Annotated in this window: 51 protein-coding genes (2 of these 51 running past the window's edge); 34 read left to right on the top strand and 17 right to left on the bottom strand. The window is 66.2% G+C overall.

The window, feature by feature from the left end; genetic code table 11:
* Window positions 1-1258, bottom strand: partial view of a Stk1 family PASTA domain-containing Ser/Thr kinase gene (gene pknB / locus CH271_RS25950; protein WP_052047897.1) — the 5' portion only. The gene continues 725 nt to the left of window position 1, outside the view; 1258 of the gene's 1983 nt are visible here — the first part of the coding sequence; it begins with the start codon at window positions 1256-1258; its stop codon lies beyond the left edge, outside the window.
* A 186-nt stretch (window positions 1259-1444) separates the two neighbouring features.
* Between pknB and CH271_RS25945 the strand changes: the two genes are divergently transcribed.
* Window positions 1445-1816 carry an Rv2175c family DNA-binding protein gene (locus CH271_RS25945; RefSeq protein WP_037192837.1) on the top strand — a complete coding sequence of 124 codons (372 nt, stop codon included), beginning with the start codon at window positions 1445-1447 and terminating at the stop codon, window positions 1814-1816.
* Here the strand turns inward: CH271_RS25945 and CH271_RS25940 are convergent.
* From CH271_RS25940 to CH271_RS25925, 4 genes are all read right to left on the bottom strand, one after another.
* Window positions 1813-2778 (bottom strand): phytoene/squalene synthase family protein, encoded by a 966-nt coding sequence (locus CH271_RS25940; RefSeq protein WP_094635649.1) that lies wholly within the window; start codon window positions 2776-2778, stop codon window positions 1813-1815. The two genes, CH271_RS25945 and CH271_RS25940, sit on opposite strands and share 4 nt — an antisense overlap.
* Window positions 2779-2789: 11 nt before the next feature.
* Window positions 2790-4433: an alpha-(1->6)-mannopyranosyltransferase A gene (locus CH271_RS25935; protein ID WP_094635455.1), complete on the bottom strand. Its 1644-nt coding sequence runs from the start codon at window positions 4431-4433 to the stop codon at window positions 2790-2792.
* Window positions 4434-4590: 157 nt separating this feature from the next.
* Window positions 4591-6174: a phytoene desaturase family protein gene (gene crtI, locus CH271_RS25930; protein WP_256986561.1), complete on the bottom strand. Its 1584-nt coding sequence runs from the start codon at window positions 6172-6174 to the stop codon at window positions 4591-4593.
* Between the two features lie 11 nt (window positions 6175-6185).
* A complete protein-coding gene (locus CH271_RS25925; protein ID WP_094635454.1) occupies window positions 6186-7244 on the bottom strand; it encodes a polyprenyl synthetase family protein in 1059 nt (352 codons plus the stop codon).
* A gap of 248 nt (window positions 7245-7492) precedes the next feature.
* Between CH271_RS25925 and metF the strand changes: the two genes are divergently transcribed.
* The gene (gene metF, locus CH271_RS25920) at window positions 7493-8419 is read left to right on the top strand and encodes a methylenetetrahydrofolate reductase [NAD(P)H] (protein WP_037192830.1); all 927 of its coding nucleotides are present in this window, start codon (window positions 7493-7495) and stop codon (window positions 8417-8419) included.
* Between the two features lie 6 nt (window positions 8420-8425).
* On the opposite strand, the gene CH271_RS25915 is transcribed toward metF, so the two are convergent.
* Genes CH271_RS25915 through CH271_RS25895 form a run of 5 tightly spaced genes read right to left on the bottom strand, consistent with a single transcriptional unit; the run spans window position 8426 to window position 13461 of the window.
* Window positions 8426-9595 carry a glycosyltransferase gene (locus tag CH271_RS25915; protein WP_256986560.1) on the bottom strand — a complete coding sequence of 390 codons (1170 nt, stop codon included), beginning with the start codon at window positions 9593-9595 and terminating at the stop codon, window positions 8426-8428.
* Complete coding sequence (locus tag CH271_RS25910) at window positions 9592-10347, bottom strand: LppM family (lipo)protein (RefSeq protein ID WP_179274618.1); 756 nt, start codon at window positions 10345-10347, stop codon at window positions 9592-9594. Before CH271_RS25910 ends, CH271_RS25915 begins: the two co-directional genes overlap by 4 nt.
* A 27-nt stretch (window positions 10348-10374) precedes the next feature.
* Window positions 10375-11235, bottom strand: a complete 861-nt coding sequence (locus CH271_RS25905; RefSeq protein WP_094635452.1) for a carotenoid biosynthesis protein — start codon at window positions 11233-11235, stop codon at window positions 10375-10377.
* Window positions 11232-12839, bottom strand: a complete 1608-nt coding sequence (locus tag CH271_RS25900) for a phytoene desaturase family protein (RefSeq protein ID WP_082323733.1) — start codon at window positions 12837-12839, stop codon at window positions 11232-11234. Before CH271_RS25900 ends, CH271_RS25905 begins: the two co-directional genes overlap by 4 nt.
* A gap of 4 nt (window positions 12840-12843) precedes the next feature.
* Window positions 12844-13461: a GNAT family N-acetyltransferase gene (locus CH271_RS25895; protein ID WP_037192822.1), complete on the bottom strand. Its 618-nt coding sequence runs from the start codon at window positions 13459-13461 to the stop codon at window positions 12844-12846.
* 196 nt (window positions 13462-13657) lie between these two features.
* On the opposite strand from CH271_RS25895, the gene CH271_RS25890 reads away from it, so the two are divergent.
* Entirely contained in the window at window positions 13658-14113 is a 456-nt protein-coding gene (locus tag CH271_RS25890; RefSeq protein WP_094635451.1) for an SAV_6107 family HEPN domain-containing protein, read from the top strand.
* A 227-nt stretch (window positions 14114-14340) separates the two neighbouring features.
* Entirely contained in the window at window positions 14341-14778 is a 438-nt protein-coding gene (locus CH271_RS25885; RefSeq protein WP_037192817.1) for a DUF3040 domain-containing protein, read from the top strand.
* A 43-nt stretch (window positions 14779-14821) separates the two neighbouring features.
* Here the strand turns inward: CH271_RS25885 and CH271_RS25880 are convergent, their stop codons facing one another.
* Entirely contained in the window at window positions 14822-15199 is a 378-nt protein-coding gene (locus CH271_RS25880) for a hypothetical protein (protein ID WP_094635450.1), read from the bottom strand.
* A gap of 92 nt (window positions 15200-15291) precedes the next feature.
* Between CH271_RS25880 and mraZ the strand changes: the two genes are divergently transcribed.
* The 23 genes from mraZ (at window position 15292) to CH271_RS25770 (ending at window position 42036) form a co-directional block, all read left to right on the top strand.
* Window positions 15292-15723, top strand: coding sequence for a division/cell wall cluster transcriptional repressor MraZ (gene mraZ, locus CH271_RS25875; protein ID WP_027497352.1), 432 nt, complete (start codon window positions 15292-15294; stop codon window positions 15721-15723).
* 220 nt (window positions 15724-15943) lie between these two features.
* Window positions 15944-16975 (top strand): 16S rRNA (cytosine(1402)-N(4))-methyltransferase RsmH, encoded by a 1032-nt coding sequence (gene rsmH, locus CH271_RS25870; RefSeq protein ID WP_037192814.1) that lies wholly within the window; start codon window positions 15944-15946, stop codon window positions 16973-16975.
* A complete protein-coding gene (locus CH271_RS25865; protein WP_373453560.1) occupies window positions 16972-17769 on the top strand; it encodes a hypothetical protein in 798 nt (265 codons plus the stop codon). The genes rsmH and CH271_RS25865 overlap by 4 nt, the downstream gene beginning before the upstream one ends.
* Window positions 17766-19622, top strand: coding sequence for a peptidoglycan D,D-transpeptidase FtsI family protein (locus CH271_RS25860; protein WP_094635449.1), 1857 nt, complete (start codon window positions 17766-17768; stop codon window positions 19620-19622). Before CH271_RS25865 ends, CH271_RS25860 begins: the two co-directional genes overlap by 4 nt.
* A 158-nt stretch (window positions 19623-19780) precedes the next feature.
* Complete coding sequence (locus tag CH271_RS25855; protein ID WP_094635646.1) at window positions 19781-21382, top strand: UDP-N-acetylmuramoyl-L-alanyl-D-glutamate--2,6-diaminopimelate ligase; 1602 nt, start codon at window positions 19781-19783, stop codon at window positions 21380-21382.
* Window positions 21379-22887, top strand: coding sequence for a UDP-N-acetylmuramoyl-tripeptide--D-alanyl-D-alanine ligase (locus CH271_RS25850; RefSeq protein WP_094635448.1), 1509 nt, complete (start codon window positions 21379-21381; stop codon window positions 22885-22887). Before CH271_RS25855 ends, CH271_RS25850 begins: the two co-directional genes overlap by 4 nt.
* Window positions 22884-23969 carry a phospho-N-acetylmuramoyl-pentapeptide-transferase gene (gene mraY / locus CH271_RS25845; RefSeq protein ID WP_032394385.1) on the top strand — a complete coding sequence of 362 codons (1086 nt, stop codon included), beginning with the start codon at window positions 22884-22886 and terminating at the stop codon, window positions 23967-23969. The genes CH271_RS25850 and mraY overlap by 4 nt, the downstream gene beginning before the upstream one ends.
* A 3-nt stretch (window positions 23970-23972) precedes the next feature.
* Entirely contained in the window at window positions 23973-25445 is a 1473-nt protein-coding gene (murD, locus tag CH271_RS25840) for a UDP-N-acetylmuramoyl-L-alanine--D-glutamate ligase (RefSeq protein ID WP_094635447.1), read from the top strand.
* Window positions 25442-27079 (top strand): putative lipid II flippase FtsW, encoded by a 1638-nt coding sequence (ftsW, locus tag CH271_RS25835; RefSeq protein ID WP_256986559.1) that lies wholly within the window; start codon window positions 25442-25444, stop codon window positions 27077-27079. The genes murD and ftsW overlap by 4 nt, the downstream gene beginning before the upstream one ends.
* On the top strand, window positions 27076-28218 hold the full coding sequence (murG, locus tag CH271_RS25830) for an undecaprenyldiphospho-muramoylpentapeptide beta-N-acetylglucosaminyltransferase (RefSeq protein WP_218828501.1): 1143 nt from the start codon (window positions 27076-27078) through the stop codon (window positions 28216-28218). Before ftsW ends, murG begins: the two co-directional genes overlap by 4 nt.
* Before the next feature lie 63 nt (window positions 28219-28281).
* A complete protein-coding gene (gene murC, locus CH271_RS25825) occupies window positions 28282-29787 on the top strand; it encodes a UDP-N-acetylmuramate--L-alanine ligase (RefSeq protein ID WP_094635446.1) in 1506 nt (501 codons plus the stop codon).
* On the top strand, window positions 29784-30578 hold the full coding sequence (locus CH271_RS25820; protein WP_082323732.1) for a cell division protein FtsQ/DivIB: 795 nt from the start codon (window positions 29784-29786) through the stop codon (window positions 30576-30578). Before murC ends, CH271_RS25820 begins: the two co-directional genes overlap by 4 nt.
* A gap of 172 nt (window positions 30579-30750) precedes the next feature.
* Entirely contained in the window at window positions 30751-32025 is a 1275-nt protein-coding gene (gene ftsZ, locus CH271_RS25815; protein ID WP_037192804.1) for a cell division protein FtsZ, read from the top strand.
* Complete coding sequence (pgeF, locus tag CH271_RS25810) at window positions 32022-32786, top strand: peptidoglycan editing factor PgeF (protein WP_037192802.1); 765 nt, start codon at window positions 32022-32024, stop codon at window positions 32784-32786. The genes ftsZ and pgeF overlap by 4 nt, the downstream gene beginning before the upstream one ends.
* A 19-nt stretch (window positions 32787-32805) precedes the next feature.
* The gene (locus CH271_RS25805) at window positions 32806-33561 is read left to right on the top strand and encodes a YggS family pyridoxal phosphate-dependent enzyme (RefSeq protein ID WP_037192800.1); all 756 of its coding nucleotides are present in this window, start codon (window positions 32806-32808) and stop codon (window positions 33559-33561) included.
* A gap of 83 nt (window positions 33562-33644) precedes the next feature.
* Window positions 33645-34292 (top strand): cell division protein SepF, encoded by a 648-nt coding sequence (locus CH271_RS25800; RefSeq protein WP_094635445.1) that lies wholly within the window; start codon window positions 33645-33647, stop codon window positions 34290-34292.
* Window positions 34293-34374: 82 nt separating this feature from the next.
* Window positions 34375-34662 carry a YggT family protein gene (locus CH271_RS25795; protein ID WP_037192795.1) on the top strand — a complete coding sequence of 96 codons (288 nt, stop codon included), beginning with the start codon at window positions 34375-34377 and terminating at the stop codon, window positions 34660-34662.
* Between the two features lie 160 nt (window positions 34663-34822).
* Window positions 34823-35674, top strand: a complete 852-nt coding sequence (wag31, locus tag CH271_RS25790; protein ID WP_094635444.1) for a DivIVA-like cell division protein Wag31 — start codon at window positions 34823-34825, stop codon at window positions 35672-35674.
* 79 nt (window positions 35675-35753) lie between these two features.
* Entirely contained in the window at window positions 35754-35930 is a 177-nt protein-coding gene (locus CH271_RS29040; protein WP_037192792.1) for a hypothetical protein, read from the top strand.
* A gap of 280 nt (window positions 35931-36210) precedes the next feature.
* On the top strand, window positions 36211-39348 hold the full coding sequence (ileS, locus tag CH271_RS25785) for an isoleucine--tRNA ligase (protein ID WP_094635443.1): 3138 nt from the start codon (window positions 36211-36213) through the stop codon (window positions 39346-39348).
* Window positions 39345-39992, top strand: coding sequence for a peptide deformylase (locus CH271_RS25780; protein ID WP_094635442.1), 648 nt, complete (start codon window positions 39345-39347; stop codon window positions 39990-39992). The genes ileS and CH271_RS25780 overlap by 4 nt, the downstream gene beginning before the upstream one ends.
* A gap of 2 nt (window positions 39993-39994) precedes the next feature.
* Window positions 39995-41353, top strand: a complete 1359-nt coding sequence (locus CH271_RS25775) for a DNA polymerase IV (RefSeq protein ID WP_094635441.1) — start codon at window positions 39995-39997, stop codon at window positions 41351-41353.
* Window positions 41354-41550: 197 nt separating this feature from the next.
* A complete protein-coding gene (locus CH271_RS25770) occupies window positions 41551-42036 on the top strand; it encodes a hypothetical protein (RefSeq protein WP_179274638.1) in 486 nt (161 codons plus the stop codon).
* 98 nt (window positions 42037-42134) lie between these two features.
* Here the strand turns inward: CH271_RS25770 and CH271_RS25765 are convergent, their stop codons facing one another.
* Entirely contained in the window at window positions 42135-42878 is a 744-nt protein-coding gene (locus tag CH271_RS25765; RefSeq protein WP_094635440.1) for a hypothetical protein, read from the bottom strand.
* The gene (locus CH271_RS25760) at window positions 42875-43846 is read right to left on the bottom strand and encodes a hypothetical protein (protein WP_256986558.1); all 972 of its coding nucleotides are present in this window, start codon (window positions 43844-43846) and stop codon (window positions 42875-42877) included. Before CH271_RS25760 ends, CH271_RS25765 begins: the two co-directional genes overlap by 4 nt.
* A gap of 71 nt (window positions 43847-43917) precedes the next feature.
* On the opposite strand from CH271_RS25760, the gene lspA reads away from it, so the two are divergent.
* The 4 genes from lspA to dnaE all read left to right on the top strand — a co-directional run bounded on the left by lspA (window position 43918) and on the right by dnaE (window position 49839).
* The gene (gene lspA, locus CH271_RS25755; protein WP_373453565.1) at window positions 43918-44568 is read left to right on the top strand and encodes a signal peptidase II; all 651 of its coding nucleotides are present in this window, start codon (window positions 43918-43920) and stop codon (window positions 44566-44568) included.
* Complete coding sequence (locus CH271_RS25750; RefSeq protein ID WP_032394372.1) at window positions 44565-45491, top strand: RluA family pseudouridine synthase; 927 nt, start codon at window positions 44565-44567, stop codon at window positions 45489-45491. The genes lspA and CH271_RS25750 overlap by 4 nt, the downstream gene beginning before the upstream one ends.
* Window positions 45491-46156, top strand: a complete 666-nt coding sequence (locus CH271_RS25745; protein ID WP_094635439.1) for a hypothetical protein — start codon at window positions 45491-45493, stop codon at window positions 46154-46156. Before CH271_RS25750 ends, CH271_RS25745 begins: the two co-directional genes overlap by 1 nt.
* Window positions 46157-46302: 146 nt before the next feature.
* Window positions 46303-49839, top strand: a complete 3537-nt coding sequence (gene dnaE, locus CH271_RS25740; protein WP_037192775.1) for a DNA polymerase III subunit alpha — start codon at window positions 46303-46305, stop codon at window positions 49837-49839.
* On the opposite strand, the gene CH271_RS25735 is transcribed toward dnaE, so the two are convergent.
* Window positions 49810-50079, bottom strand: coding sequence for a hypothetical protein (locus tag CH271_RS25735; RefSeq protein WP_052047837.1), 270 nt, complete (start codon window positions 50077-50079; stop codon window positions 49810-49812). The two genes, dnaE and CH271_RS25735, sit on opposite strands and share 30 nt — an antisense overlap.
* A gap of 158 nt (window positions 50080-50237) precedes the next feature.
* On the opposite strand from CH271_RS25735, the gene CH271_RS25730 reads away from it, so the two are divergent.
* The gene (locus CH271_RS25730; protein ID WP_094635438.1) at window positions 50238-50672 is read left to right on the top strand and encodes a nitroreductase family deazaflavin-dependent oxidoreductase; all 435 of its coding nucleotides are present in this window, start codon (window positions 50238-50240) and stop codon (window positions 50670-50672) included.
* A gap of 106 nt (window positions 50673-50778) precedes the next feature.
* Window positions 50779-52134 (top strand): threonine ammonia-lyase IlvA, encoded by a 1356-nt coding sequence (ilvA, locus tag CH271_RS25725; protein WP_094635437.1) that lies wholly within the window; start codon window positions 50779-50781, stop codon window positions 52132-52134.
* Window positions 52135-52163: 29 nt separating this feature from the next.
* On the opposite strand, the gene CH271_RS25720 is transcribed toward ilvA, so the two are convergent.
* Window positions 52164-52688 carry a TetR/AcrR family transcriptional regulator gene (locus CH271_RS25720; protein ID WP_094635640.1) on the bottom strand — a complete coding sequence of 175 codons (525 nt, stop codon included), beginning with the start codon at window positions 52686-52688 and terminating at the stop codon, window positions 52164-52166.
* Between the two features lie 137 nt (window positions 52689-52825).
* On the opposite strand from CH271_RS25720, the gene CH271_RS25715 reads away from it, so the two are divergent.
* Window positions 52826-54373 (top strand): MFS transporter, encoded by a 1548-nt coding sequence (locus tag CH271_RS25715; RefSeq protein WP_094635436.1) that lies wholly within the window; start codon window positions 52826-52828, stop codon window positions 54371-54373.
* Here CH271_RS25715 and treZ read toward each other — a convergent pair.
* Window positions 54346-56091, bottom strand: a complete 1746-nt coding sequence (gene treZ, locus CH271_RS25710; protein ID WP_094635435.1) for a malto-oligosyltrehalose trehalohydrolase — start codon at window positions 56089-56091, stop codon at window positions 54346-54348. The two genes, CH271_RS25715 and treZ, sit on opposite strands and share 28 nt — an antisense overlap.
* 26 nt (window positions 56092-56117) lie before the next feature.
* On the bottom strand, window positions 56118-57671 hold the 3' portion of the coding sequence (gene treY / locus CH271_RS25705; RefSeq protein ID WP_037192766.1) for a malto-oligosyltrehalose synthase. 822 nt of this gene lie beyond the right edge of the window; 1554 of the gene's 2376 nt are visible here — the last part of the coding sequence; its start codon lies off the right edge, out of view — the gene reads right to left on this strand; the stop codon is at window positions 56118-56120.

Raw genomic sequence — 57671 nt, 5'->3', positions numbered from 1 at the left:
CTTCCACGGCGCTCGTGGCACCGGTGGTGTCGAGCCCGTCCACCATCGGGACTGCGGTGTAACGACCCGAGCCCATCCACCATCCGCCGAAGCCGACCAGTACGGCGAGCAGGGCGACAACGAGCAGCCAGACGACGATCGCTCGGCGCGAGCGTTGGCGATCGGCGTCGAAATCGGGGAACTCGTAGTGCCGTCTGCCGGTCGGGGGTGGCCCGGCGGGCGGCGGATCGGTGATGTCGGAGCCGTGGTCGATGCCTCGGGACGTGGGCGAGGTGACCACTCGGGTGTGCTGCACCCCGTCTCGAGGGGGCTGGGGCGGCGAATTGTCCACGACCTGGGTGCGAGCTGCCGGCGGACGGCCGCCTGCGACCGTCGTCGGTGCGCCGGCTGCGGCCGAGCTCAGATGTTCGGCCGAGCGCTTGGGTGCGGGCACTCGGTACTCGGGCAGCGCGAGCGCCGACGCAGCAGCGCGCAGAGCGCGAGCCATGTCGTCGGCATTGCGGTACCGGTGTTCCGGGGCGCGAACGGTGGCGCGTTGGACCACCTCGTCGAATTGCGGGGGTACGCCCGCGATGAGAGTGGAGGGGAGGGGTACGTCGTTGTCGATGCGCTGGTAGGCGATGGACAGTGAGGTGTCGCCGGTGAACGGTGTGCGTCCGGTCAGTAGCTCGAACAACACGACACCGACGCCGTAGACGTCGCTGCTCGCGGACGCGGAGCCGGTGGTGACCTGCTCGGGAGACAGGTACGCGGCGGTGCCCAGAATCACACTGCTCGACGTCACGGTGGAGGCTGCTATGGCTCGGACGAGTCCGAAGTCGGCGATCTTCACGTCGCCGTCGTCGCTGATCAGAATGTTCTCGGGCTTGATGTCGCGGTGCACCAGACCGGCTCGGTGGGCCACTGCGAGCGCGTCGAGAACCGGTCGGATGACGGCCGCTGCAGCGTGCGGGGGCATCGGTCCACGTTCGCGCAGTAGTTCACGCAGAGTTCCGCCCTCGACGAGTTCCATGACGAGGAAGGCGTGTTCGCCGTCGCGCCCGTGGTCGTAGACGGCGACGAGGCCGGGGTGACTGAGCCTGGCCACGGCCCGAGCCTCGAACTCGAAGCGCTGGACGAACTGCGGGTCCTCGGCGAACTTCGGATCCATGATCTTCACCGCGACTGGGCGGTCGAGCCTGGTGTCGAGTCCGCGGTAGACCGTCGACATACCGCCGCGCGCGATCGGTGCGTCTATTCGGTACCGACGATCGAGCATCGAACCCGGTATCACCGAACCTCCCCTCGTCGTCCATTGATTTCCGGCCTTCGGTGCCGGATGCTGAAGTCGATCGTATCGGTGCCGGAGATGCCGACCGACGATCGTGGATCGTGTCCTCGGTCCCGACCGACCCGGATTCTGCGCTTTTGAAGTCTGGACGCCGGACCCGTTAACGTTACCTGCGTGAGTGCCATTCCCTATGCCGACGACGTGCTCGATCCGTCGGTGTCTTTGCTGCAGTTCGCCGATGTCGCGAAGATCCTCGACATCCCCAAGACCCGCGTCGAACAGCTCGTCCGAGATCGCCAGTTGCTCGCCCTGAAGCGTTCGCGCGTGCCCGGTGTGCCGGAGCAGTTCCTCGACGCGAGCAAGGGGACCATCGTCAAGGGGCTTCCCGGTCTGCTGGCCGTGCTGCACGACGGCGGTTACGAGGACGAGGAAATCCTGCGGTGGCTGTTCACCGAGGACGAGAGCCTGCCCGGTGCACCTGTCGCCGCTCTGCACGGCGACCTGATGCGCGAAGTGATCAGGCGCGCACAGGCGATGGCCTTCTAGCGAACCGTCGCGCGCTTCCAGCCGGTGACGGCGAACTGCGGAAGCGCGATGCGCGCTCGGGTCAACTGAGGCACCGTCGCGCGTTGGGAGAGCACGCGGTAGCCCTGTGACTCGACCTCTGCGAGGATGCGGCCGTACAGGATCGACGCCGTGCGCATCGACGGTCGCACTCGCGGATCCAGCATCTCGATGCCCGCATCGGACGTGCGGTAGATCGAGCGGGTGACGGCGATCAGGTGCGCGAGAGCGCGGGTGACCCTGGCATCGACATTTCCCGTGGTGCGGCACCATCGAAGAAGTTCTTCGTCGACGCCGAACGCCGCGAGTTCGTCGGTGGGTAGGTAGATGCGGTCGCGATCGAGGTCCTCACCCATGTCTCGGATGAAGTTGGTGAGCTGGAACGCCTCGCCGAGGGCTGCGGCGGGCGGCTCGGCCTCCGACCGCTCGACGACGGTTCCCAGGATCGGCAACATCTGCAGTCCGATGACCGCAGCGGAGCCGTACATGTACTCGCGCAACTGCTCCATCGTGCGGTAGCGGGAGACGAACATCGGGCTTCCCGGAATGTCCATGCGCATCGAGTGCATGAACGCGAAGAAATAGTCGTGCGGAATGTCGTAGCGCGCCACGGTGTCGCACAACGCGCTCAACACTCGATCGGACACGCTGTCGGACAACGGTTTTACCGCCAACGCGTCGCGCACCCGGGATTCGATCACGTCGAGTTCGACGATGCGACGGGCGTTGAGCTCGTCCGACCCCACGGCGATGTCGGTGCCCTCGAGGTCGACGATGTCGTCGACCATCCGGGCGAACCCGTACAGCGCATGCACGCCTGCGCGCTTGTCGGTGGGGAGCAGGCGTGTGGCGAGGAAGTACGTCTTGCCGTGCTGGGCGTTGAGTTCGCGACAGATGCGGTATGCCTCGTGCAGCTCCGGATCGATACCGTCCAGTTCTTTCATCACGCGGGCCTTCATGATGTGGATTCGTCTCCGGTCGGTTCCGTTGCTGGGGTCCTGGGCGCGTTCGGCACGGCACGGTGTTCCCTGGATCGGTCCGATCGTAAACGCAGCGGATCGACGCGCGTCAGGGCCAGAGCCGCGACGACCGCGGCGAAGATCGCCAGTGCGACGTGCCCGAAGGTGTACAGGCCGATCGATCCATCGGGTTGGAAGACGAGCATGAGCCACGTCGACAGACCCGTCAGGATCATCAGGGTCGTGCGCGAGAGTGCGAAGCCTGCGGCGATCGCCAACGGCCACGAGTAGTACCAGGGTAGGGCTGCGGGGGAGAGGACAACGGTGGCCACCAGGGCGATCAGGATGCCCTTGACCGCATCGCGTTCTGATCTGCGGCCCAACCACCAGGCCACCGCGAGAACGACCACCAGTGCGATCGCGCACAGCAGACGGGTGACGTCGAGAACGGGTCCGAGGCGCAGATCGAGGAACCATGATGTGCTGACGGTCACCAGGTGCGCCAGGATCGTGGGGAGCGAGAGCCAGTTGATGATCTTGGCCGATCCGGAAAGAGCGGTCAGCCAACCGATTCCGACTCCGGCGATCACGGATGCCACGGCGAACACGGCGACGAAGACGGCGGCTCCGATTCCTGCGGTCTTGACGAATGCCAGGCCGGGCGCCATCGGCGTTCGACCCTCCGCCCGCGCCTTCTCACGCAGATGGATCATCCAGATCCACACCAGGAAAGGCAGCGCCAGGCCTGCTGTGGCCTTGATCGCCACCGCGATCGCGACCAGTGCGATGCCGCCCACGTGTCTGTGCTCGAGCGTCAGCACGATCCCCGCGGTCATCAGGCCGACCATGAGCAACTCGTTGTGCACTCCGCCGATCAGGTGGATCAGGACCAGAGGGTTGAGGACGGCGAGCCACACCGCGGTGGTCGCTCGGCCGCCGAGGTGCTTCGCCAGCCGCGGAACCGCCCACATCATCAGTGCCAGACCGGGCAGCATCGTCAGGCGCAGCAGCATGGTTCCGGCGATGACGTTGTCACCGGTCAGGCTGGTGATTCCGCGACCGAGCAGCAGGAACAACGGGCCGTAGGGCGCAGTGGTGGTGGTCCAGACATTGCTGACGTTGTCGAGCAGAACTCCTGGATTGGCAACGGGTCCAACGGCATACGGGTCGAATCCGTCGCGGAGCAGTGCGCCCTGAGCCAGGTAGGAGTACGCATCGCGGCTGAACATCGGCACCGACAGCAGCAGCGGTGCGGTCCATGCCGGGACGATCCAGCGCAGTTCGCCCACGGTGGTGCGGCCGTGCAGGGTGGCGCGGCCGAGCCGAACCCATGCGGTGATCATCAGCAGTACGCCGACCCACACGATGATGGTCGAGAGTACGAATCCGTGACCGAATCGCAGCCACGACAGGTGCATCTCCTCGAGCAACGGATCGCGTCGGCGCACACTGCCCGCGCCGAATCCACCGAACACGATGCAGACGGCACCGACCACACCGAGCAGTGCGGCTTTGCCCTCGGGACTGCGCAGGAAATTGCCCGTTGCGGTCAGTCTGGACGGTCGTGGCGAAGCCGAGGGCGGGGGGCCGCCGTCCGACGATCGATCCTCGGAGGTGGAGTGCGACGAGATCGAAGACATTGCCGCCTGCTCCTCCTCTGCAACGAGTTGTGGGTCGAGATCTGTACGCCGGACGATGGTTCACGCCGATCACCGAACGATCATGGTCGCAGCAATGAGCGCGACCGGCAAACGATCGCGCTCAGCTTAGTTGGTCGACGCAGTGAATCGAACGAACCTACCGTCCGGTGGGCCCCGTCACCCGCTCTGCGGCGAGCTTTCCGGACACCAGAACCGTGGGAACGCCCACTCCCGGCGTGGTGCCCGAGCCTGCGAGGACCACGTTGTCGAGGCCGGCGACCATGTTCTTGCGTCGGAACGGCCCGGTCTGCCTGAACACGTGGGCGGACGAGAACGGAGAGCCCTCGATCATGCCCTTCTGCGCCCAGGTCTCGGGTGTGTCGATGTGATCGAGCGTGAAGCCGTCGAGCAGACCTTTGTATCCCCGAGCTTCCAGCGTCGTCAGGATCTCGGTGAGGTACGGCTGCGCCAGCTCGCCCCACGGCAGTGGAGCACTGTCGAGGTTGGGGCACGGTGCGAGGATCGACACCGGCTCGCTGCGCACTCCGCCACGCACCACTTCGAGATCGGGATCGCTCACCGACGGTCGGGTGATGAGCAGGGACGGATCGGCCATCAGGGATCCCTTGCCCGATCGTGCGGTGATGCGGCGGAAGGTCTCGGCCCATTCGTCGCCGAAGTCGATGGTGTGGTGCGCGCGGGCCGGCCACGTCGCCGTCAGCTCGACGGGAACGGTTCCGTGCGCGACGACCGCCGACGGTGACACCACGCCGTATCCGTTCCGTCGGCCCTTCTTGGACACCGCCGCTCGGTCGAGCAGTCGATCGACCACGGGCAGGTCGGCAGTGAGAACGAGTGCGTCGCAGGCGATTCGACTGCCGGCTGCGGTGACGACGGAGTCGGCACGACCTCGGTCGACGGTGATGTCGACGATCTCGGTGCCGAGTTCGAGCGTGCCGCCTGCGGTGACGAACGCGTCGGCCATGGCCTTGGCGATGGCCGCCATGCCGCCTTCGGGGAAGAACACCCCGAGTGAGGTGTCCATGTGTGCGATCGCTCCGTAGACCGCGAGGGCCTTCTGGGGTGCCATCCCTGCGTAGAGCGCCTGGAACGTGAACACGCGGCGTAGGCGGGTGTCCTTCAGGAACTTGTCGACGCGGGGCCCGAGACGGCCGAAGCCGCCCAGCTTGGTGAGCGTCGCGGTGTCGGAGATCGCAGCCTTCGATCCCACGAGATCGAGCGGTGAATCGAAGTTCGAGTCGATGAAGCGGTCGAACTCGGCGTCGAAGATGTCGGCGAGCCAGCGCCGCAGTTCGCGATATCCCTGCGCCTCGGCGGGGCCGCAGGTGCGTTCCACCTCGGCCGCCATGGCTTCGGGATCGGAGTAGACGTCGATGGACGTGCCGTCGGCGTAGCGCGTGTGATAGGACGGCGACAGTGTGGTCAGCCGAATCGGCGGCGTGGTCGACTCGAAGTCCGCACCCACAGCGGCGAGCGCCTCGAGCACCAGGTTCGGCATCGTCAACACGCTCGCACCGTTGTCGATGTCGTACAGGTGCGATCCGTCGGCGTCCGATACCGGGTACACCCCGACTCGGCCGCCCACGGTCTCGTCACGCTCGACGATGGTGACTTTCCTGCCTGCCCCCAGCAGATGCAGACCGGCGGCCAGACCGGCCAATCCCGCTCCCACGACGACGACGGTGTCGGTGGTGCCGGAGACCGTGCGGATCGAAGACATGACACTCTCTTTCAGTACTGCCGTTGGATGGCGGCGGTTGCCATGGCGCGCAGGTGCGCCGCAGCGACCGGTTCGATCGAACTGTTGTCGAGGGCTGCGACCGCCCGGGTCCCGAGCTCGTCGATCTGCTTCTCGACCGCATCCACTGCGCCGAGTTCGACGAGAATGGAACGGATGTCGGCCACTTCGTTCGCGTCGAGTTCGGTTCCGAGGCTGGCTCTGATCGTGGCTGCACGATCCGGCCGGGTCTCGTCCGCCTTCTGCAGTGCCAACGCGATCAGCACGGTGCGTTTGCCCTCGGTGATGTCGTCGCCCGACGGTTTGCCGGTCACCTCGGGATCACCGAACACTCCCAGGAGGTCGTCGCGCAGCTGGAACGCGATTCCGATGTCTGCACCGAAGTTGCGGTAGGCCGAGATCAGGTTCTCGTCGGCATCGGCGAGAGCTGCGCCCAGATGCAGCGGCCGCTCGACGGTGTACGCAGCGGTCTTGTAGCGGTTGACGCGCATCGCAGCCTCGACACTCTCGTCGGTGCCTGCCTCGGCTTCGATGTCGAGCAACTGGCCGCCGAGAACCTCGGTGCGCATCGCCGACCACACCGGCTGGACTCGCCGCGCGGCATCGGCGTCGATACCGGACTCGCGCAGTAGATCATCGGCCCAGCACAGGGCGAGATCGCCGACGAGGATGGCTGCCGATTCACCGAAATGGTCCGCGGCACCGGACCAGCCCGCGTCCCGGTGGCGCTGGGCGAAGCCGACATGCACCGTAGGGAAACCACGTCGCGTGCTGGAGGAGTCGATGATGTCGTCGTGGATCAGGGCGCAGGCCTGGATAAGTTCGAGAGCCGAACACGCCCGCAGCACTGCGTCCGCACGGGCACCGGTGGATTCACCGCCTGCACCGAGCCACGCGGTCCAGGCGAACGCGGGGCGCATGCGCTTGCCGCCACGAAGCACGAACGCCTCGAGGTCGGCCACCGCAGCGGGATAGCCGCCGCCCACGGTGTCGACTACACCTCGGCGTGAGGCGAAGAACTCGGCGAGGGTCGCATCGACGGCCGTGCGCATCGCCTTGGGGTCGTTCGCGGCGGCGGGTGTGTCGACTACGGGCGAAGAAAAGTCTCCGGACAGGACGATCCTCCAAGGTTGCTGTGGATTACATGAATTCTGAATCCCACAGTAATGGCCGTGCAAGCCCTGGACCGACGTGCAGCGAACATCTTTCGTCAGGGAGGCCCGACGGGCTTCGTTGGGGCGCAACCTATGATCTTCGGGTGAGCGAAGATTCCGTCAGGGGGCGGTCGAGTCGAGGATTCGTGACGAGGACACCGTCCATCGTCGACCGACTACGGACAGAACCCGAGGCCAGGATCCCGTTCTCGGTGGAGTTCTCGCCTCCACGAGACGAGGCCGCCGAGGCCAGGCTGTGGCGGGCGGTTCGTGAGTTCGAACAACTTCAGCCGGCATTCGTGTCGATGACCTACGGCGCAGGCGGTTCGACCCGCGATCGCACGGTGCGCGTCACCGGGCAGATCGCCGAGGAGACCACCCTGCTTCCTGTGGCGCATCTCACTGCTGTCTCGCACAGCGTGGACGAGTTGCGATCGATGGTCGGGTCCTACGCGGACCGCGGCATCACCAACATTCTCGTACTGCGCGGAGATCCCCCCGGAGATCCACTCGGTGACTGGGAGAAGCATCCGGACGGAGTCGAGTACGCGGAGGAGCTCGTCCGGCTGGTACGCGATCTCGGCGACTTCCACGTCGGCGTTGCGTCGTTCCCCGAAGGGCACCACCGTGCTGCCGACCTCGAGCAGGACACTCGCTGCCTGGTCGGCAAGTTGCGGGCGGGTGCTGAGTACTCGATCACCCAGATGTTCTTCGATGTGGACGACTACCTGCGCCTACGGGATCGCGTGTGCGCGTTCGACGCCGAGCAGGGTGCCAAACCGATCATTCCCGAGATCATGCCCATCACCTCGCTTCGGTCGGTTCGTCGGATGCTCGAGCTCTCGGGCACGACGCTCCCGTCGCACCTGGACGAGAAGTTCACTCGCGCCGCCGGATCCGGTCCTGAGGAGGACCGCGCCGCCGTCCGCGAGGTGGGCATCGAACTCGCCACGAACATCGGTGAGCGCCTGATCTCCGAGGGCGCGCCCGGATTGCACTTCATCACCCTGAACTTCGCGCGCGCGACGCGTGAGGTGCTGAGCAACCTGGGGCTTGCGGCCGCGCGAGTGTGAGACGGGTCAGGGCTGCGGCGCGGGCATCGGGCGCGACTTCCACGACAGCGCGCCACGACGCCTGCGCACGTGGGATTCCGCGACGAGTCCGACGAACGCGAGAATCGACACCGGGTGCAGTGCCGCGTCGAGTGCGTCGCCCACCCCGAACCGCGACCCCACCTCGCGCCGCCGGGTCGACAACCGAGACACCGTTCCGGCGAGGTACCCGGCGAATCCGAGGCGACGCGCGCGACCCGAGGACGTGAGCGCCGTGATCGGGGGCAACACGTACACGGCGGTCAGTGCCAGGGCAGCCGCAGCCGAACCTGCCGGTCCACCGAACTCGTTCCACAGCCACCTGCTGTAGCCGGATCGAAGTTCTGCCGCCGATCGATACATCCGGCAGCGGACGAACCCCGCACCCGACGCCACCGCCGTCGAGAATCCACGCCGACGCAGAGCACGTGCCAGATCGAGGTCCTCGGTCGCGCTCTCGGCGACGCAACCGTGGCCCCCGATGGCGCGATAGGCGGCGGCATCGAAAGCCATGAACTGCCCGCAGGCGACCGCCATCGACGGTGCGAGCGTCGCGTTGCCCAGAAGGACGGGGAGCGTGGACATCCACGACCATGCAAGCAATGGCTGGACGAGTCGCTCGACGGTGCTCTCGGCCAGTTGCTCCGGCCACGGGCACAGCAGGGAAGCGCCACGCCTTCGCAGCATCCGGGCGGCTGCCGCCACGGCCTCCGGTTCGAGTCGCACATCGGCATCGATGAACACGATCAGCGACGTCACCGGGTCGTCCTCGTCGACCAGCCTCGCGAGTTCGGCGCACGCAGCTGCCTTGCCGGTCCAGCCGGCCGGGGGAGCGACACCGGAGGTCACGATGCGAATCCTCGGATCGCCGTCCGCAGCCGCACGGGCAGCGGCCGCCGTTCCGTCGGTCGAGTCGTCGTCGAGAACGATGACTCGCAGATCAGTGCACGATCGTTGCCGCGCGAGATCGCCGATCAGCGCAGGCAGCGTCGCGACCTCGTTACGGGCGGGAATGCAGACCACGACGCGCTCGGTGACAGCCTGCTTCGGGGAGCGCAGGCTCGGCATGAACCGCGAGTTGAACACGGACACCGCGGCCGACGCCGTTGCGAGAACGCTTGCGGTCGCCGTCGTGCGCGCGAGCAAGCCGTCCTTCACGCAGACGTTCTGTCGGTGGAGCTTCCGGACTCGGTACCGCGTGCCCCGCGGACCCGCAGCGGTGGATTGCGCGAGACCCAGGCCATGGCCCCGACGATGGCCGCGACGCCGACGGTCACGCCGCCCACGATGCCGGCCCAGCCGGCGAAGCTTCGGGTGTTGGGATCGGGATAGTTGACCTCGGCGCGCATCGAGGTGACCTCGCCTGCCGGCAACTTCCACGAGATCGAGTTGTCGCTCTCGCGGGTGCCGTTGGTGGTGCCGATGCGGGCCGGGAACGCGATGGTGAACCGTACGTCCGAACCTTGAGCCGGAACGGAGGACAGATCGGCGTTGCCTGCCAGAGTGACCGTGTCACCGGAGCGCTGCAGCGTCAGCTGGAACGAACCGGCCGCGTTCTGGAAGATCGAGCCGAGGGTCTGCACGTCGCCGAACGAGAGATCGTCGAAGATGGCCTGCGACCCGACGTATCCGTCCTGGCTGTACGGCTCGACGCGAACCTTGTCCTCGATCGAGGAGGGAACCACCAGTTCGGGACCGGTGTCGGAGTCCGATGTCGGCACTGTGGCAGCCACGATCTGACCCGCGACGCGGTCGTTCGCCGACACGCCCATCGTGACCTGCACGCGCAGGCAACCGGCCAGCATCGGCGCGACCAGCAGCGCCAGTGCGACCACCGAGAGAACACGGCGGCGGTGGGTTCGATGAGATGTTCGCGATGTCGACTGCACAGCGACATCGTGCCAGGGCATCGAGGTGATGTCAGTCGGCAGGGGTTGTCAGCGAGGCGTGTCGGTACCGGAGCGATCGACGGCCGCACGCGGCTCGGACCCGAGTGGTCGACCGCGACGGGCATTCCATGACAGCCGGACATTCCACAACAGCGGGATACCGACGACGCCCATGACGACGAACCCGTACACCGCCGAGTACCGAAGTTCCGGACCGTCGAGGAACACCGCGTGCGCGAGCGCCGATCCGAGCCACGTCCACAGGAACAACCCGATGGGCACCGTGTCGTCGGATGGCTGTGGGCGACCGACGGCGCGGTCGAGCGATTCCATCACCGCAGCCATCAGCGTGGCCACCACCAGCCAGCCGAGGTAGTTGGTCAGCGGAATCGACGGCACTCCGGGCAGCCCGACGGAACCGGCGGTCCAGGTCCACTGTCCGTCGGTGACCATCTGAGGATCGAGGTAGAGGTCCCAGCCGACCATCCCCACCGCCACTGCCACGATTCGGAGTGCGGTGGCGCGCGCCTGCGTCGTGTCGAGACGGCGAACGACGAAGGTCACGGCGCACCAGATCGGGTAGAACCCGGCCGTCCACGCCAACGGAACCACGACCGGCACCTCGAACAGGCTCGGGCCCAATCGATTCTGCGCGTAGAAGTACTCGCCGAACGGGATGCCGGTTGCCGTGCCGACGAGCTCGGACGCGAACCCGGTACCTGCGGTCACGACGACGAGAATGGTGGCCCACACGACGCCGCGGTTCAGCGCCGCGTGCAGGATCGACGCGAGCGCGAGCAGGGCCACCACCGCCACCGTCACCACGTCCCTTGTCGATCCCGATACCAGTGGATAGACGATCTGGCAGCCGACAGCGGCGGCAGCCACGACGATCGGCACAACCTTCATTCCCGTTTCCTTCCGAAGAACGTGCGACGGCGGGCTGCGCGGGCGTCGGCGATCGCGATTCGCGCCGCCGACCGACCACTGGCCGCAGTGACCCCTCCGCCGGGGTGGGTCGATGCGCCGGTGAGATAGAGCCCGTCGGCACCGGGGACCCGATGTCCGGCCAGTTGAGGGTGTGGTCGCCACATCATCATCTGGTCCAACGACATGTCCAGGTGCATGATGTTGCCTCCGATCAGACCGAGCTCACGCTCGATGTCCGGCGGCGATTGAACGAACCGATCCAACACCGATCCCGCGAAACCGGGTGCGTACCGATCCAGTTCGGCCACGATCCGGTCCGCCTCGAACTCGGCCAACGAGCGCTCGCCCGGAACGTTCGATCGCCATTGTCTGCCGTCGGCGAGGGTGTGGGGATGCCACTGCGACCACAGTGAGATCTGGTGCTGTCCCGGCGGCGCGATGGTGGGATCGAGTGCGCTGAACGACATTCCCAGGACAGCCGGGGTGGGCGGCAGGTCGCCGGCGAGCGCGTGCCCGTGCGCCAACCGCAACTGGCTGCGGTCGCGTACCAGCAGCGCCAGACCGTGGGTGCCGTCCTCGATCCGGTCCGCACTCGGGTACGCCGGTAGGGCGTCGGTGGCCAGTCTGACCGCGGTACCGATCCCGGGCCCCACCCGAATCGTGCTGCGCCACCGGGCGATCTGCGCCGAGTCGTGTCCGCCTGCTTCGAGGAGGTCGAGGGTGGTCACGATGTGGCAGCCCGCCACGACTACACGGCTGTCGATCTCCCGTCCCGACGCGGTCCTGGTGGTCCAGCCGTGTGGCCGGCGTACGAGCGAGGTCACGGCGTCGCCGAGTGTCAGTTCGGCACCGTCGCGCTGCAGCCGAGCGATCATCGCCTCGGTCAGTGCGCCGCTGCCGCCGACCGCGCGGCCCGGCGGAAGGGTGTGCATGAGGGCAGCGAATCCGACCATCGGTGCGGTGCCCGGCTCGGACATCGGCGGACCCGACTGCGCGCCGAACCACGCGAGGGCGGCTTTGAGTCGTTCGCTCGAGAACATCTCGTCCAGCAGGGAATCGCCGGTGGCGAGAAATTCACGCGACAGCATGCTGCCGCCGTCGGGCGCGCCGAGGCCCCAGAAGGATCGGAGCAGTTTCGGGCCGGTCGGTGGCCCACCGAAGGCACGCATGGTGCGTTCGCTGCGAGGGCCCCAGACGGAGACGAAGGTGCGGTAGGCGCGCGCGTCGGCTGCGCCGCAGGCGGCGGCGATGGAGTCGCAGGTTCGGTCGAGGTCGCGATGGAAGACGATGCCGCGTTCGTCGGTGTCGACGGCTCCCGGCGCGAAGGCCCAGGGATCGCAGTCGATGTAGCGCAGTCCGAACTCGGCGAGTCCGAGCTCCTCGATGATGCCGGTGTGACGAATCATGATGTGCGCCGACGAACCGCGGTCGACACGGTGGCCGGGAAAGCGTTCCACCGTCGAGACCGCGCCGCCCGCGACGGTGTCGCGCTCGAGAACCTCCACCGACATACCGGCATCGGTCAGATAACAGGCAGAGGTCAGGGCATTGTGGCCGGAGCCCACCACCACAGCATCGATCACGCCTTCAGGCTACTGGCCCGTCGAGAGGCAACCGGCGGCCCAGGACTGCGAAGGGGCGTCGGTCGCCGGCGAAGGTGAAGTCGCGCAGCACGTCCTCGAACCCGAGCCGCCGGTACAGCCGCCAAGCTCGGTTGTCCTCTCCCGCGACCTCCGGTGTGGACAACATCACGTTGTCCGCGGAGACGCCGCCCAGCAGTCGGCTGCACAGTCGTCCGCCGAGCCCGTGGCCCTGAGCGCTCGGGAGGACGTGCAACTCGGTGAGTTCGAAGTAATCGTCGAGCGTGGCCTCGACACTGTGCGGGGAATGCCCCGTGCGCCGCAAGCCGTCGCGCACCTGCTGATGCCACCACTGGTGCGCGGCACCGTGGTAGCCGTATGCGACGGCCACCAGCGAATCCGGCTGGTTCGGGTCGGTGTTCGGGAGCAGTGCACCGACTGCTCGCCAGCCCGGCCGGTGCAGATGTTCGCTCCACATCGGTGCCCTGCTCTGTTCGGTTCCACGCGGATAGCCCATGGCCTCGACATAGATGGACAGTGCCTCGAACAGCCGCTGGCGGAATTCCGGGGGCGTCAGATCGACCAGGTACGGCGTTGTCTGCGCATCGGTGACGACTGTTCTCAACCTTTCTTCGGCAACTTGTCGGTGGGCACAGCTATATTGAATGTGTCGAACGGGTGTTCGACAATCGGGGCCGAGTGCGCCGGTGGCTTCGGCTCGGATCGTCGAGACGGATTCTCCGGAGTTCGACTGTAAGGCTTCGCCACGGTTCCGGCCGCGTCAGGTACGCGCCGGAGATTCGAACTGGAGGTGTTCGAGTATGACGATCACGAAGGCATTCGATGCCGGAGTGCGGTCGCCGGTGTCGCGTCAGGCTCAGGTTCTGCTGGGTCGAGCCGATGCGCTGCTGTCCGAGTCCATCGGGGAGAGCGTTGCCGGAGATCGATTTCTCGGGAGCTACGCCGCCGCGTTGAAAGGTGCGGCAGCTGTGCTGGCGTCGCTGCCGAATTCGATCGGAGCACGTCCCCGTTCACGCAGTGCATGGGTGCTGATGGCCAAGGCGGCACCGGATCTCGCTGTCTGGGCCGACTATTTCGCGTCCTTCTCGGCCACTCGGGCCGCGGTCGAGGCCGGCGCGTCGAGCACGATCGCCGATCTCGATGCCGACGATTTTCATCGGCACGTCGGTCGTTTTCTGAACTCGGTCGAGGATCGACTCGGCGGGCAGGCTCGATTCGCGTCCGTCGATCCGATGACTGCACCCTTGTCGGCGTAGCTCACCGAGCTGGACGCCGGGTGACAATCGCCACGTCATACGGTGTTCGCTCGGAGTTTTCGGGACGTCCGTCTCCAAAACTTCGGTGTTTCTCAGGAACACATCGACCGAGTAGGTGGTAAGCGGCCGATTCAGCTCGTATCATCGACAGCAGGTAGCCGCCAAGGTCAGCTTCCCGTCGTTTCGCAACCGAAATGACCTTCAATATCTGTGCAGGGGGAGGTACCGTGCCACTCTCCGAGCACGAGCAGCGCATGCTCGATCAGATCGAGAGCGCTCTCTACGCCGAGGATCCCAAATTCGCGTCTCATGTGAGGGGCGGTCGCGTACGCGCGGCGTCGAGCAGGAGGCGCTTTCAGGCTGCCGCGCTGTTCGTAGTGGGACTCGTGTTGCTCGTCGCCGGTGTTGCATTGTCGACGAACAGTCTGGCTTTTCTCGTCGTCAGTCTCATCGGTTTTTTGTTCATGTTCGGTGCCGGGGCACTGTTCCTGTTCGGCGGTTCCAACAAGGGAGCCGCAGCGTCGCAGGACGAAGGCAGCACAGCCAACGATGCTGCCGAACCGTCCGGGCGTAGTACCGGGCAGAAATCGAAGGGTGGTCGCAAGGGCGGCAGCTTCAGCTCTCGCATGGAAGATCGGTTCCGTAAGAGGTTCGAGCAGGAGTAGTCGAACGGGTTCGACGGACCGCTACCGGCTCGTCTCCACAACTTCACGCGTCAACGTAGAACAGCATCTCACCTTCGGGTGAGGTGCTGTTGTCGTTTCTGCCCTCGGACGGACGCCGCCGAATCGCCCGTAGCCCTCCGCTTCGCGTCGAGGGCCGGCTCGGCCGTCCCCGCGCACGGGAGTTCTGGGATGCCTCCCCGACATCCCCCACTTTCACCCACAGTCCCCACTTCTCCCCACTCGAGCCCCACTGGAGGATCGAGATCTGCGTTCGTTCACCACGCCCGATGTCGAGGTGCTGGTCAGGCGGCTTCAACGATGGACTCGAGCGCTGTCGCTCCCGAATCGAACCGGCGATGTCGCCCGCGGCCTCGCGGCCGACGACACCGATCTTGTGCATGCTGAGCTGCATGAATGTCATTTCGGTCAAAGTTTTCCGGCCGTGGATGGTTCGAAGTGGGGGAGAGTGGGGTAAAGTGGTCCGCAGCGGAGAGTCGAGGCTGGAGGTGGCGAGTGTTTCTCGGTACCTACACGCCGAAGCTCGACGACAAAGGTCGACTCACGTTGCCGGCCAAGTTTCGGGACGCGCTTGCAGGAGGAGTCATGGTGAGCAAGGGGCAGGATTTCAGCCTCGCTGTCTACACCGCAGCGGACTTCGCAGAGCGCTCACGGAAATTGACGGCGGCTTCTCGTGCCAACCCCAAAGCCCGTGCCTACGTTCGTCAGTTCTTTTCGGGAACCGACGAACAGCGGCCGGACGGACAGGGTCGTATCACCATCAGTCCCGAGCATCGCCGCTATGCGGGGCTCGAACGAAACTGCGTGGTGATCGGTTCGATGGACTTCATCGAAATCTGGAACGACGAAGCGTGGGCGCGCTACTCCGCTGAGAACGAGCAGGATTTCTCCGACGCTTTCGACGAGTCCCTCGGAGGGATCTTGTAGCCCCAACCAGGTCGCCTGCGAGTGCAGCGAGGCCTCTGCCCGATCAGAACCCTGACGTTCTTCCCCAACGCCAGGTTTCGCAGATCAGGACCCTGACGTTCTTCCCCAACGCCAGGTTCCCTATCGGACAGGGACCTCGATGCATTCGCATCGGCTTCGGTGGGCGACCCGCACGGCCCGGACCCGGGCGAGAAGTACGTACGCGCGACCGGGAGGAACCATGACGGAGGGCACCGGACCGGACGACAACGAGTCGTCCGCCGACCGAACCCACCGTCGATCCGCAGGTCCGGTCCACGTTCCGGTTCGACTCGAACGAGCCGACGAATTGCTCGGACCCGCACTCGAATCCACCGGCGACACCCGAGTCATGATCGACGCAACCCTCGGACTCGGCGGTCACGCCGAGCACTTCCTGCGGACCTATCCGCACCTGCATCTCATCGGACTCGACCGGGACCCCGACGCGCTCGAGCTGGCCGGAGCCCGGTTGGCTCCGTTCGCCGACCGAATCACGTTGGTGCACACGACCTACGACGGCATCGCCGACGCGCTCGACGAGGCAGGCCTGCCTGCGGTCGACTCCGTTCACGCCATCCTGTTCGACCTCGGAGTGTCGTCCATGCAGTTGGACGAGTCCGATCGCGGATTCGCGTACTCCGTCGACGCCCCACTGGACATGCGAATGAATCCGACCGTGGGAATCACCGCCGCAGACGTGCTCAACACGTACTCGCACGGCGACATCGCCCGGGTTCTCAGCACCTACGGCGAGGAACGATTCGCCGGCAAGATCGCCTCGGCTGTACTGCGTCGACGAGAGCACACGCCCTTCACCACGAGCGGCCCGTTGGTCGAATTGCTCTATGCCGCAATCCCGGCCGCGACGCGGCGCACCGGCGGACACCCTGCCAAGCGCACCTTCCAAGCACTGCGCATCGAGGTCAACGGTGAACTGGATTCGTTGAAGGCGGCGGTCCCTGCCGGGCTCGACGCGTTGGCTGTCGGCGGCCGGGTGGTCTTCATGTCGTATCAATCGCTCGAAGATCGAGTTGTCAAGCAGGAGTTGGCACCTCGGATCAAGTCGCGCAGTCCCGAGGGGCTGCCGGTCGAGCTACCCGGAATGGGTCCGGAGTTTCGGCTCCTGACCAGAGGTGCCGAGCGTGCCTCGGATGCAGAAATCGACGTCAACCCACGTTCGGCTCCGGTGAGATTGCGCGCCGCCGAACGGATTGCAAGGAGAGCGGAATGACGGTTCCAGGCACAACCGTTGGAACACAACGCAATCGGGTTCCAGCGCCGCGGCACGAACGTACGGGTAAGGGCGGTGGACGATCCGGTGCTGCACTGCGCGCATACGAGCGCAGGCAACAGCGCGCGTCGATCCACACCTCGGATTCTGCGCGTGGATCCGGAACCGGTGCGCGGCCTTCGTTGAACGGGAGCGCTATCGCAGCGCGAATTCCGTTCGTCGCCTTGATCATCGGCCTGCTCGCCATCGGTCTCGTTCTGACGTTGCTGCTGACCACTCGGTCCGCGGGCGACTCCTACGATCTCAGCGCCGCCAAGGCCGTCAATGCCGAACTGGCTCAGCAGCGGGCGTCGCTGCAGCGTGATGTCGAGTTGGCGGAGTCGGCTCCGGAGTTGGCGCGCAAGGCCGCCGAGCTCGGAATGGTCCCGGTGAAGAACTCTGCGCATCTCATCGTCGCGCCGGACGGCGGCGTCCAGGTCGTCGGTACCCCGGCTCCGGCCGACGGTGCACCGGTGGCACCACTCGATCCGGTATCGCCCGCGGCCGCAGGCGAGGGCACCGTCGCGAATCCGAGCACACAGTCACAGCAGCAGCAGCAGACGCCGAGAAGCGCCTCGCAGCCCAATCGGACGTCGGGAACGATCGACACCCGTGCCGCCACGCCGAATACAAGCAATGGAGCTGGAAACACCGCGCTTGCTGAACAATTGGTTCCCATGAGCATCCCCTCGCTCGAAACACCTGCGGTCGAAGCCCCTGAGCCCACCGGCGAAGCATCGGGTGACGGGCAGTGACCAGGCCTTCGCCTGCTCCACGCCGTCGGCCGCCGAGCCGAAAGCGTCTCGACTCGTCCACCTTTCGGTTTCGCCACGGCACCGGCCGCGTTCTGATGTACCTGGCGCTCGCCGTCGCGGCGGCCCAGTTGCTGTGGATTCAGGGATTCGACGCGCCGAGGCTGTCGGCCGAGTCGGCGTCCCAACGCACCACCACGCTCGTCGATCCGGCGATGCGTGGATCCATCCTGGACCGGAACGGCAACCCGATCGCCTTCACGATGGAGGCCAAAGCGCTGACGTTCCAACCGGTTCGGGTTCGCAAGGAACTCGACGAGGCCCGGGCGAAGGACCCGACCGAACCGGAGACGGATCAGTACCTCGAGGACATCGCCGCGCGCATCCACAGCGACCTCGGCGATGTGATCAGCGAGAAGGACCTGCTCGCGAAGCTGAAGAGCAACGACGAATTCACCTACCTCGCCCGCGGGGTGGACGCCACCGTGGCGTCGAAGATCAGCAAGGATTTCAAGCAGGTAGGACTCGAGCGTCAGGACATCCGTGAGTACCCGGGCGGATCGCTGGCCGGGAACATCGTCGGTGCCACCGGATGGGACGGACACGGTCTGCTCGGTCTGGAGGATTCGCTCGACGCGACCCTGGCCGGAACCGACGGTTCGCAGACCTACGACCGCGGATCCGACGGCGCCGTCATTCCCGGAAGCTGGCGGGACAAGCAGCCGGCCGTGAACGGTTCGAGCGTCGAACTGACCATCGATGCAGATCTGCAGTACTACGTGCAGCAGCAGGTGCAGCTGGCGAAGGACCTGTCGGGAGCGAAGAACGCCTCGGCGTACGTGCAGGATTCGCACACCGGCGAGGTGCTCGCCATGTCGAACGACAACACCTTCAACCCCGGTATCGGGGTCGGCAACAACGAGCGCACCAAGGAAATGGGCAATCTGTCCGTCACCACGCCGTTCGAACCCGGTTCGGTGAACAAGATCATCACCGCGGCCGCAGCCATCGAGTACGGACTCACCACACCCGACGAGGTGCTGCAGGTACCGGGCAGCATCTTCATGTCCGGCGTGTCGGTCAAGGATGCGTGGGACCACGGCGTCGCGCCGTACACGTCGACCGGTGTGTTCGGTAAGTCGTCGAACGTCGGCACCCTCATGCTGGCGCAGCGCGTCGGGGAGGATCGCTACGCAGACATGCTCACCAGGTTCGGCCTCGGCCAACGCAGCGACGTCGGTCTGCCCGGCGAGAGCGCGGGAAACGTACCGAGCCGTGATCAGTGGTCGGGCGGCACGTTCGCCAACCTCCCCATCGGTCAGGGACTGTCCATGACGCTGTTGCAGATGACCGGGATGTACCAGGCCATCGCCAACGACGGAGTCCGCATCCCGCCGCGGATCGTCGAAGCGACGGTGGACGCCAACGGTCAGCGAACCGAGACCCAACAGCCCGACGGTGTGTACGTGGTCAGTCCCGATACCGCGAAGACGGTCCGGAACATGTTCCGATCCGTCACCCAGGACGACACCGGAAATCAGCGCGGTACCGGAGTCGCTGCGGGCGTCGAGGGTTACCAGATCAGTGGCAAGACAGGTACGGCTCAGCAGGTCGACCCCGAGTGCAAGTGCTACTCGAACTCGAACTACTGGATCACTTTCGCCGGTATCGCGCCCGCGGACGATCCCCGCTACGTGATCGGAATCATGCTCGACGCCCCGACGCGCAGCGCGGACGGTTCGGGCGGTCAGTCGGCAGCACCGCTGTTCCACAACATCGCCAGCTGGATGCTGCAGCGGGACAGCGTGCCGATGTCCGCCGACCCCGGACCCAAGCTGGTTCTGCAGGCGGACTGAGATTCCGACCCGCCGGTTCGGGAGTCGGGGCGGCGACATGACTGTCCCGGACGCCGGTAATCTGACACATCGGCTCGTCCGTGTTCGTTCGGCTGTCGCCGCGGCGTGATCGAGCCGCGGCAGGCGCGCGGCCGGCAGTAGAGAGGAAGGGAGCAGGAGTGACTGTGTCATCGGATTCACAACCGGCTCCGGGTTCACGTCCGGCGCATCCACCACACACCGAAGTTCGGGAGGTGGCGTCCGCGGTCGGTGCAACGATCGGCGAGGGCGACCCCGCCGGTGTGAGCGTGACCGGTATCGATCTGCGAGCACAGTCCGTTCTTCCCGGCGATCTCTTCGCAGCACTGCCCGGATCTTCTCGACACGGTGCCGAGTTCGTCGCCGACGCGATCGAGCGTGGTGCGGTGGCGGTGTTCACCGACCCGGCCGGACTCGAGATCGTGCGGGGAGCGCTCGCAGGCACGGATCGACAGCTTCCGGTGCTCGTGCACGAACGTCCGCGCCAGGTGTTGGGGGCGATCTCCGCTCTGGTGTACGGCAACCCGTCGTCGAAGATGACCGTCATCGGTATCACCGGTACGTCGGGAAAGACGACGACGTCGTATCTGCTCGAAGCCGGCCTGACCGCTGCCGGTAGTCGGTGCGGTCTGATCGGGACCATCGAGACACGTGTTCTCGGCCGGCACGTACCGAGCGCGCTCACCACTCCCGAGGCTCCGCAACTGCACGCGCTCTTCGCCGTCATGGTGGAGGAGGGTGTCGACACGGTGGTGATGGAGGTGTCCTCGCACGCGTTGTCCCTCGGCCGGGTCGACGGCACCCGTTTCGCGATCGGTGCGTTCACCAATCTTTCGCAGGACCACCTCGATTTCCACGATTCTCTGGAGGACTACTTCTCGGCCAAGAGTCGCCTGTTCGCGGCCGACTCGGCGGTTCGTGCCGACACCGCTGTCGTCTGTGTCGACGACGCGTGGGGCGTACGGATGGCAGACATCGCTCGATCGGCCGGGTCCACCGTGGTGACCGCGTCGACCGGTGCCGAGTCGCAGTGGACGGTCTCGGACTGGGCCAAGCACGACGACGGCACGCAGTCGTTCACCGTCGCCGATCCGCAGGGGGCTTCGCTTCCGGTCTCGGTCCGGTTGCCGGGTCGCTACAACGTCGCCAACACCGTCCTCGCGTTGGCGACCTGCGCTGCGGCCGGGGCCGATGTGCGCAGCGCTGTGGCCGGGGTCGCGACGGTCGACGTGCCGGGTCGCGTGCAACGGATCGATCGTGGACAGAACTTCCTCGCGGTGGTCGACTACGCGCACAAGCCTGCGGCCGTCGAGGCCGTGCTGGCGACGCTGCGCGAATCCTCGCGCGGACGGATAGCGGTTGTGCTCGGAGCAGGTGGCGACCGCGACACTGCGAAGCGTCCGCTGATGGGCGCTGCTGGAGCGCGCGGTGCCGAGCTGCTGCTGGTGACGGACGACAACCCGCGCAGCGAGGATCCGGCCGCCATTCGGCAGGCCGTCGAGGACGGCGCGCTGTCGGTGCCCGACGAGGCCCGCGGTGAAGTACGGAACGTGGCAGGCCGCGCAGCGGCGATCGAGCAGGCCGTGGCGTGGGCACGTGAAGGGGATGTTGTGTTGATCGCAGGTAAAGGGCACGAGACCGGCCAAGAGGTAGCGGGTGTGAAGCATCCGTTCGACGACCGAGTGGTACTGGCCTCGGCCATCGATGCGCGTCGGGTCGGCACGAGCGCGGGCGTACGGTGATCCCACTCTCGATCGACCGCATCGCCGAGATCGTCGGAGGCACGGTGCACGACGTGCCGGATCCGACCGTCGTGGTGCCGGGGCCGGTGGAGTTCGACTCCCGCAAGGTGACCCCCGGCAGTATCTTCCTCGCCCTCCCCGGAGCGAAGGTGGACGGTCACGACCACGCCGCCGACGCGGTTGCCGCCGGTGCGGCCCTGGTGCTGGCTGCGCGTCCGGTGGGTGTACCGGCCGTGGTCGTGCATCCGGTTCCGCACGACAGTCGTGCGATGGCGCTCGAGAACGACCCCGACGGCTCCGGTTCGGCAGTGTTGACCGCACTGGGCGCTCTGGCCCGGGCTTCGGTGCTCGAGTTGACCGCCGAACACGGCCTGACCGTCGTCGGCGTGACGGGATCCTCGGGGAAGACCTCCACCAAGGATCTGATCTCTGCGGTTCTCGAGCCCCTGGGCTCGGTGGTGGCACCGCCCGGATCGTTCAACAACGAATTGGGACATCCGTGGACGGCGCTGCGAGCCGATGCCGAGACCGATTTCCTCTGTCTCGAGTTGTCCGCCAGGGGAATCGGCCACATCGCCGAACTCGCCACGCTCGCACCGCCCAGGATCGGGGTGGTCCTCAACGTCGGCACCGCGCACCTGGGCGAGTTCGGCTCGCGCGCGGCCATCGCACTGGCGAAGGGCGAACTGGTCGAAGCACTGCCGAGTGCTGCCGACGGGGGAGTGGCGATCCTCAACATCGATGACCGGCTCGTCGCCGAGATGGCCACCCGCACAACGGCATCCGTCGTCACGGTGGGACGCAACGCAGATGCCGACATCAGGGCGCTCGACGTGCAGGTCGACACCGACGCCCGGGCGTCGTTCACGCTCGAATGCGCAGCGGGTTCGGTACCGATTACGCTGGCGGTGCACGGTGAGCATCAGGTCGGCAACGCCCTCGCGGCAGCGGCCGTCGCACTCGAGTGTGGAGCAACGCTGACGCAGGTTGCTCAGGCGCTCGGGACGGCCGCACCGACGTCGATCAGGCGGATGGACGTGCGCACCCGCGCCGACGGCGTCACCGTCGTCAACGATTCGTACAACGCCAACCCCGATTCGATGCGCGCTGCACTCAAGGCGCTGGTGTCGATGTCGCGTCGCGACGACGGACCGAAACGCCGCAGCTGGGCGGTGCTCGGGGAGATGGGCGAACTGGGTTCGGACTCGGTGGTCGAGCACGACGCGATCGGCCGGCTCGCCGTCCGCCTCGACGTCGATCGTCTGATCATCGTCGACTCGGGACGTCCTACTCGTGCGCTGCATCAGGGTGCAGTCATGGAAGGTTCGTGGGGCGAGGAATCGATGCTGGTGCCCGACCGTGAATCGGCGATCGAAGTGCTGCAGGAGGAGGTTCGTCCCGGCGACATCGTGCTGGTGAAGGCCTCGCAGTCCGGGGCGATGTGGACCGTCGCAGACGCTCTGCTGGCCGATGCCTCCGGTGTCGCTGCGGAGGGTGAGCAGTGAGGCAGATCCTGTTCGCCGGAGGCATCGCACTCGCGGTCGCGATTCTGCTGACCCCGGTCCTGATCAAGACCTTCTCGAAACAGGGCTTCGGCCAGGAGATCCGGGTGGAGGGCCCGGCGAGTCACCAGTCCAAGCGGGGCACACCGACAATGGGCGGCGTCGCAATTCTGGTCGGCATCTGGGCCGGGTACTGGGGCTCGCATCTGATCGGCATCGGCTACGACGCGGACGGTCCTTCGGCCTCGGCCCTGCTCGTTCTCGGCCTGACCACGGTGCTCGGTCTCGTCGGATTTCTCGACGACTTCATCAAGATCCGCAAGCAGCGCAACCTGGGTCTGAACGCCACCGGCAAGTACGTCGGTCAGATAACGGCTGCCGTGCTGTTCGCGATCCTGGTGTTGCAGTTCCGCAGCGAGAGCGGGCTCACTCCGGGCAGCACCCAACTGTCGTACGTTCGCGACATCGCCACGTGGTCGATGTCCGCGGTGGTCTTCGTGTTCTTCGTCTGCCTGCTCGTGATCGCGTGGTCCAACTCGGTCAACCTCACCGACGGACTCGACGGCCTCGCCGCCGGGTCGATGACGCTGGTGCTCGGTGCTTACACCGTCATCACTTTCTGGCAGTACCGCCAGGCGTGTGCTGGGCCCGCCGGTCCTGCCCCCGGCTGCTACGACGTCCGAGATCCCCTCGACCTGGCCCTGGTCTGCGCCTCGGCAGCGGGAGCCTGCATCGGCTTCCTGTGGTGGAACGCCGCGCCGGCCAAGATCTTCATGGGCGACACCGGTTCACTGGCCCTCGGCGGTCTGATCGCAGGCCTGTCGGTGGTGACCAAGACCGAGCTGATCATGGTGGTCATCGGTGCACTGTTCGTCGCCGAGGCCGCGTCGGTCGTCATCCAGGTCGCGGTGTTCCGGTCCAGTCGCCGACGCGTGTTCCGCATGGCACCGTTCCATCATCACTTCGAGTTGGCCGGATGGGCCGAGACGACGGTGATCATCCGGTTCTGGTTGTTGGCCGCCATCGCGTCGGCCGTCGGACTCGCTCTGTTCTACAGCGAGTATCTCGCTGCTGTCGGCGGATAGAGCATGGACGAACTCGTGCACGACTCTCGGACCGGCCTGACCTGGTTGCGTGGCAGTGCGGTGCTGGTGACCGGTGCCCGCATCTCGGGACTCGCCGTCGTGCGACCACTGCTCGATCTCGGTGCCGTCGTCACGGTCACCGACTCCAATCGTGCCGCGCTGGACGAGGCGTCGAACTCCGGTGCTGCGGTGGTGCTGCAGGACGACCTGCTCGCCGATCCAGCGGCGCTCGCAGCGTTTTCGCTCGTCGTCACCAGTCCAGGGTTTCGACCCGACTCTCCGGTGTTGGCCGCTGCCACGAAGCAGGGCATTCCGGTGTGGGGCGATGTCGAGTTGTCCTGGCACGTGGACCGGGTCGAGCTGTACGGACCGCGAACTCGCTGGCTGGTGGTCACCGGCACCAACGGAAAGACGACCACCACCTCGATGCTGGCGTCGATACTCGACGCCGCAGGCATCGAGTCGGTCGCCTGCGGCAACATCGGACTCCCCATCGCCGACGCGTTGCGCGGTACCCCACATCCGAGTGTGCTTGCGGTGGAGTTGTCGTCGTTCCAGTTGTTCTGGGCTCCGTCGGTGCGTCCGGCGGCGGGCGTGGTGCTCAACATCGCCGAGGACCATCTCGATTGGCACGGCGGTATGGATCGGTACGTCCAGGCCAAGGCTCGTGCGTTGAGCGGCGATGTCGCGGTGGTCGGTCTCGACGACTCCAGGGCGGCGAGCCTGGCGGCCGGGTCTGCGGCGGCGACCGTCGTCGGTTTCCGCTTGGGTGAGCCGGCCTCGGGTGAGCTGGGAGTGCGGGCGGGGATGCTCGTGGACAACGCCTTCGGGGAGGACGTCGATCTTCTCGCTGCGGACGACGTGGAGCCGAGCGGCCCGTCCGGCGTTCTCGATGCGCTCGCGGCAGGCGCGCTGGCTCGTTCGATCGGAGTGGAGGCCGGAGCTGTTCGGGTAGGGCTGCAGACCTACCGAGTGGGACCGCATCGTGCTGCGGTGGTGCGCGAGCTCGGCGGGGTGACGTTCATCGACGATTCGAAGGCAACGAACCCGCACGCTGCTCGCTCCTCGATTTCTGCGCACGATCGCGTCGTGTGGATCGCGGGTGGGCTGTTGAAGGGTGCGGTGATCGACGATCTGGTGGTCGAGATCGCCGATCGGCTCGTGGCCGCGGTCGTTCTCGGGCGCGATGGGATGCAGATCGCAGAGGCTTTGGCGCGACACGCGCCCGATGTTCCGGTCGTCAGGCTCCCTTCGGGAGACGATGCTGGTGTGACTCATGGTGCTGAAGATGCTGATGCGGTGATGCGGGCGGTTGTGGCCCATGCGGCCGAACTCGCCGCGCCGGGGGATACGGTCCTGCTGGCCCCGGCCGCCGCGTCACTGGACATGTTCGTCGACTACGGCCACCGCGGCCGCAGCTTCGCCGAGTCGGTCCAGCGCCTCGATGCCACCGACATCGGATCGCCGCGATCGTGACCGCCGGTCATCCGCCGCGTCCGCCTCGCCGCACCGCCGCTCCACGCACCCGAATCGGCCTGTGGTTCGGCAGGCCGCTCGCGTCCTTCCACCTCATCGTCACGATCGCAGTACTGCTCACGGTGTTGGGCCTGGTGATGGTGCTGTCGGCGTCTTCCGCCGAATCCTTCGCAGCCGACGAGTCCGGGTACGCGCTGTTCACCCAGCAGCTGATCGGTGTCGCGCTGGGAGTCGTGGCGTTCTACGTCGCTCTCCGGCTGCCGGTTCGGTACCTCAGGAAGCTGTCGTTTCCGCTGTTCCTGGTCTCGATCACCATGTTGATGCTGGTGCTCATTCCCGGTATCGGTGCCGAACGTCAAGGTGCGCGCCGCTGGTTCGACTTCGGCGTCGTGTCCTTCCAGCCGTCCGAGCTGGCCAAGGTCGCGCTGGTTCTGTGGGGCGCGCACCTGCTGGCCTCGCGTCGCAGCGAGCACGGCAACATCAAGTCGCTGCTGGTGCCGCTGCTTCCTGCGGGTCTGCTGATGTGTCTGCTCGTCGTGCTCCAGCCGAACCTCAGTACTGCCATCGCCCTCGGCATCATCCTGGTGGCGCTGCTGTGGTTCGCCGGCCTCAACGCTCGGCTGTTCGGTGCGGTGCTGATGACCGGTCTGGCGCTGGCAACCGTGCTCGCGTTCACCGCCGGTTACCGATCCAATCGCGTCAAGGCCTGGCTGAATCCGGGTGAGGACACCCAGGGCCTGTCGTATCAGTCGACCCAGGCGAAATACTCACTGGCCGACGGCGGAATGTTCGGTCGCGGACTCGGGCAGAGCCGCGCGAAGTGGAGTTACCTGCCCAACGCGCACAACGACTTCATCTTCGCCATCATCGGCGAGGAACTCGGGATGATCGGCTGCCTCGCAGTCATCGGATTGTTCGGTCTCTTCGTCTACACCGGCCTGCGTATCGCCATGCGTTCGGTCGATCCGTTCCTGCGCCTACTGACCGCAGGTGCCACGTGCTGGGTGTTCGGCCAGGCCATGATCAACATCGGCTACGTGGTCGGGCTGCTGCCGGTGACCGGCCTACAGCTGCCGTTGGTCTCCTACGGTGGCACTTCGACCGCGATCACGCTGTTGATGTTCGGCATCATCGCGAGCGCCGCCCGGCACGAACCGGAGGCGATCGCAGCCCTGCACGCGGGGCAGGAAGGCCGTATCGCGCGAGCCCTGAAGCTGCCGCTGCCCGCCGTGTTCTCGCCCAAGCGAGCCGCGATGGCACGGTCGAAGTCCACTCGCCCCACGCTGGCGGCGCAGGATCGCAAGCGTCTCGAGTCCCGTAAGGGCCAGGGCAAGGACGGTCGCGCAGCGAGGGCAGCCGAGCCCGGTCGCGCAGCGAGGGCAGCCGAGCCCGGTCGCGCAGCGAGGGCAACCGAGTCCGGTCGCACCCGCACTCGAGTCTCCAGCTCACGGACCGACACGATGGCGCCCACATCGGCTGCGTACCGGGGCGATTCGTCCCGCGGCAACCCCCGTCGTGGCGAGCCCGTCCGGCGAGAGCCCGCCGCCGGATCGCGATCGGCATACCGTCCGCGGCCGGAACCACAACCCGGTCGCCCGCCCGTCCGCTCGGGTGAGCGAGGATATCGACGGTGAAGCAGACATCTCGACCGATTTCCGTAGTGGTTGCCGGGGGCGGAACGGCCGGGCACATCGAGCCCGCGCTCGCTGTGGCCGATGCCTTGCGTGTCCTCGACCCCACCGTGACCGTGACCGCTCTCGGCAGTAGCCGTGGTCTGGAGACGACGCTCGTCCCGGCTCGCGGGTACGCGCTCGAACTCATTCCACCCGTTCCGCTGCCCCGTAAGCCCACCGTCGACCTGCTCAAGTTGCCGCTGCGCGTCGTGCGATCGGTGCGCCGCACCCGAGAGATCTTCGCGGCCGTCGAGGCCGACGTACTCGTCGGATTCGGCGGCTATGTCGCGTTGCCTGCCTATCTCGCTGCCCGCGGTCGCCTGTTCGGCCGCGGCGGCCGAATTCCGGTGGTCATTCACGAGGCCAACGCGCGAGCGGGCATCGCCAACAAGGTCGGTGCCCGGTCGGCCCAGCGGGTGCTCGCCGCGGTTGCGGGCTCGGGTATCGCCGCACGCGGTGCCGTCGACGCGGATGTGATCGGAATTCCCGTGCGTCCCACCATCACCGAACTCGACCGGGCCGCGGTTCGCGCGGAAGCTCGTGCGCACTTCGGTCTGCCCGAGAAAGGCCCGGTGCTGCTGGTGTTCGGCGGCTCGCAGGGGGCCCGATCGCTCAACGATGCGGTGTCCGGAGCCGCGGCGGCCCTCGCCGACGCCGGCATCTCGGTCCTGCACGCTCACGGTCCCAAGAACTCGCTCGACGTCGAGCAGCGCAATCCGGACGCGCCGTACGTGGCGCGTCCGTACATCGACCGAATGGATCTGGCGTATGCGGCCGCGGACCTCGCGATCTGCCGGTCCGGTGCGATGACGGTCGCCGAGGTTTCCGCGACCGGGTTGCCTGCCGTCTACGTACCCCTGCCGCACGGCAACGGCGAGCAGGAACTCAACGCCCGTCCGGTGGTCGACGCCGGAGGTGGCATCCTGGTATCCGATGCGACACTGACCGAGCAGTACGTGAGCGAGACGGTGGTCGCGCTGCTGGCCGACACCGAACGAATTGCCACCATGTCTCGTGCCGCCGCCGGTGCCGGGCACAAGGGCGCAGCAGCTGCCGTCGCGCAGATCGTGCTCGACACCGCGCACGCGGCGCGGCGCTGAGCTCGGCGGCGTCGAGCATGAGAAGAGAACGAGGGAGACGTCCGCGTGACAACTGAGGGTGCGATGTCGGATCTGCCGGCAGAGCTCGAACGAGTACACATGGTGGGCATCGGTGGTGCCGGAATGTCCGGCATCGCGCGGATCCTGCTGGCTCGCGGGGGACAGGTGTCGGGTTCGGATGCCAAGGAATCGCGCGGCGTGCTGGCACTGCGCGCACGCGGTGCCCAGGTCCGCATCGGTCACGACGCCAGCGCTCTGGACATGATCGACGGCGGACCCACCGTGGTGGTGACGACCCACGCCGCAATTCCCCAGTCCAATCCCGAACTCGTCGAAGCTCGGGAACGCGGAATCCCGGTGGTGCTGCGGCCGGCCGTGCTGTCTTCTCTCATGCAGGGATACCGCACGTTGTTGGTCTCGGGTACGCACGGGAAGACGTCGACGACCTCGATGTTGGTCGTCGCCCTCCAGCACTGCGGGTTCGATCCGTCGTTCGCCGTCGGGGGAGAACTCAACGAGGCCGGGACCAACGCCCACCACGGCAGCGGCGACGTGTTCGTGGCCGAGGCGGACGAGAGTGACGGCTCGCTGCTGCAGTACACGGCCAACGTCATCATCGTGACCAACATCGAGGCCGACCATCTGGACTACTTCGGCACCACCGACGCCTACGTTCAGGTGTTCGACGATTTCGCCGCGCTGCTCGGTCCGGGCGGTGTGCTCGTGGCCTGTATGGACGATCCCGGTTCGGCCGCGCTGGCTCGACGCGTGGTCGAGCGGAACCTTCCCGGAGTGAAGGTGCTGGGATACGGGTCCTCGGACGTCGACGCGGGGCCGGTCGAGATGGCCGTTCGACTGCTGGCGTGGGAGCCCGAGGACATCGGCGGTGTCGCGCAGTTGCAGATCGCAGGCGAGGACGCGGCGCGCACCGTTCGGCTCGGTGTTCCGGGACGCCACACCGCCCTCAACGCGCTGGCGGCGTTCGTCGCGGCGCGTCAGGTCGGTGCCGGTGTCGAGGAATTGCTGGCCGGGCTCACCGGTTTCGGCGGAGTCCACCGGCGCTTCCAGTTCACCGGGCGTGAGCACGGCGTCCGCGTGTTCGACGACTACGCGCACCACCCGACCGAGGTGCGTGCGGTGTTGACGGCCGCGCAGGCTCTCGTGGCGGGCCAGGACCGTTCGGGTCTCGAGCAGGGACGGGTGGTGGTGGTGTTTCAGCCGCACCTGTACTCGCGGACCGCGACGTTCGCCGAGGAGTTCGGTGCCGCATTGTCGTTGGCCGACGAGATCGTCGTGCTCGACGTCTACGGCGCGCGCGAGGAACCGTTGCCCGGTGTGACGGGGGCGCTGGTTGCCGCGTCGGTCACCAAGCCGGTGAACTACCAGCCGGATCTGTCGTTGGTGGCCAAGCAGGTCGCCCATCTGAGTATGCCCGGCGATGTCGTCATCACCATGGGCGCAGGCGACGTGACGATGCTCGGCGGACCGATTCTGGATGCGCTTCGCTCGAAGACCGATTTCGGTGCTGCGACCGGCCGCGGCGTACCGAAGGATCGGCCGTCGACGTGACCCGCCGCTCCGATCGAGTCCGTTCTTCGAGGTCGGGAACAGCTGCAGGAGAGGGTGATTCGCCGTCCGCGGTCACCGACAAGCAGGCTCGCGCTCTGGCGCGGGAAGAAGAGCGCGCCCGGGTGAAGCGGTCGCGGCGCAAGGCCCTGCTCATCGCGCTGGCCGTGGTGGTCGTCGTGGTGGGATCAGCTGTGCTGGTGTACTTCACACCGTTGCTGTCCGTTCGCACCATTGCGGTCGCGGGGGCATCGTCGGTGTCCGAGGAGGAGATCCTGGAACGGCTCGACGTCCCCGTCGGCCTTCCGCTGGTTCGGGTGGACACGGCGGCCGCGGCGCAGCGGGTGGCGACGATTCCGGCACTGGCCACGGTTCGCGTGCAGCGGAAGTATCCGTCCACCGTTCAGGTGACGGTCGAGGAGCGAGTTCCGGTGGCGTTCTTCGATTCTCCGGATGGCACCCATCTCCTCGACTCCACCGGCGTCGATTTTGCGATCGCGCCACCACCGCCCGGAGTGGTTCGTCTGGTGACCGACAACCCGGTGTTCGGTGATCCGGTGACCGAAGATGCACTCGCGGTTCTCGATACGTTGCCACCGCTGCTGCGCGATCAGGCGGGAGAGGTGCGGGCGAGCACGTTGTCCGACATCTCGATTCTGCTGCTCGACGGGCGCACCGTGGTGTGGGGCAGCAAGGACGACTCGGAACGCAAGGCCGCAGTTGCGATCGCGTTGCTGTCCCAGCCCGGGCAGATCTTCGACGTGTCGAGTCCGGATCTGCCCACCACCAAATAGTTTCGACGCGCGTGACGGGAATTTCTCGCGCGGCGTCGGCGCGCCTAATGGCGATAGTCGTCGGCGATGAATAGCGTTTCGACCAGTTCAGTACTTGACATAACTCTAAGCCTGTGGTTTAGGTTGAGGGTTTTCCACATTTCACGCAACAATCCACGGAAGGCGAGAGCCCATGACGCCCCCGCACAACTACCTCGCCGTAATCAAGGTCGTCGGCATCGGCGGCGGCGGCGTGAACGCGGTCAACCGCATGATCGAACAGGGACTCAAGGGAGTCGAGTTCATCGCGGTCAACACCGACGCTCAGGCCTTGCTGATGAGTGACGCAGACGTCAAGCTCGACGTGGGTCGCGAACTGACTCGCGGACTCGGCGCAGGTGCCGACCCGGAGGTCGGCCGCCGCGCAGCGGACGATCACAAGGACGAGATCGAAGAGGTGCTCAAGGGTGCCGACATGGTGTTCGTCACCGCGGGCGAGGGTGGTGGCACCGGAACCGGTGGTGCTCCCGTCGTCGCCAACATCGCTCGCAAGCTCGGTGCGCTGACCGTCGGTGTCGTCACCCGGCCGTTCTCGTTCGAGGGCAAGCGGCGCGGTGGACAGGCCGACACCGGAATACAGCAGCTCCGTGAGTCCTGCGACACGCTCATCGTGATCCCCAACGATCGACTTCTCCAGCTCGGCGACGCGGCCGTGAGCCTCATGGACGCATTCCGCAGCGCCGACGAGGTACTGCTCAACGGCGTCCAGGGCATCACCGACCTGATCACCACTCCCGGCCTGATCAACGTCGACTTCGCCGACGTCAAGGGCGTCATGTCCGGGGCAGGCAGCGCATTGATGGGTATCGGATCCTCACGCGGTGAGGGTCGAGCCATCAAGGCAGCCGAGTCGGCGATCAACTCGCCGCTGCTCGAAGCCTCGATGGAAGGTGCACGCGGTGTGCTGCTCTCCATCGCCGGTGGATCCGACCTCGGTCTGTTCGAGATCAACGAGGCCGCCTCGCTGGTGCAGGAAGCCGCACACATCGACGCCAACATCATCTTCGGCACCGTCATCGACGACTCCCTCGGCGACGAGGTCCGCGTGACCGTCATCGCCGCGGGCTTCGACGGCGGAACTCCGACCCGACGTCCGGTCGAAGCGGCTGCCTCCACGCGTGGCCCGATCGGATCTGCTCGCTCGGGCGAGGTGTCCTCCAGGTCGAGCGACAGTTCCGACGGTGCTGTGTTCCGCGATCCGGTCGGCGCACCGAGTGGTAGCAGTCTGCCGCCGCTGAACTCGTCGAGCTCGTCCAACCGCGAATCGTCGAGCCGCGAATCCGCAGCCGGTCACGGCCGTGACTCGGCCGGCCAGGGCCGCGAATCCGTCGGGTCCGGCCGTCGCGTGCCGATCGCCGAGGACGAGGGCGAAGACGAAGTCGATGTGCCGTCCTTCATGCGGCGGTGAGTGACACCGCATCCGCCGGTCCGTTTCGTGTCCGACGCGTCTCGACGACGCGGGAGGGCGGCGTCTCGGTACCGCCGTTCGACACGTTCAATCTCGGCGACCACGTCGGTGACGACCCCGCTGCGGTGGAGGCCAACCGTCGACGCCTGGGTGACCGATTGGGCATGGGACTCGAACGGCTCGTCTTCATGGAGCAGGTCCACGGACGCACTGTCACGGTGGTCGACGGTCCGGTGTCCGAGCCGGTACCGATGACCGATGCGTTGGTGACGACGCAACGTGACCTCGGTTTGGTGGTGCTCACTGCCGACTGCGTGCCGGTCCTGCTCTCCGACGAGGAGGCCGGGGTGATCGCCGCCGTGCATGCCGGACGGGTCGGTGCCCGCATCGGCATCGTTCCTCGGGTGTTGGCCGCGATGGTCGAACTCGGTGCTGTCCCGTCGCGGATCGGCGCATTTCTGGGTCCGGCCGCGAGCGGTCGGCAGTACGAGGTGCCCGCGTCCATGCGAGCGGACGTCGACAAACATCTCCCGGGCAGCGCGACGACGACGGTCCGCCGTACGCCGGGGCTCGACATTCCCGCCGGTATCCGCACTCAACTGCTCGCTGCGGGAGTGTCCGGGGTGGCGCAGGATCCGCGGTGCACCATCGAGGACCGGGCCTTGTTCAGCCACCGTCGCGAAGGGTCGACCGGCCGCATTGCCAGTGTCGTCTGGATGGACACATCCGCAGGAGATCGGCCGGAAACGGCCGATCGGTGAATCGGCAGAGAAGGTTGTCATGAGCGAACCCACCGACAGCGGTTCGGGCACGGACCGGGCGCGAGAGATCGAGACGGCGTTGACGTCGGTGCGCGAGCGGCTTCATCGCGCCTGTGTCGATGCAGGCCGGTCGCCTGCCGACGTGGCTCTGCTGCCGGTGACCAAGTTCTTCCCTGCCTCGGACGTACGGATCCTGTATGACCTCGGGTGTCGCGATTTCGGAGAGTCCCGGGAGCAGGACGCGTCGCCCAAGGTCGCCGAGACCGCCGAGGCTTTCCGCGGTGATCCGCCTCGGTGGCACATGATCGGTCACCTGCAGCGAAACAAGGCGAAGTCGGTGGCCGCCTGGGCGCACTCCATTCATTCGGTGGACAGTGCGCGGTTGGTGGCCGCACTGTCCAAGGCGACGACGGCGGCACTGGACGAGGGCGTGCGTCGGACCGAACTCGACGTGATCGTTCAGGTCAGTCTCGACGGGGATGTGCACCGCGGAGGCGTCGAACGCGACGAACTGCGCGAGCTCGCGGACGCGGTGTCGAATGCGTCCGGATTGCGTCTCGCCGGGTTGATGGCGGTGCCGCCGCTCGATGCCGATCCGGACGCCGCATTCGCCGACCTCGAGAGTCTGCATCGCCGGCTGTCGGCCGACCATCCAGGAGCGCTCGAGCTGTCCGCAGGCATGACCGGAGACCTGGAAGCTGCTGTGCGGCACGGATCGACGTGCGTGCGTGTCGGTACCGCAATACTCGGCGCGCGGCCGATAACCTCGCAATAACAGTCCATGGATCACATCAGTCACAACAGACACTTGCGAACCTGGAGATGGACAGTAGACACACCGCCACGGAAGGCAGAACGATGAGCACCCTGCACAAGTTCAAGGCGTACTTCGGCATGGTTCCGCTCGCCGACTACGAGGACGACTACCTCGACGATCCGGACACGCGACGCAGCTCCCGTGGTGGTCGCGACAGCTACGACGACATGGACGAGCGCGAGTTCGTGAAGCCGTCGTTCGGTGGATCTCGGCACTCGCAGGTCGAGGACGACTACGACGATTACGAGGCACCGCGCCCGGCGGCCACGCTGGCACCGATCGGTGGACGAGGACGTGGCGTGGCACCGACCACGCGAGGTGCGGCAACCAGGGGAGCGCTCGCGATGGACACTCGGATGGACGTGCGCGCGGAGACCCGACGTAGCCCGATCGTGGACGACGGTGGCCCGCTCTCGAAGATCACCACGTTGCGACCGCGCGACTACAGCGAGGCACGCACCATCGGTGAGCGCTTCCGCGACGGCACTCCGGTCATCATGGACCTGGTCGAGATGAGCAACGCGGACGCCAAGCGTCTGGTGGATTTCGCTGCCGGGCTCGCTTTTGCACTGCGCGGTTCCTTCGACAAGGTGGCGACGAAGGTCTTCCTGCTCTCGCCCGCCGACGTCGACGTCTCGCCGCAGGAGCGCAGGCGGATCGCCGAGACCGGTTTCTACAGTCAGCAGTGAGAGATTCACTGTTCGGGGTGGTAGTACAGGGCTGTGACCAGCGCGCTTTGCTCAGCCCGGCGAATTCAGGCAGAGTATAGCCGTGATCGTGTTCACGGTGATCAACATCGTATTGTTTCTTTTTTGGCTCCTTCTCATCGGTCGAATCATCGTCGAGTTCATCAGAACCTTTGCGAGAGATTGGCAACCGACCGGGGTGGTCGTCATCCTGCTGGAGGCGATCTTCACGGTCACCGACCCGCCGGTGAAGTTCCTCCGGAAGATAATTCCGCCGCTCAACCTCGGTGGAGTTCGACTGGACCTGTCCATCATGGTCCTGTTGTTCGTCGTCTTCATCGCGTGGAATGTGACCAGCGGTCTCGCGGCCTGAGATCGCAGACGAAATGTTAGAACGCGGGACCCAGCGCATGCTGCGTGTCCCGTGTGACAGAATGGACGCCAGTTACAGTTTGATTGTTCTGCACTCGCGCGGAATGGCATATAACTGAATGCTTGCTCTACCGCCCCAAGACGCGTGAAGGGATCCTTCCATGCCGCTGACTCCAGCTGATGTGCACAATGTCGCGTTCAGCAAGCCGCCCATCGGTAAGCGCGGTTACAACGAAGACGAGGTCGACGCTTTTCTCGACCTCGTCGAGCAAGAGTTGTCGCGACTGATCGAAGAGAACGCCGACCTACGCCAGCGAGTCGGTGAGCTCGACCAGGAGCTCGCGGATGCCAAGAACGCTGCGCGGCAGAACCCGCAACCGGCGCAGGTCGCGGCACCGAAGGCCGAGCCGCAGCGCCCGGTGGATCCCCCCAAGCCGCCGCCCGTCGCAGCGCAGCCCGCGCCGGTCGCGCCCGTTGCAGCAGCCCCGCAGCAGAGCGGCGACTCCAACATGCAGGCCGCCAAGATTCTGGGCCTCGCTCAGGAGATGGCCGATCGCCTCACCGGTGATGCCAAGTCGGAGTCCGAGCAGCTGCTCGGTAACGCGCGCACCAACGCCGAGCGTTTGGTTTCGGATGCACGTACGCGTTCGGAGTCGATGATGTCCGAGGCTCGGCAGAAGTCCGAGTCGCTGCTGTCCGACGCACAGACGCGGTCGGAGACCCAGCTGCGTCAGGCCAAGGAGAAGGCCGACGCACTGCAGGCCGACGCCGAGCGCAAGCACACCGAGATCATGGCGACGATCAACCAGCAGCGGTCCGTGCTCGAAGGTCGTATCGAGCAGCTCAAGACATTCGAGCGTGAGTACCGCGTGCGGCTCAAGTCCTACCTCGAATCGCAGCTCGAAGAGCTCGAGAACCGTTCCTCGGCGTTGCCGGTGGACAACGGGCAGGACAACTTCAACCAGGACAACCAGTCCTCGGGGTACAGCCAGTCGTACGCCAAGGGCAACTGACGCACCACCGAACTCCGACGCTGTCGATCGCGACAGCGTCGGACCAGGTTGTCGCGTCGAGTGGTGAGCGAGGAGTCCCGTGTTGGTCCTGACTCTCGGCGCAGCAGCGATCGGCTTCGGCTTTCTGGTTCTCGCCCTGATGACGGGTTCGGTTGTCTGGGCGTGGGCCTGCATCGTCGTTTGTATCGTGGGTGCAGTGCTACTGCTCGTCGGCGCGCTCACGGGCCGACGGCCTCCGTCCGAGCTCGACAGGTAGCATCACGACTCATGCAGTCAGATTCAAGGCGTCGATCCGGCCATCACCGGGGAGCTTTCGGAAGAACGACGTCGGCACGAAACGCCCAGGTGTTTCGGAACGACGTTCAGTAGAACCGAACGGGTGAGCCCGTCACAGCTCATCAGGAGTGGCGCGCTCCGACTCGAGAGCGTGCAAGCGGGGTGGTACCGCGGTATCGGGCGTACGAATCGCCCGGATGTCGTCCCCGTGCCAACTTTGCGTCGCGTTCGAAACGCGGCCGGCACGGAGGAGACATGACATGACAGATGCAACCGTACGTCCGAACTCGAAGTCCTACCCGCTGGTGGATCTGGCCGAGGGCCGATCGGGCAGCGTCCCGTTTCCCGATCTCGAGCGCATCGTGCTGCACGAATGGGCCGAGGACGGCACCTTTCGAGCCAGCATCGACAATCGAGCGGATGCCGAGGAGTTCGTCTTCTACGACGGCCCACCCTTCGCCAACGGTCTGCCGCACTACGGTCACCTGCTCACCGGCTACGTCAAGGACCTCGTCCCGCGATTCCAGACGATGCGGGGCAAGAAGGTCGAGCGTCGCTTCGGTTGGGATTGCCACGGTCTGCCCGCCGAGCTGGAAGCGGAGAAGCAGCTCGGTATCAAGGACAAGTCCGAGATCGACGAGATGGGCCTGGCGAAGTTCAACGCCTACTGCAAGCAGTCGGTACTCCAGTACACCGACGAGTGGCGGGACTACGTCACCCGGCAGGCGCGGTGGGTCGACTTCGACAACGACTACAAGACCCTCGACGTCGACTTCATGGAGTCGGTCATGTGGGCGTTCAAGACGCTGCACGACAAGGGCCTGATCTACCAGGGATACCGAGTTCTGCCGTACAGCTGGTACGAGCAGACGCCCTTGTCCAATCAGGAGACCCGCCTGGACGACGCGTACAAGATGCGTCAGGATCCCGCGGTCACCGTCACGATGCCGTTGACGGCTCCCGGCTCGCCCCTGGACGGTGCGAACGCGCTGATCTGGACCACCACGCCGTGGACCCTGCCGTCGAACCTGGCGATCGCGGTGCATCCCGAGGTGCGGTACGTGCAGGTGCGAGGCAGCGACGGTGAGCGTTACGTACTTGCTGCGCAGCGACTCTCGCACTATGCGAAGGAACTCGGCGAGGAGCCCGAGGTTCTCTCGGAGCACACCGGCTCCGACATGGTCGGACTGTCCTACACACCGCCGTACGACTTCTTCCTCGGCCACGAGAACGCGCACCGCGTACTCGAGGCCGACTACGTCACCACCGATTCGGGCACCGGAATCGTCCACCTCGCACCGGCTTTCGGTGAGGAGGATATGGACGTCGCCACCGCCAACGGAATCGAGGTGGTGCAACCGCTCGACGCAGGTGGCAAGTTCACCTCGTTGGTTCCGCCGTACGAGGGCCTGATGGTGTTCGACGCCAATCCGGTGATCATCAAGGACCTCAAGGCCTCCGGTCGCCTGCTGCGGCACGAGACCATCGAGCACTCGTACCCGCACAGCTGGCGCAGCGGTCAGCCGCTGATCTACATGGCGGTGCCGTCGTGGTTCGTTGCGGTGACGAAATTCCGCGATCGGATGGTCGAGCTGAACCAGGAGATCACCTGGGTTCCCGAGCACATCAAGGACGGCCAGTTCGGCAAGTGGCTCGAAGGTGCACGCGACTGGAACATCAGTCGAAACCGGTACTGGGGCAGCCCGATTCCGGCGTGGACGTCCGACGACCCGGCCTACCCGCGCCTGGACGTGTACGGCAGCCTGGACGAGCTCGAGCGTGACTTCGGCGTGCGTCCGACGGATCTGCATCGTCCGTACATCGATGACCTGACGCGACCCAACCCGGACGACCCGACCGGCAAGTCGACGATGCGCCGCGTCCCCGAGGTGCTGGACTGCTGGTTCGAGTCCGGCTCGATGCCGTATGCGCAGGTGCATTTCCCGTTCGAGAACGAGGAGTGGTTCCAGACACACAACCCGGGCGATTTTATCGTCGAGTACAACGGGCAGACGCGCGGCTGGTTCTACACCCTGCACGTGCTCGCGACCGCGCTCTTCGATCGACCTGCGTTCAAAACGGTTGCCGCACATGGCATCGTGCTCGGCGACGACGGCCTGAAGATGAGCAAGTCCAAGGGCAACTACCCGGACGTCAAGGAGGTCTTCGACCGCGACGGCTCCGACGCCATGCGATGGTTCCTGATGTCCTCACCGATCCTGCGCGGCGGCAACCTCATCGTCACCGAGCAGGGCATCCGCGAGGGCGTCCGCCAGGCGTTGCTGCCGATCTGGAATGCATGGAGTTTCCTGCAGCTCTACGCGTCGACGCCAGGGCAGTGGCGAACCGATTCGCCGCACGTGCTCGATCGCTACGTGTTGGCCAAGCTGTCGGCCACTCGCGACGCCATCACCGATGCGCTCGAGGGCAACGACATCGCCGGTGCCTGCGACGAGCTGCGCACGTTCTGCGATGCGTTGACCAATTGGTATGTGCGACGGTCTCGCTCGCGGTTCTGGAGCGAGGACGCCGACGCGATCGACACCCTGCACACCGTGCTCGAGGTGCTCACTCGCATCGCCGCTCCACTGTTGCCGCTGATCAGCGAGGTGGTATGGCGCGGATTGACCGGTGGCCGCTCGGTGCACCTGACCGACTGGCCCGAGGCAGGGGACCTGCCGTCGGATCCCGAACTGGTCGAGAGCATGGACGAGGTCCGCACCGTGTGCTCGACGGTTCTGGGCCTGCGCAAGGCGCAGAACCTGCGCGTGCGGTTGCCGCTGCCCGAGGTGACGGTCGCGGCCGCCGATGCGGAGCGGCTGCGTCCGTTCGTCGACATCATCTCCGACGAGGTCAACGTCAAGAAGGTCGACCTGACCGAGGACGTCGCCGTTCACGGAAAGTTCGAGCTCGTCGTCAATGCCCGCGCTGCCGGTCCGCGTATCGGCAAGGACGTCCAGACGGTCATCAAGGCCGTCAAGGCAGGCGATTGGTCCGAGGACGCAGACGGTGTGGTCAGCGCAGCAGGAATCGCGTTGCTGCCGGAGGAATACACGCGCAAACTCGTTGCCGCCGAACCCGAATCGACGGCGCCGCTGCCCGGAAACGCCGGACTCGTCGTGCTCGATTCCGCCGTCACCGAGGAGCTGGAGGCGGAGGGCTGGGCCAAGGACCGCATCCGCGAACTGCAGGATGCGCGTCGTAATCACGGATTCGACGTCTCGGACCGCATCGACATCGTCATCGAGGTGCCCGAACACCGACAGGCGTGGCTCGACACCCATCGAGATCTGATCGCGGGCGAGGTGCTCGCACTCTCGCTCGTCGACGGACGCGTCGGAGACGACGGCAGCGATCTCGGTGAGGGAGTGCGGGCAGCGATCACCAAGTCGTCATGATCGACGGCGACGTGTCGGTCGACGCCGTCCGCGAGCTTCTTTCCGAGGCCCGCGGCGGCGTCGTGCCCATCGTCGCTGCAGGTGACCCGGTCCTGCGGTCCGGGGCTGCGCGGTATTCCGGTCAGCTCGACTCCGAGACGTTCGCGGAGTTGATCGAGGTGATGCGCGCGACCATGCACGACGCGCCCGGTGTCGGTCTGGCCGCACCGCAGATCGGCATCCCGCTGCAGATCGCGGTGATCGAGGATCTGTACGACGTCGGAGCGGATGTGGCCCGGGTACGGGAGCGCACGCCGCTGCCGTTCCGCGTACTGGTCAATCCGCGGTACACCCCGGTCGGGTCGCGGACCGCAGGGTTCTACGAGGGATGCCTCAGTGTTCCCGGGTATCAGGCCGTCGTGACGCGCGCGGCCGAGGTGCGGCTCGAGTGCACCGACGAGTCGGGCCGCGAGATCGACGAGGTGGTTCGCGGTTGGCCGGCCAGAATCGTGGCCCACGAGACCGATCATCTCCACGGCACCCTGTACATCGACACGGCGCACATGCGATCGCTGACGACGAGCGAGGTGTACGGCGAGCTGTGGTCGGATCCGACACCCGACCGTGCGGCGCAGGCGCTCGGCTTCAGCGTCGATATCGGCTGACGATGTCGAACATCGCCGACGACACTCTGCGGAGTCGCCGATGGGTGCTGCACTTGGACATGGACGCGTTCTTCGCTTCCGCAGAACAGCTGACGCGCCCCACGTTGCGGGGCCGCCCGGTTCTCGTCGGCGGTGCGGGCGGGAGGGGAGTGGTGGCCGGTTGCAGCTACCAGGCCCGCGCGTACGGGGCACGTTCGGCGATGCCGATGCATCAGGCCCGCCGACTCGTCGGAGCCGGGGCCGTGGTGTTGCCGCCGCGGTTCGTTCTCTACTCCGAGCTGAGCCGACGAGCATTCGAGGCACTACGGGGACCGATGCCCGTCCTCGAACAACTCTCGATCGACGAGGCGTTCGGCGAGCCGCTCGAACTCGCCGGAGCGACGGTGCACGAGGTCGAACAGTTCTGCGCAGGCCTACGAGCGTTGATCCTCGCCGAGACCGGGCTGGTCGCCTCCATCGGTGCCGGATCCGGGAAGCAGATCGCCAAGATCGCGTCGGGACTGGCCAAACCCGACGGCATCACCGTCGTCGCTCCGGGAATCCAGGCCGAGCTGATGGCGGCTCTGCCGGTCCGGAAGTTGTGGGGGATCGGACCGGTGGCAGGCGAACGATTGCGGCGCTTGGGCATCGACACCATCGGCAAGTTCGTGGCCACACCCGAGTCCGAGGTGGCGTCGATACTCGGGGCCACGATGGGGCCGAGCCTGCATCAGCTCGCACGAGGAATCGACAATCGCGTCGTGGCCGAGCGGGCCGAGGCCAAACAGGTCAGCGCCGAGACGACGTTCGCACAGGACCTGATCTCCCTCGCTCAGCTCCGCCCGGCCATCGAGTCCATCGTCGACTCGACGCATCGCCGGTTGCTGAAGGACGGTCGGGGTGCCAGGACGGTGGTGCTCAAACTACGAAAGTCCGACATGAGCATCATCACCCGATCGGCCACGTTGCCGTACGCGACGGTGGACAAGCAGACCATCGTCGCCACGGCGCAGCGACTTGCCGTCGATCCGGTCGACGTCGGTCCGATCAGGCTGGTCGGCGTCGGACTGGCCGGACTGTCGGCCGTGCGACAGGGATCGCTGTTCCCCGAATTGGAGTACGAGCCGGTCGCGGATGCGACGGAGGAGTCGCCCGCCCCGATCGAGGCGGCTGCGGATATCGTCGTAGAGGAAGGCCCCCGGTGGCAGCCGGGTATGGACGTCCGGCATCCCGACTTCGGTCACGGCTGGGTGCAGGGGGCCGGACACTCGGTGGTGACCGTCCGGTTCGAGACCCGAACCAGCGGGCCGGGAATCGCGCGCACCTTCGCCGAATCGGACGAGAACCTGGTCCCTGCCGACGTTCTCGACAGCCTGACGTGAGTTGTGGCGTCGCTGAGGAAACTCTGTGAGGTTTCACAGGTATGCCGATCGCGTTGTGACTCGGGCGTGTCGAGCTGACATAGTGGACCAGGTCCGAGACGACCCCATTCCAGACGACCGACGAGTCACAGAACGATCGAGACGTGACTCAGAGTGAAAAGGACAAGCACTTGAAGCTTCGCAACACCCGACGGACAATGGTTGCCGGCATCGCCATCGCCGCAGCGCTCACCATGACCGCCTGCAGCTCCGGAGGCGAGGAAGAGCCCACCACGACGACGACGGCTGCCACCACCTCTGCGTCTGTCGCTCCCGACGCCGGTGCGTACCCCCCGGTCCCCACCGTCGAGGAGCTCAACGGCCAGCTCGCGCGCGGGCTCGACCCGAACGTTCCGGTCGAGGAGAAGGCCGCCCTGATCCAGGGTGCCTCCGCCGATCCGGAGCTGATCAACCAGGTCGCCGCCGCAGCGGTAGCCAACAACGCTCAGATCGAGATCACCAGCATCGACGATCTCGGCACCGGAGTCCTCAACGCCGGCATCACCATCACCCTCAACGGGCAGGCCAACCCCGGCACGTTCCAGTTCGTCCCCGAGGACGGCGTCTGGAAGCTGTCGAAGGACAACGCCTGCGGCATCGTGTCGCTCGCGCAGCTGACCAGCCCGGCGTGCCCCGCACCCTGAGTCCTGCCGATCGTCTCTGACCGACACGACGAACTGCCGGTGACATGTCCCCTCGGGGATATGTCACCGGCAGTTTTTGTCGGCCGAGTCGGCCCGATTCACATGCTGGGCGTCACCGATCGAATGCGCTCGACGGCCGCTTCGGCGACCGCGGTGACGGTCTCGGGTTCCAGACCACTCTGATCCGAGACGACGACCTGGACGACGGTCGAGTCGACCACGGCCACCACGACGTCGGAGATCAAGGTGAACCCCTCGCTGCTGGTGGTCAGGCGTATCGAGGCCGATGCATCGCCGACCGACGACTGCTCCCGGCCTGCCAACGCGTAGTCGACGCTCACCCCGTCCGCATCCGTGCCGCTGAACGCCGTACATCCGGCCCACGCCTGCTGAACCGCCGTGAAGGCCTCGGCCGTGCCCGTATCGGGGTAACTTGCCGCATCCTCGTCGATCGACGAGAAGTTCGGTCCCGAGAACCGGGCGACTGCGTTCGACGCCGCTCCGCTCCGCTGCTCCGAGATCGGTGCCAGTACCGCGGCGCACTCGGCCGGGTCGGTACCGGACTTGTCGGGGGAGTCGTACTCGGGAGCCGGGTCGAGTCCCAGATCCTGAACCGGGTCGGGGATCGAGGAGAACCCATCCGGGAGGTCGCCGAGACCCAACATCGCCGCGGCCAGGACTCCGGAGTCGGTGATGGGGGCACCGAGCAGGGGATCGGGTGCGGAGACGGAGCTGGGTGCGACTGCAGGGGCCGGGGCAGGCTCGTCCGCGCTGCATCCGGCCGCGGCGACGCCGACGAGCGAGAGCGCCGCCAGCAGCTGCGTCGTGGTCCGCGCCGTCATCGGGCACCCCAGGCGATCGAGTCTCCGACGGTCTGACGCAGCACGGTCGTGCTGTCGGGGTCGGTGTACATCTGCTCGCCACCTGCGGTGATCGATCCGCCGACGGGGAGTGGGCGGGTCAGATCGATCTCGAGCGTTCCCGAGCCGGTGAAGGTGTACGTCGCGATGTTCAGCGTGCCGGCGTCGTCGGGCAGGTTCCATGTCGTCGATTCGGGCGTCTGGGTGATCGCGATGTCCAGGGTCGCTCGGTCACCGTCGAGTGCTCGCAGCGTGACCGTGGTGCGCTGATTCAACGTGATGCCGCTCAGCACCTGCTGATCGACGGTCCAGACGGCACCCACTCCCACCTCGGCGTCGGGAAAGTCGACGGAGCGGTACACCGCTGCGTTCAACGACCGTTCGATCGCCGCGCGGGCGGTGTCGAGCGCGGCGTCGGCGGGGGTGATGTGCAGTGCGGTGATCGCTCCCGAGTCGCTGGTCGCCAGCCGTGCCGTCGAGCCCTCGGAGGCGGACAGTGCGTCGGTCAGTCCTTCGTCGGGCGACGTCGCAGCTCCGATGGTCAGCTCGACCGAGCGCGTTGCGCCGGTCGCGGCGTCGTCGTCCGGCACGGTATCGGACGTCGACGCGGACAGGGGAACGGTCAGTTCGGGACTGGAGAAGTCCTGCGGAGCATCGTTGTTGATCTGCTGCGAGACGGTGGAGGTGGTGGTGAGGTCCACGTTCTGCTCGTCCGAGTCGGAGGTGTCGAGTGCCAGCACGCGCCGCGGCTCGGCACCGGGGTCGACGACCGTGGTCGTCGTCGGGGTCACGGCGATCGTCACCTCGTTAGAGGACGCGGCCTGTTCGGGAGCGGGATCGGTGTCAGTGCTCGAACATCCGGCGACGAGCGCCACTGCACAGCAGGCGGCGAGAAAACCGGAACGGACGGTGCCGGAGCGGACGGTGCGGATACGATCGGTCGACTTCACGGGCACCAGGCTACTGACACCGCCGGTAGTGACGGGTGGTGCGCGGCACGGATGAGGACCCGCCGCCGTCCATGCGCCATGATGGACAGGTGAGTGAAGACCGCGCCGACGATCCGCCAGCCGAGACGAGTAGTGTTCCGGCACCGAACGAGACCGCGGACTCCCAGGTGACCGATACCGACAGCGCAGTGAATCGATTTCCGAAGCCGCTCAGGACACGGTTGCTGGTCGCGATCGCAGCCGTGATTCTGCTGTTCGACCTCGTGACCAAGATCGTGGTGGTGCACTACGTCAAGCCCGGCAACCCGATTTCGATCGTCGGAGACGTCGTGACGTTGCGGCTGGTGCGTAATCCCGGTGCGGCGTTCTCGATGGCCACCGGGATGACCTGGTTGCTCACGGTCGTGGCCGTCGCGGTCGTCATCGGGGTGATCAAGATCGGCCGGACGCTGCGATCGCCGTGGTGGGCACTCGGATTGGGTCTGGTTCTCGGGGGCGCCCTCGGCAACCTGATCGACCGTTTCTTCCGCGCACCGGGGCCGTTCCAGGGACACGTCGTCGACTTCGTGTCGGTGGGCTGGTGGCCGGTGTTCAACGTTGCCGACTCGTCCATCGTCTGTGGTGCGATCCTGCTCGTCGTGCTGAGCCTGTTCGGCTTCGAGCCGAACGGTGAACGGGTGACCAAGTCGAACTCCGACGCCGCAGGCGAGGCCGACAAGTGAGGGAATCGCGCTCGATGCCGGTGCCCGACGGTCTGGACGGAATGCGGGTGGACGCCGGTCTCGCTCGGCTGCTCGGGCTCTCGCGTACCGTTGCCGCGACCCTCGCCGAGGAAGGCTCTGTTCTGGTCGATCACGGTGCCGTCGGCAAGTCCGACCGGCTGGCCGCTGGTTCGTGGCTCGAAGTCACGCTGCCCGAGCCGGCCCGCGAGTTGACGATCGAGGCGGAGCCGGTCGAGGGGATGGAAATCCTCTACGCCGACGACGACATCGTGGCCGTGGACAAGCCCGTCGGGGTCGCCGCGCATGCCAGTGTCGGCTGGACCGGCCCCACCGTCATCGGTGGTCTCGCGGCCGCCGGTTTCCGAATTTCGACCTCCGGTGCGCACGAGCGGCAGGGCATCGTCCATCGCCTCGACGTCGGCACGTCCGGAGTCATGGTGGTCGCCACGTCCGAGCGGGCGTACACCGTGCTCAAGCGGGCGTTCAAGGCGCGGACCATCGACAAGCGCTACCACGCGCTGGTGCAGGGCCATCCGGACCCGAGCAGTGGAACGATCGATGCCCCGATCGGTCGACACGGCAGCAACGACTGGAAGTTCGCCGTCCGTGCCGACGGCAAGCCCAGCGTCACCCACTACGACACGGTCGAGGCGTTCCAGGCCGCGAGCCTGCTGGACGTGCACTTGGAAACCGGTCGCACGCACCAGATTCGGGTGCACTTCTCGGCTCTGCGACATCCGTGCTGTGGCGATCTGACCTACGGTGCCGATCCGCGGCTGGCCGAACGATTGGGTCTGGAGCGGCAGTGGCTGCATGCCCGGTCGCTCGGCTTCGCGCATCCGTCCGACGGCCGCTGGGTGGAAATCGAGAGCAAGTATCCGGCCGACCTCGAGCACGCACTCGAGGTGCTTCGGAAGGCGTGATGCGCACCAGGGGAGTCTCCGGTGTGCTCGGCGGCATCGTTGCCGCTGCGCTCGTGGTCGGGTCGCTCGCCGTGGTCGGGCACCTCAATCCGGTACGACAGTTGAGTGTGAGCACCGACCGGCTCGGCCCGGACAGCGGCGAGCAGGTGACCGACTATCTGGCCCGCGCCGAGGCGAGCCTGCGTAGCGACAACGCCGAACCTCGGTGGGGTTCGGTGTCGTTCGATCGCGAACTCACCGCCGAACAGGCCTACGCCGTCGCCGACGGGGTTCGTATCTCGCAGGTGCTCCTGCGTGTTCCGCTCGATCGCGTGCAGACTCCGATACTCACCGTGGGCGTGCCGGGCAGCGAACGCTCGGTACTGAACTCGGCCGCGCGCGCAGCGAGCCAGGCGACCGAATCGTTCGGGGCTGGGGATCGGCAGGCGCAGATCGCCGCAGTGTCGCAGCGACGTCTCCTCGACGGGTGTGCGTGTGTGGTGACGGTGGTGGTGCGTGGGACCCCTGCCGAGTTGACCGAGCTGGCCGGCCGCGCCGATGTGCGAGCGGTGCAGGCGCTTCCGCCGGATGCAGTGTCCGGCAAGTTCGCGGTCGAGCCACTTCTGCCGGAGTACGTCGACGTCGTCGCGCCGTTGCCGGACGACGGTCCCGTGCCGGCAGAGTGAGAACATCTTTCGTCGCATCCGTCACACCTGTCACGTCCTCCCAGGACACACCGGCGGCCTGAAAATTCTGTCGGTTTCACCGCCTAGAGTGGGTGCATTCGCGGCTCGTATTTTCGAAAACGCACGACCTTCAGGAGAGAACCTTCGTGGCCGATTCGTTCGTTCATCTGCACAACCACACCGAATATTCGATGCTCGACGGTGCCGCCAAGATCGGGGCGATGTTCGCCGAGGCGGCACGGTTGGAGATGACGGCGGTCGGCATGACCGACCACGGCAACATGTACGGGGCCAGCGAGTTCTACAACGAGGCCAAGAAGGCAGGCATCAAGCCGATCATCGGCATCGAGGCCTACATCGCCCCCGAGTCGCGGTTCAACAAGAAGCGCGTGCTCTGGGGTGACCGCAGTCAGAAGTCCGACGACGTCTCCGGTAGCGGTGCCTATACGCACATGACGATGGTCGCCGAGAACGCCACCGGGGTCCGCAACCTGTTCAAGCTGTCCTCGCTCGCCTCCATCGAGGGCCAGCTGGGCAAGTGGGCCCGAATGGACGAGGAGATCATCGCCTCGCACGCCGAGGGCATCATCGCCACCACGGGCTGCCCGTCGGGGGAGGTGCAGACTCGGCTCCGACTCGGCCAGGAGCGCGAAGCGCTCGAGGCCGCAGCCAAGTGGCGCGAGATCTGGGGCCCGGAGAACTTCTTTCTCGAACTGATGGATCACGGCCTGTCCATCGAGCGACGCGTCCGCGAAGGTCTGCTCGACATCGGCAAGAAGCTCTCGATCCCACCGCTGGCCACCAACGACTGCCACTACGTCACCAAGGACGCCGCCGAGAACCACGAGGCGCTGCTGTGCATCCAGACCGGTAAGACGCTCAGCGATCCCACTCGCTTCAAGTTCGACGGCGACGGCTACTACCTCAAGTCCGCCGCCGAGATGCGCGAGCTCTGGGACGATCAGGTGCCCGGTGCCTGCGACAGCACGCTGCTCATCGCCGAGCGAGTGCAGCCCTACGACGAGGTGTGGGCGCACCGCGACCGGATGCCGATCTTCCCCGTGCCCGAGGGCCACACCCAGGGCACGTGGCTGCGCCACGAGGTCATGACCGGGCTCGAGCGTCGATTCCCCGACGGACCGGCCGAGGACTACCTCGCGCGCGCGGAGTACGAGATCAAGGTCATTCTCGAGATGGGCTTCCCGGCCTACTTCCTGGTGGTCGGCGACCTGATCAACCACGCCAAGGCCGTCGGCATCCGCGTCGGGCCCGGCCGAGGATCCGCTGCCGGATCGTTGGTCGCGTACGCCATGGGCATCACCAACATCGACCCACTGCCGCACGGTCTGCTGTTCGAGCGATTCCTCAACCCCGAGCGCGTGTCGATGCCCGATATCGATATCGACTTCGACGATCGTCGCCGCGGTGAGATGGTCCGCTACGCCACCGAGAAGTGGGGCAGCGATCGAGTGGCCCAGGTGATCACGTTCGGCACCATCAAGACCAAGGCCGCCATCAAGGACTCCGCACGAGTGCAGTTCGGCCAGCCCGGCTTCGGAATCGCCGATCAGATCACCAAGGCGCTGCCGCCGCCCATCATGGCCAAGGACATCTCGGTGGCCGGCATCACCGACCCGGCGCACGAGCGGTACAAGGAAGCCGTCGAGGTTCGAGCGCTGATCGACTCCAACCCCGATGTCGCAACCATCTACAAGACGGCCAAGGGACTCGAAGGCCTGATTCGCAACGCAGGCGTGCACGCCTGCGCGGTCATCATGTCCTCCGAGCCGCTCACCGATGCCATCCCGGTGTGGAAGCGCGCGCAGGACGGCGCGATCATCACCGGCTGGGACTACCCGTCGTGCGAGGCCATCGGCCTGCTCAAGATGGACTTCCTGGGTCTGCGCAACCTCACCGTCATCGGTGATGCCATCGACAACATCAAGGCCAACCGCGGCATCGACATCGACCTCGACGCTCTCCCACTCGACGACCCGGCGACCTTCGACCTGCTCTCTCGCGGAGACACTCTCGGCGTCTTCCAGCTCGACGGCAGTGCCATGCGTGATCTGCTCCGCCGTATGCAGCCCACCGGCTTCGAGGACATCGTCGCCGTCCTGGCCCTGTACCGGCCGGGTCCGATGGGCATGAACTCGCACAACGATTACGCCGACCGCAAGAACGGTAGGCAAGAGGTCAAGCCGATTCACCCGGAGCTCGAAGAGCCCCTCAAGGTGATTCTCGGCGAGACGTACGGCCTGGTGGTCTACCAGGAGCAGATCATGCAGCTCGCGCAGAAGGTGGCCGGCTACACGCTCGGCCAGGCCGACCTGCTCCGTCGTGCCATGGGCAAGAAGAAGCTCTCCGAGCTGGAGAAGGCCTACGCCGGGTTCCGGCAGGGCATGTTGGACAACGACTTCTCCGAGGCGGCCATCAAGGCGCTGTGGGACACCGTGCTGCCTTTCGCGGGCTACGCGTTCAACAAGTCTCACTCCGCGGGCTACGGCCTGGTGTCGTACTGGACGGCATACCTCAAGGCGAACTACCCGGCCGAGTACATGGCAGGCCTGCTCACCAGCGTCGGCGACGACAAAGACAAGGCCGCGATCTACCTCGCCGACTGTCGCAAGCTCGGTATCACGGTGCTGCCACCGGACGTCAACGAATCCGAACTGAACTTCGCGTCGGTGGGCAAGGACATTCGGTTCGGTCTCGGCGCTGTCCGCAACGTCGGTACCAATGTGGTCGCGTCGATCATCAGGGCGCGATCGGAGAAGTCGAAGTACACCGACTTCTCCGACTACCTCGGCAAGATCGACGCGATCGCGTGCAGCAAGAAGGTCACCGAATCCCTCATCAAGGCAGGTGCTTTCGACTCGCTCGATCATCCGCGCAAGGGTCTGATGCTCATCCATGCCGATGCGATCGACGCGGTGATGGGCACCAAGAAGGCCGAGGCGATCGGTCAGTTCGATCTGTTCGGCGGCGAGGATGCCGACGAGTCCATCTCCGCAGTGTTCAACGTTCGGGTGCCGGACGAGGAGTGGGAATCCAAGCACCGGCTCGCCCTCGAACGCGAGATGCTCGGTCTCTACGTCTCGGGCCACCCGCTTCTGGGCGTCGAGCACATGCTGGCCGCGAAGTCCGACTGCAACATCCCCACCATCCTCGAAGGTGACATCAAGGACGGCACTCAGGTCACCGTCGGCGGCATTCTCGCCTCGGTGAATCGTCGGATCAACAAGAACGGTTTGACGTGGGCGTCGGCTCAGCTCGAGGACCTGGCCGGTGGTATCGAGGTGCTGTTCTTCCCGCAGGCGTACTCGGTGTTCGGTGCCGACGTCACCGAGGATTCGGTGGTACTGGTCAAGGGTCGGGTCTCGGTGCGTGACGACCGGGTGTCCTTGATCGCGAACGACCTTGCGGTGCCGGATCTTTCGGCCATCGGCATCGACAAGCCGCTTGCGGTGAGTCTACCGACGCGGCTGTGCACCGCCGACAAGGTCGGCGCGCTCAAGCGGGTGTTGATCAGTCACCCGGGGACCTCGGACGTCCATCTGCGGTTGGTCAGTGGCGACAAGATCACCACGATGAAACTCGATGACAGTCTGAGGGTGACGCCGACCTCGGCGCTGATGGGAGACCTGAAGGCGCTACTGGGGCCGGGCTGCCTGACGGGCTGACGCCGGGCCGGTCGAACCGAGCTCGGTCAGGCGCAGCGTCCACCACGCGACGACGGCAACCGCTGCGCCTGCCAGCACTGCTGCCTGCAGGGAGCCGGCAATGACGAGGGTCGCGGCGAACACGAGAAATCCGAGTGCGAGGGCTTCGAGCTTGTACACGGGCCACGCGATGCCTGCGACGTCGGCGGTGCGCAGCGCGGGAGCGGGTCGACGGCTCACCTGGGTGCTCGTGTAGGTCATCGCGTTCTCCTCTGGTAACCCCGGCAGGTTCGGGTGTCCGCTGCAGGAAGTTCAGACTATACCCAACAAAAGATTCGGTACACCGAACTTGACCCTCGGGCCTGGCAATGTGATCGATCTCGTGGCGTCACGCCCGCGAGAGGTGTTCACTCGAAGTCATGCCATTGACAGGAGAATACGAACCGAGTTCATCCGACTGGGCCCGCGAGCAGGCCGAGCTGTACGAGAACTCCGGCGGAACCGAAGGCACGATGATGAACGGCATGCCGGTGGTGCTGTTGACCACCAAGGGCAACAAGAGCGGCAAGCTGCGCAAGTCGCCGTTGATGAAGGTCGAACACGACGGCGAGTACGCCATCGTCGCCTCGCTCGGCGGAGCACCGAAGCACCCGGTCTGGTACCACAACGTCAAGGCCGAGCCGCTCGTCGAGCTGCAGGACGGTCCGGACAAGCACGACTACATCGCACGCGAAGTGACCGGCGACGAGAAGGCCGTGTGGTGGGAACGTTCGGTTGCCGCGTACCCCGACTACGCGGAGTATCAGAAGAAGACCGACCGCGAGATACCTGTTCTCGTACTCTCACGCGCCTGAAACGGCGTCGCCGGCGTTCCGGAGTCGAGCCTGCGGAACGACCCGGTGTCCAGCGTGGAACGGTCCCGGATGGGCAACCGTTCGACGCTGGTGGCAGCATGTCCTGGTGTCTTCATCCCCTGAACTCGCCTCCCAGCACTCATCGTCGGTAGCCGTCACCGCTGCCGACATCGATGCCGCTGCCGTGCGAATTTCTTCGGTGGTGGCGGCGACGCCCCTGCAGCTGTGCGAGCGACTGTCTGCGGAGACGGGCGCGAAGGTCTACCTCAAGCGCGAGGACCTGCAGATCGTGCGGTCGTACAAGATTCGCGGCGCATACAACCTGATGGATCAGCTGACGGACGCCGAGCGCTCCGTGGGCGTGGTGACGGCGAGTGCAGGCAACCATGCTCAGGGCGTCGCGTTCGCGTGCCGGACGATGCAGGTGCGGGGGCGGATCTACGTCCCGGCCAACACCCCCAAGCAGAAGCGTGACCGAATCCGGGTGCACGGCGGCGAGTTCGTCGATCTCATCGTCATCGGGGACACGTTCGACGCTGCTGCCGCAGCGGCGGCCGAGGACGTCGCTCGTACCGGTGCCACGATGGTGCCGCCGTTCGACGATCCCCGTACCGTGGCCGGCCAAGGCACCATCGCCGCCGAAATAGTCGACCAGCTCGGCAGCGCGCCGGACGTCGTCGTGATGCCCGTCGGCGGCGGCGGATGCATCGCGGGCATCTCGAGCTACCTGCGCGAGCGAGCACCGCAGACCTCACTGGTGGGCGTCGAGCCGTCCGGAGCCGCGTCGATGACCGCCGCACTGATCGCCGGTGGCCCGGTGACGCTCTCCGACATCGATCCGTTCGTCGACGGAGCTGCCGTCCGCCGCATCGGAGACGTGCCGTACGCCGCGCTGCGGTCGCTGGGCGCGAGCGTGGTCTCGCACGCGTCGTTGCCGCTGCTCACCGCGCCGGTGTTCGACAGTGCAGGCCCCGGTGCGTTCCTGATCACGCAGATCGACGAGGGCGCGATCTGCACTGCGATGCTGGCGCTGTACCAGAACGAGGGCGTCATCGCCGAGCCCGCGGGTGCACTCGCGGTGGCTGCGCTCGAACACCTCGACATCGCCCCCGGCAGTACCGTCGTGTGCCTGGTCTCGGGTGGAAACAACGACGTCTCCCGATACGGCGAGATCCTCGAGCGCTCTCTGGTGCATTTGGGGCTCAAGCACTACTTCCTGGTGGATTTTCCGCAGGAACCCGGAGCGCTTCGCCGATTCCTCGACGAGGTACTCGGCCCCGAGGACGACATCACGCTGTTCGAGTACGTCAAGCGAAACAACCGGGAGACCGGTGCCGCACTGGTCGGCATCGAACTCGGGTTCGCGAGCGGATTGGGCCCGCTTCTGGAACGCATGCGGGATTCGCACCTGCACGTCGAGCAGCTGGAGCCGGGTTCCCCGGTGTACCGCTATCTGACCTGAGTCGGCACACCGAACGTACCCGCGCGAAGTCACCGGCCGAGAAGGCGATCGACCACCCGTCGATGCAGGTCGGGGTCCACTCCCGGAAGATCGAGGAGGGCACCGAGGTAGATCCCGTCGCCGACGAGTCTGATGATCTCGGCCTGGACCGGATCGTCGATCTCGGTGCGCAGACCCTCGTCCCACAACCGCATCATCTCGGTGACGGCGTCCTGCACCTCGCCGGAATTGCCGTCGACGCTGCGTAACGCGGCCAGGGTCGATCGATACAGTGCAATCTCCTTCTCGGAGATGGAGTCGGGCGGTTGCAGATACCACTCGGCCACCGAGGTTCCGCCTGCTGCGGCGTCGGCGCGCTGCTGGTCGGCCTGGGCACCGAGTCGTCGCACCATGGCGGCGATCAGCGCGTCCTTGGTCTTGAAGTGATAGAGCAGACCGCCCTTGGAGACGCCTGCGGCGGCGGCGACGCTGTCGAGGGTCACCTTGGTCATGCCGTGTTCGATCAGCATCGATTCGAGTGCGTCGAGTATTCGGTCGCGGGTGTCCGATGACATGAAAGTCACTTTACCGGCTGGACGGTTCGCGGTACTCTCGATCACTGTACCGGCTGGACGGTTGGTGCTCGCAGGCGTTTCGGACCCGGCCATCGCCGGCGCACCGAGCGCAGAACGTAGGAGATGTAGTGAGTGACATGCGCACCGGATCGGTGCACGAGGTAGCCGGGGGATCCGAGCACCGGGCGACCCCTCGGGACTGGCTCGGTTTGGTGGTGCTGGCGTTCGCGGTGCTGCTCATCGCTGTCGATGGCACCGTCCTCGATCTGGCACTGCCGTTCATCAGTTCGGACTTGGCACCGACCAGCAACCAGCTGCTGTGGATCATCGACGTCTACTCGTTCGTCCTGGCCGGCCTGCTCATCACCATGGGCACGCTCGGCGATCGCATCGGCCGTCGCCGACTGCTGCTGATCGGAGCAGCGGGCTTCGGCATCGCCTCGCTCGTCGCCGCTGTGTCGACCAGCGCCGAGATGCTCATCGCCGCGCGGGTGTTGCAAGGTATTTCCGGCGCGACCTTGATGCCCGCGACGCTCGGCCTGATCAGGACCATCTTCCTGAACCCGCGTCAGCGTGTCGCCGCCATCGGCGTGTGGGGCGCGATGGCGGGTGGCGGTGCTGCGGCCGGTCCACTCGTGGGCGGTTGGCTGCTCGAGCACTTCTGGTGGGGCTCGGTGTTTCTCATCAACATTCCCGTGATGATCGTGCTGATCGCGCTCGGGCCACTGGTGATTCCCGAGTCCAAGGATCCGAATCCGGGCCGCTTCGACCTCACGAGTTCGGCGCTGTCGATGCTCGCCATCGTGCCCGTGGTGTTCGCGGTGAAAGAAACCGCAGCGCACGGATTCGACGTGGTGTACCTGCTCTCCGCCGTGATCGGTGTGATCGCCGGCTTCGTGTTCGTCCGCCGGCAGCGGACCCTCGCCGCGCCGATGATCGAACTGAGGCTGTTCGCGAACCGGGCGTTCTCGACGGGCGTCGCCACGAACTTCCTGTCGGTGTTCGCCCTCGCCGGGGTGCTGTTCTTCGGCTCGCAGTACCTGCAGCTCGTACTCGGCAACAGCCCGCTCGAAGCCGGATTGCTGCTGCTACCGGGCACGGCTGCCAGTATCGTCACCTCACTGCTGGTTGCGGTGCTGGTTCGATACTTCAGCGCGGGAACGGTTCTCGGCGTCGCGATGTTCGTGGCCGCCGCGGGCGCAGGCCTCCTGGTCGGCCTCGCAACCGACAGCGGCCCGGCGTTGTTCATCGCCGGATTCGTCCTCGTCGGAGCGGGAGTCGGTGTCGCGCTGACGCTGACCTCCGAGTTGGTCGTCAGCTCCGTCGAACCCGAACGAGCGGGAGCTGCCTCGGCGGTGTCGGAGACCGCGTACGAGCTGGGTATCGCGCTGGGTGTCGCCGTGCTCGGCACCGTGGTGATGGCCATCTTCCGTCGCGGAATCGACGTCACTCAGTTGACCCCCGAGCTCGGAGCCAAGGCAGGCGAGACACTCGGCGGAGCGGATGCGGTGGCTCGTGAGTTGCCGGACTCGGTGGCGACGGTTCTGCTCGATTCCGCACATGCTGCGTTCGTGTCGGGCATGCATGTCGCGGCCGTCGCCACCGCGGTGGTGCTGGCGATCACCGCCGTGTTCGTCCTGGTCAATCTACGTAGGCGTCAGGACTCCAGCACGACGACGGAGTGACCAGGAACCGTGGTGGCGGAGCCGGTCCGGTCCGAGGTCGTCGGCTCCCACTCGAGCAGTGCGGAGCCGCCGACCGGCACCGTCACCGCGGATTCGGACAGGTTGCACACCACGCTGATGCGGCCTCGGCGAACGACGATCCACTTCGCGTCCTCGTCGTACTCCACCTTCACGTGGTCGAGCCACGGATCGGTCAGTTCGGTCCGGTCACGACGCAGCCGCAACAGATCGCGGTAGACGGCCAACAGTCGCGCATGATCGCCGTCGCCCAGCTCGGCCCAGTTCAGCTTCGATCGCGTGAACGTCTCGGGATCCTGCGGATCCGGGATGTCGCTTTTGTCCCAACCGTGCTCGGCGAACTCCGCTTTGCGCCCCTCTGCGGTGGCCTTGCCCAGCTCGGGCTCGGGGTGCGAGGTGAAGAACTGGAACGGCGTCGACGCTCCCCATTCTTCGCCCATGAACAGCATCGGAGTGTAGGGCGAGGTCAGCACCAGGGCGGCCTTGATCGCGAGCTGGCCGGGGGAGAGGTAGAAGCCCGGTCGATCGCCGATCGCACGGTTGCCCACCTGGTCGTGCGTGGTCGTGTAGGTCACCAGGGAGCTGGCCGGGATTCGTCGGGTGTCCAGCGGGCGACCGTGGATACGGCCGCGGAAACTCGAGTACGTTCCGGCGTGAAAGAAGCCCTGCCGCAGCGTGTTCGCAAGCCCTTGCAGCGAACCGAAATCGCCGTAGTAGCCCTGCCGCTCACCGGAGACCGCGGCATGGATCGCATGGTGGATGTCGTCGTCCCACTGGGCGTCGAGTCCGTAACCGCCGCCCGACCGAGCGGTGATCAGCATGGGATCGTTGAGATCGCTCTCGGCGATCAGGGTCAGTGGCCGACCCAGATGTGCCGAGAGGCTTCGGGTTTCGATCGACAGCTGTTCGAGCAGGTGCACCGCAGTGTGGTCGACGATCGCGTGTACTGCGTCGAGTCGCAGCGCGTCGATGTGGAACTCGGAGAACCACCGCAGCGCGTTGTCGAGGGCGTAGCGTCGCACCTCGCCCGAGTCGGCCTCGGCGTAGTTGATCGCCTGGCCCCAACTGTTGGCACCCTCGGTCATGTACGGGCCGAAGCGGTCCAGGTAGTTGCCGGACGGGCCGAGGTGGTTGTAGACCACGTCGAGAACGACGCCGATGCCGCGGCCATGGCAGGCATCGACCAAGCGCTGCAAGCCTTCCGGGCCGCCGTACGTCTCGTGCACGGTGTACCAGAGCACACCGTCGTAGCCCCAGTTGTGCACGCCGTTGAACCCGTTGACCGGCATGATCTCCACGAACGTCACGCCGAGGTCGACCAGATGATCGAGCTTGGTGATGGCCGCGTCGAACGTGCCCTCGTCGGTGAACGTGCCGATGTGCAGCTCGTAGATCGACGAGCCGGGCAGTTGCCGTCCGGTCCAGGCCGCGTCGGTCCACAGCGTCGGATCGACTTCGAAGACCTGGGACAGCTCGTGTACGCCGTCGGGCTGCCGAGGCGACCGCGGATCCGGGAGCGCCTTGTCTGCGTCGTCGAGCAGGAAGCCGTAACGACTCGTCGGGCTGCAGTCGACATCCGCGTGCCACCACCCGTTCGAGGAGCGCTGCATCGGATGCACCGTGTCGTCGAGCTGGAGGCGGACGGTCTCGGGGGTCGGTGCCCAGACCTGGAACCGACGAGTCGCTGCCGGTGATGTCACTGCTGTCGATGTCGCTGCTGTCGATGTCACTGTGTCACCGCTTCTTCGTTGTCGCGCACCAGAAGTGCGACCGGGAGTGAGGCGAATACCTCGGCCACCGACACGGTGCCGGTGTGTTCGACGTCGGTGATCCGATCGCGCCAGCGGCCGTCGGGCAGGGACACGGTTGTCTCACCCCAACCCTGCTCGGAGACGCCGAGTGAGAGTCTGGTGGCCAGTGCGATCACGTCGGCGTTGCCGGCCAGTGGGCCACGCGCGAATCCGACGAGGTGCTCGGCTGCGGATCCGTTCGCGACGATGGGGGTGTAGGTTCCGCCGACGAAACTTTCGGGTCGCTCGCGTCGCACGTGCAGTGCGGAGCGAACGACGGCGAGCTTGGCAGCACCCGTATCGACCGAGAGTGCAGCGGAGTTCGACGCGGCGAGCATCGATCGACGGACCGAGTAGTCGACGGGCCGTCTGTTGTCGGGGTCGACGAGCGAGTCCTCCCACAACTCGGTGCCCTGGTACACATCGGGGATACCGGGCCCGGCCAGGTTCAGCAGTTTCTGACCCAGTGCGTCGGAATGGCCGTGCGGAGCGAGCTTCTCGACGAGCATCGACATCGAACGCGCGACGGCACCGTCGAAGATCGCGTCGAGCCAGCTGTGTACCGCGGACTCGAATTCCTCGTCCGGGTCGGTCCACGTCGTGCGAAGGGCTGCCTCGCGGATCGCCTTCTCCGCGTATGCGTGGACGCGTTCACGCAACGAGGAGGTGACCACGCCGTCCGTCGGCCAGACTCCGAACAGGTTCTGCCACAGGAACATTCCAGTGGTGCCGTCTGGACTCGGGGCCAGTTCTTCCCAGTCGGTGATGCATCGGGCCCACAGTTCGGGAGTCTGCGACAGCACGCCGATGCGCGCTCGCACATCCTCGCCTCGCTTGGTGTCGTGAGTCGACAGCGTGGTCATCGCAGCAGGCCAACGCTTCGCGCGGTCCGCATTGGTGAGATGGAAGAACTCTGTGCTGCAACCGAATCGGCTGGGATCGCCGCCGACCTCCTGCAGCGAGATGAGCCGGTTGGCGCGATAGAACAAGCAGTCCTCGACGCCCTTGGCGGTGACGGCACCGCACACCTGATCGAATCGCACCGGCGATTCGGCACCGCCGATGAGAGCTGTCGTCAACGCACCGAGGCCGGCTGCCAGTTCGGGCTGCTCCTCGCCGATCTCCGCGATCACGCCGGGCAGGACGCGGGCGAGCGGCGCGTAGTCGGTCCTGTACACGGGAACGGCCGCGACGACGGCGACGATCGCGTCGATGACGGACTCGAGATCGACGCTCGTGCCGGACTCGCGCACGACGGCCCGCGCGAGCCGTCGTACCTCGGGGGACAGATCCCCGCGGGCGACACCGGTCTTGAGGTCGAGTTCCGTCTCGTGCAGCGTCTCGCTGTCGTAGGCGATGCCCGAGCGCACCTGGGACAACGCGGTGAGTGCGTGCACGCCCTCGGGGTCGACGAATACTCCGCCGACTGCCGCCAGGGCGTCGTATCCGGTCGTGCCGTCGACGGGGAGCGACTCGTCCAACGGTTCGCC

This window comes from Rhodococcus sp. 05-340-2, from assembly GCF_002258915.1.
Taxonomy (GTDB): Bacteria; Actinomycetota; Actinomycetes; order Mycobacteriales; family Mycobacteriaceae; genus Rhodococcoides.
Note: the sequence above shows the minus strand (reverse complement) of the source record. Positions and strands in the feature narration are given on the sequence as shown.

Bases quoted from the DNA above. Each gene is read 5' to 3' on its own strand.
- CH271_RS25940 (WP_094635649.1), bottom strand. From the start codon at position 2,778: ATGAAAGAACTGGACGGTATCGATCCGGAGCTGCACGAGGCATACCGC.
- rsmH (WP_037192814.1), top strand. From the start codon at position 15,944: ATGACGGAGGGCACCGGACCGGACGACAACGAGTCGTCCGCCGACCGA.
- CH271_RS25715 (WP_094635436.1), top strand. From the start codon at position 52,826: ATGCGCACCGGATCGGTGCACGAGGTAGCCGGGGGATCCGAGCACCGG.
- wag31 (WP_094635444.1), top strand. From the start codon at position 34,823: ATGCCGCTGACTCCAGCTGATGTGCACAATGTCGCGTTCAGCAAGCCG.
- murC (WP_094635446.1), top strand. From the start codon at position 28,282: ATGTCGGATCTGCCGGCAGAGCTCGAACGAGTACACATGGTGGGCATC.
- CH271_RS25905 (WP_094635452.1), bottom strand. From the start codon at position 11,235: ATGAAGGTTGTGCCGATCGTCGTGGCTGCCGCCGCTGTCGGCTGCCAG.
- CH271_RS25890 (WP_094635451.1), top strand. From the start codon at position 13,658: ATGACGATCACGAAGGCATTCGATGCCGGAGTGCGGTCGCCGGTGTCG.
- murD (WP_094635447.1), top strand. From the start codon at position 23,973: ATGGACGAACTCGTGCACGACTCTCGGACCGGCCTGACCTGGTTGCGT.
- CH271_RS25935 (WP_094635455.1), bottom strand. From the start codon at position 4,433: ATGTCTTCGATCTCGTCGCACTCCACCTCCGAGGATCGATCGTCGGAC.
- lspA (WP_373453565.1), top strand. From the start codon at position 43,918: ATGCGCCATGATGGACAGGTGAGTGAAGACCGCGCCGACGATCCGCCA.
- ileS (WP_094635443.1), top strand. From the start codon at position 36,211: ATGACAGATGCAACCGTACGTCCGAACTCGAAGTCCTACCCGCTGGTG.
- CH271_RS25780 (WP_094635442.1), top strand. From the start codon at position 39,345: ATGATCGACGGCGACGTGTCGGTCGACGCCGTCCGCGAGCTTCTTTCC.
- ftsZ (WP_037192804.1), top strand. From the start codon at position 30,751: ATGACGCCCCCGCACAACTACCTCGCCGTAATCAAGGTCGTCGGCATC.
- CH271_RS25770 (WP_179274638.1), top strand. From the start codon at position 41,551: ATGGTTGCCGGCATCGCCATCGCCGCAGCGCTCACCATGACCGCCTGC.
- CH271_RS25720 (WP_094635640.1), bottom strand. From the start codon at position 52,688: ATGTCATCGGACACCCGCGACCGAATACTCGACGCACTCGAATCGATG.
- CH271_RS25730 (WP_094635438.1), top strand. From the start codon at position 50,238: ATGCCATTGACAGGAGAATACGAACCGAGTTCATCCGACTGGGCCCGC.
- CH271_RS25805 (WP_037192800.1), top strand. From the start codon at position 32,806: ATGAGCGAACCCACCGACAGCGGTTCGGGCACGGACCGGGCGCGAGAG.
- CH271_RS25910 (WP_179274618.1), bottom strand. From the start codon at position 10,347: ATGCCCTGGCACGATGTCGCTGTGCAGTCGACATCGCGAACATCTCAT.
- crtI (WP_256986561.1), bottom strand. From the start codon at position 6,174: ATGTCTTCGATCCGCACGGTCTCCGGCACCACCGACACCGTCGTCGTC.
- CH271_RS25925 (WP_094635454.1), bottom strand. From the start codon at position 7,244: ATGCGCACGGCCGTCGATGCGACCCTCGCCGAGTTCTTCGCCTCACGC.
- CH271_RS25880 (WP_094635450.1), bottom strand. From the start codon at position 15,199: ATGACATTCATGCAGCTCAGCATGCACAAGATCGGTGTCGTCGGCCGC.
- CH271_RS25745 (WP_094635439.1), top strand. From the start codon at position 45,491: ATGCGCACCAGGGGAGTCTCCGGTGTGCTCGGCGGCATCGTTGCCGCT.
- CH271_RS25775 (WP_094635441.1), top strand. From the start codon at position 39,995: ATGTCGAACATCGCCGACGACACTCTGCGGAGTCGCCGATGGGTGCTG.
- CH271_RS25735 (WP_052047837.1), bottom strand. From the start codon at position 50,079: ATGACCTACACGAGCACCCAGGTGAGCCGTCGACCCGCTCCCGCGCTG.
- CH271_RS25865 (WP_373453560.1), top strand. From the start codon at position 16,972: ATGACGGTTCCAGGCACAACCGTTGGAACACAACGCAATCGGGTTCCA.
- CH271_RS25800 (WP_094635445.1), top strand. From the start codon at position 33,645: ATGAGCACCCTGCACAAGTTCAAGGCGTACTTCGGCATGGTTCCGCTC.
- CH271_RS25765 (WP_094635440.1), bottom strand. From the start codon at position 42,878: ATGACGGCGCGGACCACGACGCAGCTGCTGGCGGCGCTCTCGCTCGTC.